This window comes from Halomonas rhizosphaerae (genome assembly GCF_030010555.1).
Classification (GTDB): Bacteria; Pseudomonadota; Gammaproteobacteria; order Pseudomonadales; family Halomonadaceae; genus Halomonas; species Halomonas rhizosphaerae.
In genome coordinates this window covers 1-54,773 of record NZ_JASCQP010000034.1, presented here as the reverse complement: position 1 = coordinate 54,773, position 54,773 = coordinate 1, and the positions used below count along the sequence as shown (strand labels likewise).

General features: G+C 68.4%; 51 protein-coding genes and 1 tRNA gene (1 of these 52 running past the window's edge). 25 read left to right on the top strand and 27 right to left on the bottom strand.

Annotation, left to right across the window (positions count from 1 at the left end; all coding sequences use genetic code 11):
• The 5 genes from QLQ83_RS15750 to QLQ83_RS15730 form a co-directional block, all read left to right on the top strand.
• Positions 1-71, top strand: partial view of a DUF3820 family protein gene (locus QLQ83_RS15750; protein WP_282736467.1) — the 3' portion only. Its footprint begins 157 nt before the window's first position; only the last 71 of its 228 coding nucleotides appear in the window; the start codon falls outside the window, past its left edge; the stop codon is at positions 69-71.
• On the top strand, positions 68-1,057 hold the full coding sequence (locus tag QLQ83_RS15745; RefSeq protein WP_282736466.1) for an ion transporter: 990 nt from the start codon (positions 68-70) through the stop codon (positions 1,055-1,057). Before QLQ83_RS15750 ends, QLQ83_RS15745 begins: the two co-directional genes overlap by 4 nt.
• Positions 1,050-1,238: a DUF1289 domain-containing protein gene (locus tag QLQ83_RS15740; protein WP_282736465.1), complete on the top strand. Its 189-nt coding sequence runs from the start codon at positions 1,050-1,052 to the stop codon at positions 1,236-1,238. Before QLQ83_RS15745 ends, QLQ83_RS15740 begins: the two co-directional genes overlap by 8 nt.
• A 176-nt stretch (positions 1,239-1,414) precedes the next feature.
• Positions 1,415-2,452: a GGDEF domain-containing protein gene (locus tag QLQ83_RS15735; protein ID WP_282736464.1), complete on the top strand. Its 1,038-nt coding sequence runs from the start codon at positions 1,415-1,417 to the stop codon at positions 2,450-2,452.
• A 185-nt stretch (positions 2,453-2,637) separates the two neighbouring features.
• A complete protein-coding gene (locus QLQ83_RS15730) occupies positions 2,638-3,798 on the top strand; it encodes an MFS transporter (RefSeq protein WP_282736463.1) in 1,161 nt (386 codons plus the stop codon).
• Between the two features lie 39 nt (positions 3,799-3,837).
• On the opposite strand, the gene QLQ83_RS15725 is transcribed toward QLQ83_RS15730, so the two are convergent.
• The 5 genes from QLQ83_RS15725 to QLQ83_RS15705 all read right to left on the bottom strand — a co-directional run bounded on the left by QLQ83_RS15725 (position 3,838) and on the right by QLQ83_RS15705 (position 8,416).
• Complete coding sequence (locus QLQ83_RS15725) at positions 3,838-4,422, bottom strand: GNAT family N-acetyltransferase (RefSeq protein WP_282736462.1); 585 nt, start codon at positions 4,420-4,422, stop codon at positions 3,838-3,840.
• Positions 4,423-4,540: 118 nt separating this feature from the next.
• Positions 4,541-4,993: a hypothetical protein gene (locus QLQ83_RS15720; RefSeq protein ID WP_282736461.1), complete on the bottom strand. Its 453-nt coding sequence runs from the start codon at positions 4,991-4,993 to the stop codon at positions 4,541-4,543.
• Between the two features lie 102 nt (positions 4,994-5,095).
• Positions 5,096-6,328 (bottom strand): DUF3422 domain-containing protein, encoded by a 1,233-nt coding sequence (locus QLQ83_RS15715; RefSeq protein ID WP_282736460.1) that lies wholly within the window; start codon positions 6,326-6,328, stop codon positions 5,096-5,098.
• 95 nt (positions 6,329-6,423) lie between these two features.
• The gene (locus tag QLQ83_RS15710) at positions 6,424-7,392 is read right to left on the bottom strand and encodes a magnesium transporter CorA family protein (RefSeq protein ID WP_282736459.1); all 969 of its coding nucleotides are present in this window, start codon (positions 7,390-7,392) and stop codon (positions 6,424-6,426) included.
• Between the two features lie 109 nt (positions 7,393-7,501).
• Entirely contained in the window at positions 7,502-8,416 is a 915-nt protein-coding gene (locus tag QLQ83_RS15705) for an alpha/beta hydrolase (protein ID WP_282736458.1), read from the bottom strand.
• A gap of 131 nt (positions 8,417-8,547) precedes the next feature.
• Here QLQ83_RS15705 and QLQ83_RS15700 point away from each other — a divergent pair, with 131 nt between their 5' ends.
• Together QLQ83_RS15700 and QLQ83_RS15695 are read left to right on the top strand one after the other, a co-directional pair.
• Positions 8,548-9,564: an acyltransferase family protein gene (locus tag QLQ83_RS15700; RefSeq protein WP_282736457.1), complete on the top strand. Its 1,017-nt coding sequence runs from the start codon at positions 8,548-8,550 to the stop codon at positions 9,562-9,564.
• Between the two features lie 111 nt (positions 9,565-9,675).
• Positions 9,676-10,572 (top strand): universal stress protein, encoded by an 897-nt coding sequence (locus QLQ83_RS15695; RefSeq protein WP_282736456.1) that lies wholly within the window; start codon positions 9,676-9,678, stop codon positions 10,570-10,572.
• Positions 10,573-10,603: 31 nt separating this feature from the next.
• Here QLQ83_RS15695 and QLQ83_RS15690 read toward each other — a convergent pair whose 3' ends face one another.
• Positions 10,604-11,317 carry a DUF3581 domain-containing protein gene (locus QLQ83_RS15690; protein ID WP_282736455.1) on the bottom strand — a complete coding sequence of 238 codons (714 nt, stop codon included), beginning with the start codon at positions 11,315-11,317 and terminating at the stop codon, positions 10,604-10,606.
• A 141-nt stretch (positions 11,318-11,458) separates the two neighbouring features.
• Between QLQ83_RS15690 and QLQ83_RS15685 the strand changes: the two genes are divergently transcribed.
• The 6 genes from QLQ83_RS15685 (at position 11,459) to QLQ83_RS15660 (ending at position 22,268) form a co-directional block, all read left to right on the top strand.
• Positions 11,459-14,923 carry a translocation/assembly module TamB domain-containing protein gene (locus QLQ83_RS15685; protein ID WP_282736454.1) on the top strand — a complete coding sequence of 1,155 codons (3,465 nt, stop codon included), beginning with the start codon at positions 11,459-11,461 and terminating at the stop codon, positions 14,921-14,923.
• Between the two features lie 124 nt (positions 14,924-15,047).
• A complete protein-coding gene (nhaD, locus tag QLQ83_RS15680; protein ID WP_282736453.1) occupies positions 15,048-16,532 on the top strand; it encodes a sodium:proton antiporter NhaD in 1,485 nt (494 codons plus the stop codon).
• 375 nt (positions 16,533-16,907) lie between these two features.
• Positions 16,908-17,351, top strand: a complete 444-nt coding sequence (locus QLQ83_RS15675) for a hypothetical protein (RefSeq protein WP_282736452.1) — start codon at positions 16,908-16,910, stop codon at positions 17,349-17,351.
• A complete protein-coding gene (locus QLQ83_RS15670) occupies positions 17,320-18,540 on the top strand; it encodes a hypothetical protein (RefSeq protein WP_282736451.1) in 1,221 nt (406 codons plus the stop codon). The genes QLQ83_RS15675 and QLQ83_RS15670 overlap by 32 nt, the downstream gene beginning before the upstream one ends.
• Positions 18,541-18,573: 33 nt before the next feature.
• Positions 18,574-21,459 (top strand): bifunctional diguanylate cyclase/phosphodiesterase, encoded by a 2,886-nt coding sequence (locus QLQ83_RS15665; RefSeq protein ID WP_282736450.1) that lies wholly within the window; start codon positions 18,574-18,576, stop codon positions 21,457-21,459.
• Positions 21,456-22,268: a PEP-CTERM/exosortase system-associated acyltransferase gene (locus QLQ83_RS15660; protein WP_282736449.1), complete on the top strand. Its 813-nt coding sequence runs from the start codon at positions 21,456-21,458 to the stop codon at positions 22,266-22,268. Before QLQ83_RS15665 ends, QLQ83_RS15660 begins: the two co-directional genes overlap by 4 nt.
• A gap of 112 nt (positions 22,269-22,380) precedes the next feature.
• On the opposite strand, the gene QLQ83_RS15655 is transcribed toward QLQ83_RS15660, so the two are convergent.
• Entirely contained in the window at positions 22,381-23,478 is a 1,098-nt protein-coding gene (locus QLQ83_RS15655; RefSeq protein WP_282736448.1) for a DUF3541 domain-containing protein, read from the bottom strand.
• Between the two features lie 2 nt (positions 23,479-23,480).
• Positions 23,481-24,227: a trimeric intracellular cation channel family protein gene (locus QLQ83_RS15650; protein ID WP_282736447.1), complete on the bottom strand. Its 747-nt coding sequence runs from the start codon at positions 24,225-24,227 to the stop codon at positions 23,481-23,483.
• A 164-nt stretch (positions 24,228-24,391) separates the two neighbouring features.
• On the opposite strand from QLQ83_RS15650, the gene QLQ83_RS15645 reads away from it, so the two are divergent.
• The gene (locus QLQ83_RS15645; protein WP_282736446.1) at positions 24,392-24,886 is read left to right on the top strand and encodes a nodulation efficiency, NfeD-like protein; all 495 of its coding nucleotides are present in this window, start codon (positions 24,392-24,394) and stop codon (positions 24,884-24,886) included.
• Positions 24,887-24,888: 2 nt separating this feature from the next.
• Positions 24,889-25,938 (top strand): SPFH domain-containing protein, encoded by a 1,050-nt coding sequence (locus tag QLQ83_RS15640; protein WP_282736445.1) that lies wholly within the window; start codon positions 24,889-24,891, stop codon positions 25,936-25,938.
• 53 nt (positions 25,939-25,991) lie between these two features.
• On the opposite strand, the gene zapE is transcribed toward QLQ83_RS15640, so the two are convergent.
• From zapE to QLQ83_RS15610, 6 genes are all read right to left on the bottom strand, one after another.
• On the bottom strand, positions 25,992-27,194 hold the full coding sequence (gene zapE, locus QLQ83_RS15635; RefSeq protein WP_282736444.1) for a cell division protein ZapE: 1,203 nt from the start codon (positions 27,192-27,194) through the stop codon (positions 25,992-25,994).
• Positions 27,195-27,196: 2 nt separating this feature from the next.
• Positions 27,197-28,561 carry an N-succinylarginine dihydrolase gene (astB, locus tag QLQ83_RS15630; protein ID WP_282736443.1) on the bottom strand — a complete coding sequence of 455 codons (1,365 nt, stop codon included), beginning with the start codon at positions 28,559-28,561 and terminating at the stop codon, positions 27,197-27,199.
• Between the two features lie 142 nt (positions 28,562-28,703).
• The gene (gene astD, locus QLQ83_RS15625) at positions 28,704-30,173 is read right to left on the bottom strand and encodes a succinylglutamate-semialdehyde dehydrogenase (RefSeq protein ID WP_282736442.1); all 1,470 of its coding nucleotides are present in this window, start codon (positions 30,171-30,173) and stop codon (positions 28,704-28,706) included.
• Positions 30,173-31,219: an arginine N-succinyltransferase gene (astA, locus tag QLQ83_RS15620; RefSeq protein WP_282736441.1), complete on the bottom strand. Its 1,047-nt coding sequence runs from the start codon at positions 31,217-31,219 to the stop codon at positions 30,173-30,175. The genes astD and astA overlap by 1 nt, the downstream gene beginning before the upstream one ends.
• Positions 31,219-32,307 carry an arginine N-succinyltransferase gene (locus tag QLQ83_RS15615; protein ID WP_282736440.1) on the bottom strand — a complete coding sequence of 363 codons (1,089 nt, stop codon included), beginning with the start codon at positions 32,305-32,307 and terminating at the stop codon, positions 31,219-31,221. The genes astA and QLQ83_RS15615 overlap by 1 nt, the downstream gene beginning before the upstream one ends.
• 50 nt (positions 32,308-32,357) lie before the next feature.
• Complete coding sequence (locus QLQ83_RS15610; protein WP_282736439.1) at positions 32,358-33,572, bottom strand: aspartate aminotransferase family protein; 1,215 nt, start codon at positions 33,570-33,572, stop codon at positions 32,358-32,360.
• 172 nt (positions 33,573-33,744) lie between these two features.
• On the opposite strand from QLQ83_RS15610, the gene QLQ83_RS15605 reads away from it, so the two are divergent.
• Entirely contained in the window at positions 33,745-34,362 is a 618-nt protein-coding gene (locus QLQ83_RS15605) for a class I SAM-dependent methyltransferase (protein WP_282736438.1), read from the top strand.
• Here QLQ83_RS15605 and QLQ83_RS15600 read toward each other — a convergent pair whose 3' ends face one another.
• From QLQ83_RS15600 to fabV, 4 genes are all read right to left on the bottom strand, one after another.
• On the bottom strand, positions 34,363-35,274 hold the full coding sequence (locus QLQ83_RS15600) for a DMT family transporter (RefSeq protein WP_282736437.1): 912 nt from the start codon (positions 35,272-35,274) through the stop codon (positions 34,363-34,365). It abuts the gene before it with no gap.
• 22 nt (positions 35,275-35,296) lie between these two features.
• Positions 35,297-36,274 (bottom strand): GlxA family transcriptional regulator, encoded by a 978-nt coding sequence (locus QLQ83_RS15595; protein ID WP_282736436.1) that lies wholly within the window; start codon positions 36,272-36,274, stop codon positions 35,297-35,299.
• A gap of 110 nt (positions 36,275-36,384) precedes the next feature.
• Complete coding sequence (locus QLQ83_RS15590; RefSeq protein WP_282736435.1) at positions 36,385-36,597, bottom strand: hypothetical protein; 213 nt, start codon at positions 36,595-36,597, stop codon at positions 36,385-36,387.
• A gap of 66 nt (positions 36,598-36,663) precedes the next feature.
• On the bottom strand, positions 36,664-37,875 hold the full coding sequence (gene fabV, locus QLQ83_RS15585) for an enoyl-ACP reductase FabV (RefSeq protein WP_282736434.1): 1,212 nt from the start codon (positions 37,873-37,875) through the stop codon (positions 36,664-36,666).
• Positions 37,876-38,072: 197 nt separating this feature from the next.
• Between fabV and QLQ83_RS15580 the strand changes: the two genes are divergently transcribed.
• A complete protein-coding gene (locus tag QLQ83_RS15580; protein WP_133637441.1) occupies positions 38,073-38,459 on the top strand; it encodes a DUF7079 family protein in 387 nt (128 codons plus the stop codon).
• 131 nt (positions 38,460-38,590) lie between these two features.
• Here the strand turns inward: QLQ83_RS15580 and QLQ83_RS15575 are convergent, their stop codons facing one another.
• From QLQ83_RS15575 to QLQ83_RS15555, 5 genes are read right to left on the bottom strand one after another with little or no spacing between them, the layout of a single operon-like run.
• The gene (locus QLQ83_RS15575) at positions 38,591-39,076 is read right to left on the bottom strand and encodes a glutathione peroxidase (protein ID WP_282736433.1); all 486 of its coding nucleotides are present in this window, start codon (positions 39,074-39,076) and stop codon (positions 38,591-38,593) included.
• A 45-nt stretch (positions 39,077-39,121) separates the two neighbouring features.
• Positions 39,122-41,254, bottom strand: coding sequence for a transglutaminase family protein (locus QLQ83_RS15570; RefSeq protein ID WP_282736432.1), 2,133 nt, complete (start codon positions 41,252-41,254; stop codon positions 39,122-39,124).
• Positions 41,251-42,207, bottom strand: a complete 957-nt coding sequence (locus tag QLQ83_RS15565) for a DUF58 domain-containing protein (protein ID WP_282736431.1) — start codon at positions 42,205-42,207, stop codon at positions 41,251-41,253. The genes QLQ83_RS15570 and QLQ83_RS15565 overlap by 4 nt, the downstream gene beginning before the upstream one ends.
• Complete coding sequence (locus QLQ83_RS15560; RefSeq protein ID WP_282736430.1) at positions 42,204-43,130, bottom strand: AAA family ATPase; 927 nt, start codon at positions 43,128-43,130, stop codon at positions 42,204-42,206. The genes QLQ83_RS15565 and QLQ83_RS15560 overlap by 4 nt, the downstream gene beginning before the upstream one ends.
• Entirely contained in the window at positions 43,127-43,663 is a 537-nt protein-coding gene (locus QLQ83_RS15555; RefSeq protein WP_282736429.1) for an NUDIX hydrolase, read from the bottom strand. The genes QLQ83_RS15560 and QLQ83_RS15555 overlap by 4 nt, the downstream gene beginning before the upstream one ends.
• Before the next feature lie 121 nt (positions 43,664-43,784).
• On the opposite strand from QLQ83_RS15555, the gene QLQ83_RS15550 reads away from it, so the two are divergent.
• Positions 43,785-45,437: an acyl-CoA dehydrogenase family protein gene (locus tag QLQ83_RS15550; RefSeq protein WP_282736428.1), complete on the top strand. Its 1,653-nt coding sequence runs from the start codon at positions 43,785-43,787 to the stop codon at positions 45,435-45,437.
• On the opposite strand, the gene QLQ83_RS15545 is transcribed toward QLQ83_RS15550, so the two are convergent.
• The 3 genes from QLQ83_RS15545 to rnk form a co-directional block, all read right to left on the bottom strand.
• Positions 45,377-46,609: an EAL domain-containing response regulator gene (locus QLQ83_RS15545; protein ID WP_282736427.1), complete on the bottom strand. Its 1,233-nt coding sequence runs from the start codon at positions 46,607-46,609 to the stop codon at positions 45,377-45,379. The genes QLQ83_RS15550 and QLQ83_RS15545 overlap by 61 nt on opposite strands.
• Positions 46,610-46,702: 93 nt before the next feature.
• On the bottom strand, positions 46,703-47,320 hold the full coding sequence (locus QLQ83_RS15540; protein WP_282736426.1) for a LysE family translocator: 618 nt from the start codon (positions 47,318-47,320) through the stop codon (positions 46,703-46,705).
• Between the two features lie 33 nt (positions 47,321-47,353).
• Entirely contained in the window at positions 47,354-47,767 is a 414-nt protein-coding gene (gene rnk / locus QLQ83_RS15535; RefSeq protein ID WP_282736425.1) for a nucleoside diphosphate kinase regulator, read from the bottom strand.
• A 199-nt stretch (positions 47,768-47,966) separates the two neighbouring features.
• Here rnk and QLQ83_RS15530 point away from each other — a divergent pair, with 199 nt between their 5' ends.
• The 4 genes from QLQ83_RS15530 to QLQ83_RS15515 all read left to right on the top strand — a co-directional run bounded on the left by QLQ83_RS15530 (position 47,967) and on the right by QLQ83_RS15515 (position 51,575).
• Positions 47,967-48,125 (top strand): hypothetical protein, encoded by a 159-nt coding sequence (locus tag QLQ83_RS15530; protein WP_166644645.1) that lies wholly within the window; start codon positions 47,967-47,969, stop codon positions 48,123-48,125.
• The gene (locus QLQ83_RS15525) at positions 48,115-48,729 is read left to right on the top strand and encodes an exopolysaccharide biosynthesis protein (RefSeq protein ID WP_282736424.1); all 615 of its coding nucleotides are present in this window, start codon (positions 48,115-48,117) and stop codon (positions 48,727-48,729) included. Before QLQ83_RS15530 ends, QLQ83_RS15525 begins: the two co-directional genes overlap by 11 nt.
• 33 nt (positions 48,730-48,762) lie before the next feature.
• Complete coding sequence (locus QLQ83_RS15520; protein WP_282736423.1) at positions 48,763-49,575, top strand: DUF1206 domain-containing protein; 813 nt, start codon at positions 48,763-48,765, stop codon at positions 49,573-49,575.
• A 1,295-nt stretch (positions 49,576-50,870) separates the two neighbouring features.
• Entirely contained in the window at positions 50,871-51,575 is a 705-nt protein-coding gene (locus tag QLQ83_RS15515) for a Crp/Fnr family transcriptional regulator (protein WP_282736422.1), read from the top strand.
• A 277-nt stretch (positions 51,576-51,852) separates the two neighbouring features.
• On the opposite strand, the gene QLQ83_RS15510 is transcribed toward QLQ83_RS15515, so the two are convergent.
• Positions 51,853-51,939 (bottom strand) — tRNA-Leu (locus tag QLQ83_RS15510).
• A gap of 140 nt (positions 51,940-52,079) precedes the next feature.
• Between QLQ83_RS15510 and queA the strand changes: the two genes are divergently transcribed.
• The 3 genes from queA (at position 52,080) to yajC (ending at position 54,700) form a co-directional block, all read left to right on the top strand.
• Positions 52,080-53,117, top strand: a complete 1,038-nt coding sequence (gene queA, locus QLQ83_RS15505; protein WP_282736421.1) for a tRNA preQ1(34) S-adenosylmethionine ribosyltransferase-isomerase QueA — start codon at positions 52,080-52,082, stop codon at positions 53,115-53,117.
• Positions 53,118-53,179: 62 nt separating this feature from the next.
• A complete protein-coding gene (gene tgt, locus QLQ83_RS15500) occupies positions 53,180-54,298 on the top strand; it encodes a tRNA guanosine(34) transglycosylase Tgt (RefSeq protein ID WP_282736485.1) in 1,119 nt (372 codons plus the stop codon).
• A gap of 66 nt (positions 54,299-54,364) precedes the next feature.
• Positions 54,365-54,700 carry a preprotein translocase subunit YajC gene (gene yajC / locus QLQ83_RS15495; RefSeq protein WP_282736420.1) on the top strand — a complete coding sequence of 112 codons (336 nt, stop codon included), beginning with the start codon at positions 54,365-54,367 and terminating at the stop codon, positions 54,698-54,700.
• The last annotated feature ends 73 nt before the right edge of the window (positions 54,701-54,773 follow it).

Sequence of the window (54,773 nt, the reverse complement as noted above, 5' to 3'; positions counted from 1 at the left end):
ACGAGATCGACCACAACGGCCTGAGCGAGCTGCTCGACCCGCTGCGCACGACCGCCGGGGGGAAACGGTGAAGCGGCCCGTCGGCCTGGCCCTGGAGCGCCTGCATATCGCCTGGGACCTGCTGATCCTGGTCCTGGTGATAGCCAACCTGGCGCTGCTGCTGTTCGATACCCTCTTCCTGCTGCCGCCGCTCAACGATGCCTTCGCGGCCGTGGCCCCGGGCTGGCATGCCGCCTACGACCAGCACATCCACGCCAACTTCATCGCCATCGACCTGGCCTTCGTCAGCATCTTCCTGCTCGATGTGCTGCTGGGCTGGACCGTGGCCATCGCCGAGCGGCGCTACCATCGCTGGTTCTTCTATCCCTTCGTGCACTGGTATGACGTGCTGGGCTGCATGCCCCTTGGCGGCTTTCGCCTGCTGCGGGTGCTGCGCGTCATCTCGCTGCTGCATCGCCTGCAGCGGGTGGGAATGATCGATATCCGTCGCTGGCGCCTGTATGGCGTCTATGCCAAGTACTACGACATCCTGCTGGAGGAGCTCTCCGATCGCATCGCCATCCGACTGCTCGACAATGTGCAGCAGCAGGTCCGCGCCAGCGACTCGCTCTCCCGCCGCGTCGTCGGCGATGTGATCCTGCCGCGCAAGCATCAGCTGATCGCCGAGGTCTCCCGCCGCCTGGAGGAGATGGCCGACAGTGCCTATGTCGCGAACCGCGATGAGCTGATGCGCTATGTCGCCGCCCTGGTGGGCCGCACCCTGGCCGAGAGCCCCGAGATACGGCGCCTGAAACGCCTACCCATGGGCAGCCAGGTGGCCAGGGGGCTGGACGAGACACTCCGCGACCTGGCCTGTCGGCTGCTGGACGAGGCCGTGAGGGGCATGCGCTCACCGGAGTTCGGGCACCTGGTGGAGCACATGACGGAGAGCGGCTTCGATACCTGGCTGCAGGTCGACAAGCACACCGACCGGGTGACCGAGCAGGTGATGATCGACACGCTCGAGATGCTCAAGGAACAGATCGCCGTCAGGCAGTGGCGTGAAAAGTATGAGTGATCCCCCCGAATACCGCCCTTCCCCCTGCGTGCAGGTCTGTCGCCTAACGCCGGAGGGCACGCACTGCGAGGGATGCGGGCGCACCCTGGACGAGATCGCCCGCTGGACCCGCATGGACGAGGCCGAGCGGGTGGCGGTCTGGCAGCGGCTGGCACGCGAGGGACGGACCGAACCGGTCTAGCCGGGCGAGGATAGCCTGCGCAGAGGGGCCCGCAGCCATCCAGGCCTGTCTCGGGGGCGGGAGCCGCAACCGGCCGGCCCGGTGCGTGGAAAGTCCGATGACGCGTTCGGCGTGAAGTGCCGCGTCACATGGGATAGCGTGACGCAACGGATGCCCCGGTCCAACGAGAGAGCGCCATGTCCGAACAAGACCCCCTGCCACCTCTGGAGTGGGATCCTGAGGGCGTCCAGATCCAGGGCTTCTCGGCCGGCCTGTATCAGATCGAATGGCTGCTGGTCACGATCGTCATCCTCTATCTGGTGATCATGGGCCTGCCCGCCGAGGGGGGCCTGGGGGTGCTGGTGGCTACCATCAGCTATTTCGGCTTCAGCCTGCTGGCCAGCCGGCTGCGTTTCTTCGGGGAAAGGCAGCGCTGGCTGCTGGCCCTGCACACCTGGGCCATGATCGGCTTCATCACCTGGTTTCTCTACGGCACCGAGGGCGTCACCGGTCCGCTGGCGAGTCTCTACCTGCTGGCGATCGTCACCAGCGCGCTGACCCTTGGCGTCATGGTCACGATGCTCGAGGTGGCGGCCATAGCGGCCTGCCAGCTCCTGCTGCTCCATCTGCAGGGCACCGACATCCTGGCCACCGACAGCCTGGCACCGGTCGGCACCAGCATCATCGCCCTGTTGATCGTCGGCTACCTCACCGCAGCACTGGTCCATACCATCCACCTCTCCAACCGCACCCTGCTCAAGATGGCCAGCCGGGACGCATTGACCGGCCTGTTCAACCGCCGTGCCTTCGACGACCTGTCCAGCCCGATCCACGAGATGGCCAGACGGGCGCAGCGTCCCTATTGCGTGGTCGTCATCGACATGGATGGCCTCAAGGTCATCAACGATACCCAGGGACACGCCGCCGGTGACCGCGCCATCCTGGACCTGGCGAAACGGCTTCAGGCGTGCAAGCGCAGCAGCGACCTCCTGGCTCGCTATGGCGGTGACGAGTTCGTGATGCTGCTTCCCGATACCGATGCGGTCGGGGGCAAGAAAATGATGGAGCGCGTCATCAATGCCAGATGGCACAACCCGCAATCCATCAGCATCGGCGTTGCCTCCTACCCCGAACAGGGCGAATCGTTCGAGGAGCTGGTCGGCCACGCCGACAGCGCCATGTACCTCAGCAAGAGCTCGGGCGGTAATCGTGTGTCGGCCCGGGCGGCGGCCTGAAGCAGGACTCCGGAGCCGAACTGGCAGCTGCAAGAAGACAAGAACGGCCCCGCCACGGCAGCGTCAGCAGCCACCACAGGTGGTCGGTCTCCCCCACCCGTCCCCGGCGAAGCGCGGCGGGGAGGAGTCGCCGGGCCGGCAAAGATGGCACAATCGCGCCCTTTGCCGCCTGCCAAGGAGGGGACATGCCGGCCACGACGCCCCACGCCCGCCGGGTCACCCACCGCTACTTCCTGGTCATGCTGGCCGTCGGCATGAGCGGCGGCCTGCTCGGGCCGGCGCTACCGCACCTGGCGGCGATGACCGGCTCGACCATGGGCCAGATCTCGGTGCTGTTCACCGCCCGGGCGCTGGGCAACATGCTCGGCTCGCTGCTCTCGGGGCGGCTGGTGGACCGTTTCCCGGGCCACCGCGTAGTCGCCGCCATGCTGCTGCTGATGGCGGCAGGGCTCGTGGCGGTGCCGTTCGGGCAGGAACTGGCGGTGCTGACCGGGGTCGTCTTCGTGCTGGGCCTGGCCGAGGTCTCGGCCAATGCCGGCGCCAACACCCTGCTGCTGTGGGCCCACGGCAAGGACTCGCCGCCCTGGATCAGCGCCCTGCACTTCTGCTTCGGGCTGGGCAATACGCTGGTGCCCCTGGTGCTGGTGGCGATGCTGGCGCTGACCGGCCACTTCGCCTGGGCCTTCTGGGCGGTGGCACTCTATACGCTGCTGCTGCTCTGGCCACTGGCCCGCCCGGAGAGCCCCCGGGCGCCGGCCGCCCGCGCGGACGATGCCCTCGTGCCACCCGCCGATGCCTGGCGGCTGGCCCTGTTCCTGTTCATGTTCGGCCTCTACGTGGGCATGGAGATCACCTTCGCCGGCTGGGTCACCGCCTATGCCACCCTGCGCGGCATGCCCGGCGAGGCGGCCGCCATGCTGGCTACCCTGTTCTGGCTGGCGCTCTCGGTGGGGCGCCTGCTGGCGATCCCGCTGCTGCGCCGCTTCTCGCCCTGGTGGGTGCTGCGCGGCTGCCTGGCCCTGGGGCTGGCCAGCGCCCTGGCGCTGCAGCTGGACTGGCTGCCGCTGGGGGCGGTCTCGCTGCTCTTCGGGCTCGCCGCCTCGGCAATCTTTCCCACCCTGTTCGGGCTGAGCAACCAGCTGATGGCGATGAGCGGTCGCACCACCGGGATGATCTTCCTGGCCGCCGGCAGCGGCGCCATGGCGGTGCCCTCGCTGGCCGGCCCGCTGCTGGAAGGGCTCGGGACACGCAGCTTCCCGCTGCTGCTGATGGCACTGGTGGGCCTGCTGGCCATGGCGCTGTCTGCCCTGCAGGCCAGGGTGGCGCGCACCTCCCCCCGTCCATGAGGCCGAGGGGCGTTGGCCCGGCGCCCGGCACGAGGTCGCCTAGCCACTTTCCAGGCGACGGGTCATCAGTACCCAGTCACCACCCTGCGCGCAGCCGGGCCAGGGAACCAGCGGCAGGGACGCGGCATCGAGGAAGCCCAGCCGCTGGTAGAACGACCGGGCAACGGCATTCTCCGCAGCCAAGATCAGGCTCATCTGGTCGCAGCCGGCGGCGATCGCCGAGGCCTCGGCCTGGGCCATCAACAGGCGGCCGATGCCCTTGCGGCGTGCCGCCGGCAGGGTGGCGATGGCGTTGATGTACCAGCTGCCCGGGACCCTGGCCTCGAGGCGCAGGAGCGGCTCGACCACGGCGGGACACTCCTCCAGGTCCTCGGGGTCGATGGCCTCCGGCAGCCGATAGGCGAGGATCATCCCGACCAGCCGCCCCCGGTCGATGCACACCCTGGCGTGGCGGTAGCTGAAACCGCCCTCCTGCCTGGCGGCACGTTGCATGCCGACCTCCAGGGGGGATTCACCCCCCTCGGCCATCAGCCCCCAGAGGTACTCGGGCAGCCCTTCCCCCGCCAGGTTGATCAGGTAGGCCAGGTCTCGGGCATCGGCCCGGACCGCATCGCGTAATCGCATGATCACCTCCCGGCACCCTCACGCCACGGCCCTGGCAGCTCGGTGGGCCGCGTCGCGGCCAGGGCAACAGGGCCCGCACGGCCGACCAGCGGCCCCGCGGGCCTGGACGTTGCGGGCGTTACTCGAAGGTGGCGCAGACCTCCGACTGTGCGCCGGGGTCGTGGCTTTCCACGTGGGTGACCGCGTCACTGGCGGGCTCCAGCGATACGCTCCACTGGTGGTCATTCTCCATGGGGTCGCAGCTGCCCTCGCTGCCACCGCCGAAGTTGGAGTCGATCCAGTAGTGGACCTCGTGACCCTTGCCGTCCTGCAGGGCGCCGGGGAAGTCGAAGGAAAATGCCGGGTCGCCGTCAGCGGAGACGGTGCCGGATTCCTCGGCCAGCACCTCGCCGGACTCGGCGTCGACCACGGCCACCTGGATCGCCTGGCCGCCGTGGGGGCCGCCGAAGCTGGCGTCGCCCTGGAAGGTCAGGTCATGGCCCTCGCTGGCCAGGGCCAGGGGGGCGGCGAACAGCAGGGAAAGCAGCATCCAGCGAGACAGGGGGCTGGAGGGGATGGTTGGCGTTGTCATGATGCACCTCCCGAAGGGGTAAAGGTGAGCCTCAGGCCCTGAGGGGCCTGTTCCCAGCATAGTGCCAACCCTTGTCCCCTGCCGGGGTGAGGGGCCCTGCCGTCAGTGATTCTTGACGCGCTGGATCCGCCAGGCCAGCAGGCCGATGATCCCCAGCCCCAGCGGCCCCAGCACGGCGGCGGCGACACTCGGCTCGATTGCCACGCCCAGGGCGTCGAGGCTCTGCAGCCCCAGCTTGAACAGGCTGAAGAGGTAGTAGCTGATCACGATGATCGACAGCCCCTCGACGGCCTTCTGGATCTTCAGCTGGCTGCTGGTGCGCTCGTTGAGGCTCTGCAGGATCTCGGAGTTCTGCGCCTCGATCTCCACCTGGGCGCGGGTCCGCAGCAGGTCGTTGAGCCGCGCCACGCTCTCCGCCAGGCTCTCCTGGCGCTGGTTGATCGCGGCGCAGTAGTGCACCGTCGGCCGGAAGCGGCGCAGGATGAAGGTCCCCAGCCGGGGGCGGTCGCCGAGGCGCTCCTCGCGCAGTTCCTCGATGCGGTTGAAGACGATCCGCGCATAGGCCTCGGTGGCGCTGAAGCGCTGGCGAGAGCGGGCCCCGGAGCGTTCGAGCCGCGCCGAGAGCGCGGAGATGGCCGCCAGCAGCGGCCGGGAGCTCTCCTCCTCGTCCTCGGTATTGCGCTCCGAGAGCTCGCCGAGCTCGAGCTCGTGGTCGCGCAGCTCGAGGCTCATCTCCTTGGCCACCGGCAGGGCCAGCGAGGCCATCATGCGATAGGTCTCGATCTCCAGCAGCCGCCGGGTCATGCGTCCCAGGCGAAAGGCATTGAGGCCGCGGTTGACCAGCAACAGGCGGTTGACGCCGGCCGCCGTGAGCCGGAAGTCGCTCCATACGGTGGCGTCGCCATCGCCCACGCTGGAACCGGCGGGGTCGCGAAAGCCGTAGGCCTCGGCGTCGCCGCCCCAGGCGGCCTCGGCCTCCACCAGGATCAGGCTGGCGTTGATCAGCGCCCGGCTGTGTTCGGCGGCGATCTCCGCCAGCAGCGGCGGGGGTGAGGGCCAGGGCTCGCCCCGGGCTGGCTTGGGCACCAGCAGCGTGAGGGTGAAGAACTCGGTGTGGCGCTCCCACTTCAGGGTCTGGTCGCCGAGATCGAGGATCTCCTGGGCCGCCTCGATGTCGGGGGTCCTGCCGACCACCTCGGCGACCCGGCCGAGGATGTCCGCGGCGATGTCGTCATCATCGAGGAAGGCATAGTGGTGGAGGTGCGCCGGCTCCTCGAAGTAGATCGAGGGCCGGGCGTGGAGTTCGTTATGCAGTCGGGCGCGCTGTGGGTGCATGTCGGGGCCAGGATAGGGGAAAGTCCCCCGAGACTAGAGGCTGGCCTCGCCCGGGCCAAGTGTGCCGCGTCAACGTGCCGCGACGGCGGCCAGGCTCACAGCCACTTCCTGCGCCGGAACAGCCACAGCAGGCCGAGGCCGATGGCGAGCATCACTCCCAGCACCACGAAATAGCCAAAGCGATAGGCGAGCTCCGGCATGTGCGCGAAGTTCATGCCGTAGATGCCGGCGATGAAGGTGAGCGGCACGAAGATGGCGGTGATCACCGTGAGCACCCGCATGGTGATGTTGAGCTGGTGCGAGGAGAGCGAGATGTAGCCATCGATCAGGTCGCCGCAGATGTCGTAGTACATCTGGGTCAGGCTGTACAGGCGCTCGAAGCGCTCGTGCACGTCGTTGATCGCGTGCAGGGTGTCCTCGTTGTCGCGGGGCAGGTGCTCGTAGTCGTAGGCGGTGAGCTCCTGGGTGATGCCGACATGGTAGCGGAACACCCGACGCATCTTCACCAGCCGGGAGCGGTAGGCGATGACCCGGCGCATCAGGGCGTCGCTGCCGTCTTCCATCAGCTCGTCCTCCAGGTCGCTCAGGGCATTCTCGAACTCGAGCAGGCTGTCCAGGTAGTAGCCGGCGGAGACGTACATGACCCGCAGCGCCACATGCTCGGGGGAGCGGCGCAGCAGCGTCTCGCCCTCGTGGGCCAGCAGACGGTCGATGCTCAGCGCCAGGCCGGGATGCAGGCTGATCAGGGAGCGCTCGCCGAGGAAGAAGGCGATCTGCTGGGGCGCGAAGTTGAGCTCGGCATCGAAGGAGGAGATGCCGCGATAGAGGACCAGGGTATGGGTCTCGAACTCCTCGATCTTGGGCGGGTGGCGCTCGCGGTGGGCGTCGTCGATGGCCAGGGGATGGCAGTCGAAGGCCTCGAGCAGTTCCCGCTCGCGCCCCTGACTCTCGCCCTGCAGGTCGATCCAGATACGACTCCTGGCCTCGTCGCGCCAGCGTGCGATCAGCTCCTCCCCGCCCCTCGTCACACGGCCATCGGCCTCCAGCAGCAGCGTACGCATCATCGGGTCGTCATCCTCCGGCGAGACAATCCCTGAACCTTACGGCACGGCTGGCGCCCTTGCCCAGCACCGGCCGAGAAGATGCTGTTCTCCCTTGCCGGCCTGGCGGGTGTCAGCCCGGCGTGGCAGGCTCGGGGTCCTCGACCCGGGCATCCTCGCTCTCGATCGGCACCGGCCCCTGGAGATGGCGGAACATGAAGTCGAGCCCTCGCGGCAGGCTGGCGCGCCATACCCGCCAGGTGTGGCCACCGGGCAGCACATCCAGGTGCACCTGGCCGAGCTGGTGCGGCTCCAGCGCGCTCTTGAGCAGCCGGGCATGGTGCACGGCATTCAGCCGGTCGCGATCCCCGGCGGTCAGGTAGAGGGGCACGACGAGCTCCTGGGAGAGGTAGCCGTCGAGGTGGGCCGTGTAGTTGGTGCGCTCCCAGAGGGCGGTGTCGAACTCGCCGTCCCTGACGAAGGCGGGATGGCGCCAGGCGGAGGAGTTGTCCGGAGGCAGCGGATGGTAGCTGGCGGGACTGAAGGCGGCGGCGGCACCGAAGAGACCGGGGTAGGACAGGGCAAAGTTCACCGCGCCGAAGCCTCCCGCCGAGAGGCCGGCCACCCCTCGCCACTCGCGGTCGGGCACCACGTGCCAGTTCTCCTCGATATGGGGCACCAGCTCCTGCAGGAAGGCCGAGCGCGCCGGCTCGTTGTGGCCGTCGATCCACCAGCTCTGGCTGCCGGGCATGACGATGATGGCCGGCGGGATGACGCCCAGCCGGATCAGCCGGTCGGCCGTGCGGCGCAGTCGACCCTTCAGGGCCCAGTCGCTCTCGCTGCCGAAGGAGCCGTGCAGCAGATAGACCACCGGATAGGCCTGGTTGCTGACCGCATAGCCCTCGGGCAGATAGAGGGTATAGGGATAGTCGCGCCCGAGATGCTCGGAGTGGAAACGCTGCTCGCTGACCTGGCCGCTGGCCGAGGCCGTGGCACCCGACAGCAGGCCCAGCAGCAACAGGGTGGTCACTCCGATCTTGCGGATCATGCGCGATTCTCCAGGTGCGAGAGAATGAGAGGGAATTCCTTCATGCAGGGAATTCGGGGCGTTACCCGCGGTCGGACACCAGATCGGCGCGACGCGTTCCACCAATATCCATCGGCGGCCACGGAGAGCCCATGAAACGCATCGAGGAAATCTACTGGCTTCGATTCTATGGCTGCCTGGCGGTCTTCATCTTCCATCTGGTAGGGCGCGTCGAGGATAACTACCTGGAACACCTCAGTCTCGACCTGGCGCGGATCCCCACCGTGCTGGGCACGCCGATCTTCATCTTCATCTCGATCTTCCTGTTCTCGGCCCGCTACGGCAACGAGACGCCGCACAACTTCCTCGCCAATCGCTTCAAGTACGTGATGGTGCCCTACGTCGTCTACGGGATGATCTACTCCCTGGCAGAATACCTGCGCATGCTGGCCAGCGAAGAGCGTGTCAGCTTCGGCTACCACATGACCGAATACCTGGTCTTTGCCGGCTGGCATGGCTACTTCCTGATCATCGCCATGCAGTTCTACGTGCTGTTCTGGCTCTACAACCGGTTCGACCTGCAGCGTTGGCTGCCCTCCGGCCCCTGGCTGGTGGTCGGATCCGTGATCAGCATCGGCTGGTGGGGCTTCTTTCGCTGGCAGGCGATCGAGCCACCGGGCTACCTGCACTGGATCGCGCCGCTGGGCTGGATCTACCTGTTCTTCCTGGCCCTGCTGATCGTCAAGCACTACCCGGACCTCCAGGAACAGGCCTGGTTCCGCCGTCTGTCGCACCCCGGCTGGCTGGTCGTGCTGGTGGGCGGCATCGTCGCCTTCACCCTGCGCGGTGAGCTGGAGTACTCCTCCAAGGAGACCTGGGTGGTGCCGCTGTTCATCTTCTCGCTGCTGTGGGCCATGCGCTGGCTGGTGGGCTTGAGGGCGACGCCCCTGGTCAAGAAGGTCAACGAGTACTCCTTCGGCATCTACCTGGCCCACCCGCTGTTCTTCTCGGTCGTGGACTTCATCGGCTGGCAGGTCCCCATCCCGCTGTGGCTGTACGTGATCGCCCTGGCGCTGGTGGGCATGGGCGGGTCGATACTGCTCAATCGGCTGGCCAACCAGGCCGACTGGAGCAGCATCCTGCTGGGCAAGCGCTTGCGGGTGGCCTGAGGCGACAGGCAGCGGAACACCAGGGGATGGCGCCCCGGGCCTACCCCTCGACACCGGCTGTCGATTACAGTGCCTGCAGGTCCGCGGTTCTGGAACGGGGAGGAAATATCGATGAGTGAGCCGATCTCGCTGGTGATCGTGCCCGTGGATGGATCACCCTCGGCGCAGGCAGCCGCCCGCCACGCCAGCCTGCTGGCCAGGCTGCTGGAGACGCCGCTGCAGCTGCTCCACGTGATGCCGCTCAACCCCGCCGAGCTCAGCGATATACCCGCCAACCGCCAGGCGGAAGCCGACCACGACAGGGCGCGACGCCAGGACATCGCCGCCGAGGCGTTTGCCCGGGCGCGGCAGGCGCTCGACCCGGACCTGACGCAGCCGCCCGCCGAGGTGATCCTCGAGGATGCCACCTTCATCCGCCACCCCGACCGCGTCATCCTCGAGCATGCTGCCCGGCAGCCCGGATGCCTGCTGGTGCTGGGGGCACGCCAGCTGAGTGAGGTCGGCAAGTTCATGCAGGGCAGCATCAGCAACGAGGTGGTGCATCGGGCCCGCTGCCCGGTGACCATCGTGCACGCCCAGGCTGGCCCGTCCGATGCGTCACGCCTGGGGCAGGTGCTGGTGCCGGTGGATGGCTCCCCTCACTGCCTGAAGGCGACCGCCCTGGCAGGCGAGCTGGCCCGCCGTGCCGACGTGCCGGTGGAACTGGTCTTCTGTCGGCCGGACGGCCTCTCGGCGTCTGCCGAGCACGCGGACGACAGCCCGTCCGACGAGGCCTTCCAGCGGGCCAGGGAAGCGCTGGGCGAGGTGCCGCGCGGCATCGAGGAGGTGGTGAGCGAGGGGAAACGCGTTCCCGAGGCCATCGTCGCCCGGGCCCGGCATCACGCCGAGGCGGCGCCGATGGTCGTCATGGGCCGCCGTGGCCTGGGCAAGTGGCAGTCATCCCTGCTGGGTAGCGTCAGTCATCGGGTCATCGACCTGGCGCCCTGCCCGGTCACCGTGGTGGCCTGAGCACCGAGTGACAAGTCTCCGGGGTGTCGCCTCAGGCCTCGGCCTCGTGGTAGGCCTTGAGACGGTAGAACTCCGCGACCACCTCGTCCATGGCCTCGGCGTCGTAGTCGCAGAGCCCGCTGACCACCAGCTTCTTGGAGCCGGTGCCGATCGCCTCGTTGCCCGCCATGATGCGGAACTCGAGCAGCGCATCGCCGCGCTTGCCGCTCACCTCCAGCGAGGAATCCACGAACTCCAGGCCCGGCGCGGGCGCATCCAGGCGGTCCAGGCAGAAGCCCATGCTGTCGTAGATCACCAACGGGCGACGCGGGTTGAACATCACCCCCTTCTCTTCCATCAGCGGCTTGAGGTAGTGGGGGAAGTTCTTGCCCGAGAAGGCGACATAGCTGCGGGTGAAGGCCTCCACCACCGACTCGTCACGGGTCGCCTCGCCGCTGCGCTCGACTTCCAGATAGCACTTGCCGCTCTCGTCGCAGACGCGGATCCGGCCATCGTCCTGTTCGCTGAAGCACAGCGGCGTGCCGTCCCCGACCATGCTCAGGAAGCGGAAGGTCATGCGCTGGGAGAGGCCGAAGCGTGCCAGCACCAGGGCGAACAGCAGGTCACCGGGCACACAGAAGCGACGTGCATCCGGGTTGTGGATGGGGTTGTAGTCGCCGGCAATGCGCTTGGCGAACTGGCTGGCCTGCCGTGCGGAAATGCGGATACGCCCATCCGTAAGCGTATGGAAATCATCGAGAAACATGCACTGTATGCCTGAGTCGTTGGCGGTCTGTACCCTGCCGGCGATTGCCGGGAGGGCAGATGATGCCACAAAACCCCGCGACAACGCAGGCCGACGAGGCCGTGTACCATGATCCGGGACACCGCGGGTCGAGGAAGTCACATGCAGCGCCTGGATGCCGATAGCTCAAGACGCCGACGCCTGACCTGGCTGCTGGCCCTGCCCCTGCTGGCCCTGGCCCTCTACCTGGTCGTGGCCAACGGGCTGATCAACGCCCGATACACCCAGGTGTGGCTGGCCGAGAAGTCCGGCATGTCGATCCGCTGGGCGTCGGGATGGAGCGCCTTCCCCGGCCACCTCGCCCTCGAGGCACTGTACGTCGAGAGCGAGGACCCGGCCCTCGAGCTGGCGGTGGACCGGGCACGTCTACGGTTCTCGCTGGCGGCGCTGCTCGAGCGCCGGCTGGAGGTCTCCACCTTCACGGCACAGGGGCTTCGCCGCTTTCGCCTGGGCCACCACCGCCTGGAGGGCGATGGTGGTATCGCGCTCTCCGGCCTGCGCCTTGACGAAGGCCGGGTATCGATCCAGGGCCTCGAGCTCTCCCTGGCAGAGGCCCGGGTCAGGCGCGGCAGCACCGTGCTGGCCAACGACATTCGCCTGGCAACCGACCTGCAGGTGGCGCCCTTTCGCCTGCGTGAACACCCCGACCTGGCGGCGGCCCGTTTCGTGTCAGGCACGCTGTCCCTGGATGCCACGGCCGACGCCTGGGACGTCTTCAATCCCTACCTGCGCCAGCTGGGCTGGCTCGACCTGGCCGGCCACGGCAGGCTGAGCGGCGAGCTGTCGCTCGAGCGTGGCGAGCTCGCCCCGGGTAGCGACCTCACGCTGGATTCCCCATCGCTGTTGGTGGAACTGGACGAACGGGTGCTGCTGTCGCCGCCCCCGGAGCCCGAGGAGGGAAAGCGGCCAGGCCGGGAGCGGGCCGAGGGCACGTCCGACCGCCATCGGCTGAGCGGCGGGGGCCGCGTCGCCGGCCGGGTCGTGGAAGGCGAGGAGGGGCCGGTCATGGAACTCGGCGTGACCCTCGACGAGATGCGGATGCTGCGGGCGGGGCTGGACGATCCCTTCATGACCAGCCGGCGCTTCCGGCTCTCCGCGCGGCTGCCCGGTGCCGACCTCGCCGACGCCCCGCGACGACTGGCCTCCGCCCGGCTCGAGTGGGAGGATGCCCGGCTGCCCAACGTGGGCGCCCTGGCGGTCTACCTCCCCGAGGGCGGCCCACTGACGCTGCAGAGCGGCAGTGCGCGACTGGAGGGGTACCTGGCGTACCGGGATGGCCTGCTCGAGGGCGACTTCCACCTGGCCGGCGACCAGGTGGCCCTGACCCTGGCCGGACGTCCGCTGGAAGGCAGCATGACCCTGGACCTGGCCCTTCCCGAGGTCGACCCGCGCCAGCGGCGTCTCGACCTGTCGGGCACCCACCTCGAGGTCTCGGCGCGCGGTGAGGAGGACGAGCTGCCGTTGACCACCGAGGTCACCCTGGAGGAGGCCAACCTGACCTCGATGGTGCCCCTGGCCAGGCTCATCGGGGGACAGGGCCCACCGCCGCTGGATGGCCGGGTGGTGATCAGGGGACGCGTGGCCCGGCTCGATGTCCTCGATGACTTCCTGATCCACGCCGTCGACGGCGGCCTGACCCTGGAGGGCGGCGGTGACCTGGCGGCCAGCCTGCAACTGGAGCGGGGCCGGGTGGCCTCGGGCAGCCGCCTGGCCGTGACCACCCAGTCGTTGCGGGCCCGCCTGTTCGACCTGGAGGCCTGGGGGCGGGGCAGCGTTACCGCCAGCTGGCAGGAAGCCCTGGGTCGACCCAGGGCCCGGCTGGACGCCAGCCTGGAAGAGACCCGTGTGGCGAGATCCTCCGACCGTCGCCTGCTGATGCGCGATGGGCGCCTGGTCCTGACGGCCGAGAGCGACGCCCCGGGGCTCGGTGCCGCGCTGGCGGGACCACGCCTGTCGCTCGCCTGGGAAGACGCCACGATGCCCGATGTCACGGTGCTGCAGGCCTACCTGCCTGCGGCCGCACCGGTGACGCTGCAGTCCGGACGGGGCACCACCCGGGGTCGGGTCACGGTCGAGGGGGGCCAGGCCCGTGGCCAGGCCGACCTGGCCGGCCAGCGCATCACCGGCCGCCTGCTCGGCCGGGAGGTGGAAGGCGAACTGGCACTGGACCTCCAGATTCAGGAGGCCGACCTGGACAACGGTCGCCTGGACCTCTCCGGATCACGGCTGTCGATGCAGGCGGCAGCGACGGCATCGGGTCCGCGCCTGCGTACCCGGATCGTGGCACGCGAGGCCCGCATCGGGCCGCTGCCGATGCCGGGACGGGAAGGAGCCGCGCCGGGAATGGACGGGCAACTGGTGCTCGATGGCCTGGTCGCCAACCTTGGCTTCCTCGACGACTTCCTCCCGTCTGCCCACGGCCTGACCCTGGAGGGCAGCGGCCGCTTCCGGGCCGAGCTGCGCCTCGCGGATGACCACCTTCGCCCGGGCAGCCAGCTCCGGGTCGAGGCGGACGACCTGGCGGTCGGCTTCCTTGACTTCGTCGCCAGTGGCCAGGGCCGCCTCGAGGCCGAGATCGACGGCGAACGCGAGGCTCCGGGAGCCCGACTGGCCCTGACGCTGCCCCGTTTCAGCCTGCACCGCATCGGCGAGGCAAACGCCCACGTCGAAGGTCGTCATTTCAGCCTCGAGACCGAGACGCCGCGCTTCGGCCTCGACCCCGACGAACGTTCGCTGCAGAACTTCAGCACCCGCATCCGCCTGCCCATCGCCGAGGTGGATGACCTCTCTCGCTACAACGCCTACCTCCCCGAGGAGTCGGGCCTGGCACTGCTGGGCGGCCGTGCCGGGCTGGAAGTGGACCTCCACCTGGAGGGGCTCCAGGCTCGCGGGGATCTCGGCCTTCAGGCCTTCGACACGGCCATCCTGCTCGGCGATCAGCGCCTGGAGGGCGACCTGCGGCTCGAGGCCCGCCTGCGTGATGGCAACCTGGTCACTCGCCACTTCGATGCCTCCGGCTCCCGTCTGCGGCTGGACAACATCCAGCGTCGTGATGAGCAGACGCGCGGCGAGGCCGGCTGGTGGGCGCAGCTCGACATCACCGAGGGCCGTCTCGACTGGACCCGCCCCCTGCAACTGGATGCGCGGCTCGACATGGCGATGCGTGACAGCGGCCTGCTGGCCCGCCTGTTCCTGTCCCGTGCCCGGGAATGGGAGTGGCTGGGCCGGCGCCTGACGGTCAACGACATCCGTGGCACCGCCCTGCTCCACCTCGACGACGATACCCTGCAGCTGCGCGAGGCGCGCCTGGCTGGCGACTCCCTGGAGATGCTCGCCGACCTGGTCTTTCGTGACGAGGCACCGGACGGCTCGCTCTATGCGCGCCTGGGCATCCTCGCCGCCGGTGTCTCCCTCGACAAGGGGCATCCCGAGGTTCGCCTGCTGCGTCCGCGACGCTGGTATGAACGCCACCGTCCCTCGCCCGAAGAGGACCTGGAAGAGGTCACCGTGAGCCAGTGGCAGCAGGCCCTGGAGACCCAGGCTCGGACCGACGGGAACAGCGACTGACCTCTCCCCCTACCAAAGAATCGGGGGTAATAAATAAGTGGCATACTGCATCGCAACACGCTGTGATAAGATTCTGCCGCTTTCTAACCCTTCCCCCACCTCCTGCCTCAGGATGATCGCAGCCATGCTGACAACCTGTCGTATACCCCCCCGGCCACGGCAAATCGCCCGTTGGCCGGGCATGCTCGTGCTCACCATGCTCTCGCTGCTGGCCAGCGGGCCCGCGCTCGCCGCCACCGGCGAGCTCGACCTGACCGGCTCCTTCGTGGGCATGCTCGCCGTCGCCGTCTTCGTGCTGGCCTACGCCCTGGTCATGGCCGAAGAAAAGATCCACATGCGCAAGTCGAAGCCGGTCCTGGTCGCGGCCGGCATCATCTGGGCGCTGATCGGCTGGGTCTATGTCAAGGCGGGCATGCCCACCGAATCGGAGCACGCCTTCCGCGTGACCCTGCTCGAGTTCACCGAACTGATGCTGTTCCTGCTGGTGGCGATGACCTACATCAACGCCATGGACGAGCGCCGGGTGTTCGATGCGCTGCGTTCCTGGATGGTCCGCAAGGGCTTCAGCTATCGCTCGCTGTTCTGGATCACCGGTGTGCTGGCCTTCGTGATCTCGCCGATCGCCGACAACCTGACCACCGCGCTGCTGATGTGTGCGGTGGTGACCAAGGTCGCCGAGGGCGACAAGCGCTTCATCAACCTCTGCTGCGTCAACATCGTGGTGGCGGCCAATGCCGGCGGCGCCTTCAGCCCCTTTGGTGACATTACCACCCTGATGGTCTGGCAGGCGGGTATCGTGCAGTTCTACGAGTTCTTCGACCTGCTGATCCCGTCGCTGATCAACTTCGTGATCCCGGCCGTGGTGATGAGCTTCTTCATCAAGAACCGCAAGCCGGCCAGCATGGAAGAGGACGTCTGGCTCAAGCGCGGCGCCCGCCGCATCATCGCCCTCTTCCTGCTCACCGTGGCCACCGCCGTGGCCTGCCACACCCTGCTGCACCTGCCGCCGGTGCTGGGCATGATGACGGGGCTTGGCTACCTGCAGTTCTTCGGTTACTACCTGCGCCGCACCCTGCCGCGCTCCCTGGAGCGCAAGCGTACCCGTTACAGCCAGCGCGGTGACTGGAAGAAGCTCGAGAGCCTGGGCAGCGTGGTGCCTTTCGATGTCTTCAACCGTGTGGCGCGGGCCGAGTGGGACACCCTGCTGTTCTTCTACGGCGTGGTGATGTGCGTGGGTGGCCTCGGCTTCATGGGCTATCTTGCCATGCTTTCCGAGGCCCTCTACACCGGCTGGAACGCCACCGGCGCCAACATCACCCTGGGGGTGATCTCGGCGGTGATCGACAACATCCCGGTGATGTTCGCGGTGCTGACCATGGAGCCGGAGATGTCCCATGGCCACTGGCTGCTGATCACCCTCACCGCCGGGGTGGGCGGCAGCCTGCTGTCGATCGGCTCGGCGGCCGGCGTCGCCCTGATGGGCCAGGCCCGCGGCAACTACACCTTCATGGGTCACCTGCGCTGGACCCCGGTGATCGCCCTGGGCTACATCGCCAGCGTGATGGCCCACCTGTGGATCAATGCCGAGAGCTTCCACGTCTTCGGCTGACCCCTTCCCCCCGGCGGCCCTCCGTCGCCGGGTTTCTCGCTCCGCGTTGATACGCCGGCCTGTAAATTTCCTTAAAGTGATGTAGCGTATAAGAATGACCCGTGTCAGAAAGGCACGATGGTCTTCCTGATGCCTATCGTGGGAAACAACTGATACGCATCGGGCATAAAAAAAGATAATGCCCCAAGGGGCTGCAGGGAGAAGGCGTCATGGACTCATACACACGTAACGGGCAAGCCGCGCCTGCATGGTGCATGAACCTGGCGCTCATCAGACAACGGGAACGCGACCCCCGATGCCATCATTCGTCCTGATCCGCTCCCTGGCGGCGGCAGGCGCCGTTGCCGATGCCTGCCAGCCGGGGAGGCGCACTTCATGCGGCGCCTGAGCCTCCTGGCCCTGGCCACCGTGATGCTGGCCGGCCTGTTGCCGGCCGGCTCACCGGCCATTGCCCAAGAGGCACAGATCCTGCTGGTGGCACACCCCGATGTGAATACCCGCCAGCTGAAGCGCGATACCACCCGCGCCATCTTCGCCATGAGACAGCGCACCTGGCCCAACGGCCAGGCCGTGCGGGTCTTCGTGCTCGACAACAACCACCCCGTGCATGCGCGCTTTGCCAAGGAGCAGCTGGCCGTCTATCCGCACCAGCTGCAGCTCGCCTGGGATCGCATGGTGTTCTCGGGCACCGGCCAGGCGCCCGACCGTGTTCGCGACCAGGCGGAGATGCGCGAGCAGGTCGCCACCACCCCCGGCGCCCTGGGATATCTTGAAAGGGAGTACCTGGATGATCGCGTCCAAGTCATTTCGATGGAGTGATCTCCGCTCCATAACCGCCATGGCCGCCGCCCTGGCCCTGGGTCTGTCTGCCCAGGCCCGCAGCGACGAAGGCGTACTGGATACCCTCCAGGTACATGGCTTCCTGAGCCAGGCGCTGATCATCACCGACGACAATAACTTCTTCGGCCCCAGCAGCGAGGACGAAGGCAGTTTCAAGTTCACCGAGATTGGCGCCAATGCCTCGCTGCGGCCCCACGAGGACGTGCTGCTGGCCGTCCAGGTACTGAGCCGGCGCGCCGGCGGGGATGGCAGCGATGCCACCCCGAAGCTGGACTATGGGCTGATCGATTACCAGATGCTCTCGAACCAGCAGCGCACCTTCGGCATCCAGCTAGGTCGTTTCAAGAACCCGTTCGGCTTCTACAACCAGACCCGCGATGTGGCCTTCACCCGCCCCAGCATCCTGTTGCCACAATCCATCTATTTCGACAGAACCCGTTCGTTGGCCCTTTCAGGCGATGGCGTTTCCCTATACCACGAGGAACGCCTCAGCCAAGGTTCATTGAGAACGCAAATTGGGGTCGGCCAGGTGCAGGCAGGAGACGACCTGCGCCGAACCCTGAGGCTCGATTCGGTTCCAGGCAGCCTTGACCCAAAACGCTCCGCCATAGGCCAGATCCGCTATGAACATGATGGAGGACGGATCGTTGCCGCTATCAGCGCGGCCAGCGCCAATGCACGCTTCGACTCCTCGGTGCCTGGGCTTAGTGACGGTGACTTCTACTTCAACCCATGGATTCTGTCGCTGCAGTATAACGAGGAAAACTGGAGCCTGACGGGTGAATACGCCCGGCGAAATTCCGGGCTCGAGAACTTCAACAACCCTGCCTTCAACTTCGATGTCACAGGCGAGAGCTGGTACGTCCAGTATACCCGTCGGTTTTTTGATGACTGGCAGTGGCTGGTTCGCTACGACCACCTGGTCAGCAATCGTGACGACCGCTCGGGGAGGTCATTCGAGGCCAGCGGGGCGGGGCCTGCCCACAGCCAGTATGCGAAGGATATGACTCTGGGGCTTCAGTGGACCCCACACCCCAGACTGCTGCTGGCAGGCGAGTATCACCATGTCGATGGTACCGGCTGGCTGCCTGTCCAGGATAACCCGGACCCTTCCGAGACCAGCCGTCGCTGGAACATGCTGCTGTTCCAGCTCTCACTTCGCTTCTGACGTCCCAATGCTCCTGGCCAGGAACCCGCAGAGATGACCCTCCCCGCATCCCTCCGGTCTCGTCATCGACTCAGCCTGACTTGGCGTGTCATCGCCCTGAGCAGCCTGCTGCTGGTCGGGCTCGTGGCGCTGTTCACCTGGCTGGGCCATGACAACCTGACCCGCCAGTTCCAGGAGAGCCGCAACCAGCACCATGAGCGCCAGCAGCGCGAGATCCGCCTGGCTCTCCAGCGTTCGGCGGAGAACCTTCGCCAGCTGGCGGGCCTGGCCGCGGCCTCGCCACGCCTCGGACCACCTCTGGAGGCGGGCAACGCGGAGGAAGTGGAGGAGGCACTGGCGTCCCAGTGGCCGACCCTGCAGCTCGAGGCCGGCATCGACGAGATCCTGGTGGTGGACACCCGGGGACGGACCATGGGTCGCTGGGGCTCCAGCCAGCCGGAGGGCAGTTTGCCTATCCAGGCCTGGGCAAAGCGAATCATGGACACCGAAATGCCTATCACGGCATTGCGCTGCACGACGGACTGCCAGCAGTATGCCGCCGTTCCGGTGCTGGTGAATGGCGATAGCGTCGGCCTGGTCGTGCTATCCCGGTCGCTGGCCGATGTGACCCGACAGGCCCGAGAGGTCTCCAACGCCGAGGTGGCCCTGCTGGTGACCGGCCAAATGGAGAGCCGCGACCTCCCCGAGGGACGCCATCTCGCCCCCTGGAATGGCTATCTCCTGGCCTTGACGCGCCAGGAAGAGAGCCTGCCCGTCCTGCAACGGGCAGCCCAATTCGGACCGATCAGCGCCCTGCTGCAAGCCCCTCTGCAGCTGCAGCACCGGGGCCAGTACCTGGAGCTCAGCGCGGTCCGCATGGACGAGGACGCAGACCGGCGCAGCACCGGGTACTTCCTGCTGGTCTCGGATATCTCGGCCCAGATCAGGGCCATCAACGAGGACACTCGCATCCTGCTGGGGGTAGGCCTCGCGGGCTGGATCGCCGCGGAGCTGGTGCTGCTGCTGATCCTGCTGCGGCCCATGGCCCGCCTGCGCCGGATCGCCGGCTTGCTGCCGACACTGGCCAGCGGGGGATTCGACGATGTCCGGGCCGCGATTCCGACTGTCCGTCACCGCCTGCCGGACGAGATCGACGTGCTGGAAGGCACCACGCTGGAGCTCTCGGGACAGCTCGAGATGCTGGAGCAGGAGGTTCAGGAACGCGGCGACCAGCTGGCGGAGCGCGTCGAGGAACTGGCCCAGGAAAGGGACTTCGTGAACAGCCTGCTGGATACCGCCCGGGTCTTCATCATCGCCCAGGACAGCAGGGGGCGGATCAGCCTCGTCAACGACTACACCCGCTCGATGCTGGACCTGGACGAGCCCTCCCTGCTGGGCCGCCACTTCGTGGACGTGTTCGAGGCGGGCAGCCCTTCTCCGGTCGGCGCCTTCGGCACGCCGCAGCAGGAGGAACGCACCCTGCAGACCCCGGACCACCGCATTCATACCATCGCCTGGTACCATGCCCCGCTGCCGTCCGGCACTGACGGGAGCATGTCGCGGATCTCGGTGGGGCTCGACATCACCGAGCGCAAGGCCGCGGAGGCCCGCCTGACCTGGCTGGCCGAACGCGACCCCCTGACCGAGCTCTACAACCGGCGCTACTTCCAGGACGCCCTGCAGAAGGCACTGTGGCGAGAGTCGCATGGTGCCGTGCTGCTGCTGGACCTGGATCAGTTCAAGGAGGTCAACGAGCTCAGCGGCCACCATGTCGGAGACCGTCTGCTGCGAGAGGTGGCCGAGACCCTCCTGCTCAACCTGGGCCATCGCGGCGTCATCGCCCGCCTGGGAGGCGACGAGTTCTCGCTGTTGCTGGAGCATGCCGACGAGGACCAGGCGGTCCAGGTTGCCCAGCATATCGACCGGTTACTCGACAGCCTGGGGTTCACGGCCGCAGGGCGACGTCACCGGGTCACCGCGAGCATCGGCATTGCCCTGTTCCCGACCCACGGTGCGACGCCGGCCGACCTGATGGCCAGTGCCGACGTGGCCATGTACAAGGCCAAGGAGAGTGGCATCCAGCACTGGCACCTGCTCTCCAGGACAGAGAATGCCAAGGACGAACTGCAGGAGCGTGTCTACTGGGTCGAACGCGTGCGCAGCGCCCTGGAAGAGGAGAGCTTCGAGCTGATGGTGCAGCCGATCATGCGGCTGGAGGATCGCGACGTGAAGCACTACGAGGTGCTGCTGCGCATGCGCGATGCCGATGGCAGCCTGGTGTCTCCCGCCTATTTCATCCCGGTAGCGGAGCGCAGCGGCCAGATCGTGCAGGTCGACCGCTGGGTGCTGCGCCACAGCCTGCGGATACTCAGCCAACTCCAGGAGAGAGGCATCAGCCTGGCGGTCAACCTGTCCGGCCAGTCCCTGCATGATGAAGGCCTGAAGCAGTACCTGGCCGACGAACTGGCCGCCAGCGGTGCCGACCCCCACCACCTCATCCTCGAGGTCACCGAAACCGCCGCCGTTACCGATTTTTCCACTGCACGCGGCGTGTTGCAGGCGGTCCGAGACCTTGGCTGCCGGACCGCCCTGGACGACTTCGGCGTGGGCTTCAGCAGCTTCCATTACCTGGGGCAGCTGCCGGTGGATTACATCAAGATCGATGGCTCCTTCATCCGCAGCCTCACGATCAGCCCCGAGAGCCGCGTCATCGTCCAGGCCATCGCCGATATTGCCGCAGGCTTCGGCAAGCAGGCCATCGCCGAGTTCGTCGATCAGGAGGCCCTGCTGCCTTTACTGAAATCCTACGGCATTGCATTCGGGCAGGGCTTCCATTTAGGAAAACCCGTCCCCTTACATCAAGCGTTCGGCTTCCCTCTTCATGGCACTCTTGCTGGTCAAGAGCCCCCTAATCCTTCCAGTTCAAGGAAAAGAGAATGAGATCTTGCTCATCTGATAGCAACGCAGAGTCATCTACTCAGTTGCTTGAACGCTTCAGGAGCGGATTCCGTTTCAGGCTTGCTACAAGCGACGAGGAAAAGCGCAAGGTATATCGCTTGAGGTATGAGGTCTATTGCGATGAGCTTGGCTATGAAGAGCCCTCTGATGCCTGCGAAGGGCTGGAATATGATGAGTATGACGAGCGCTCGCTTCACTTCCTGATCGAACATCGCCGAAGTGGGAGAACGGCCGGGTGCCTGCGTCTTGTGCTGCCGTCTTCGGAGGATGACTGTCATGACACAAGGCTGCCTCTGCAAAGCTATGCGGACCAGAGTCTTACCCATGCCGTTCTCCACCCGGCACTACTCGACAAAGACGAGATTTGTGAGGTGTCAAGACTCGCGATAGCTCTTCCCTTCCGAAGAAGGTCTGTCAAGGCTGAACTCGAAGCCAGCGTGAAATCCACTTTCCTGGAGTTCACGCAGGATGAAAAGAAGACATTCCCCGTGATTGTCGTCGGTCTTTTCCTGGCTACCTATGCACTTGTCGGCATGACTAACCGCCGACATGTGTTTGCCATGATGGAACCGAAACTTCCAAGGCTTCTTGCCATGTCGGGTTTCTACTTCACTCAGGTTGGCGACACCATAGATTTTCATGGAAAAAGAAGCGCATTCTATATCGATCAGCACCAAGCCGAGAGGGAAATCCACGCCAAGCTACTGCCACTCTACCGACATATACAGGATGAGCTGGAATCACAGGCAAACCTTTCCTACAGGCAGAAGACACTGGCCATGATGCCATGATCTAATAACCGTGATCGAAATGGCATAGCATAGTGGCGACTGAGCGTACCTGTCCCATTTTCGACATATCCAGGAGAAATTAGGCCCGCAATCGCCTGCCGCATTCCGGACCTCATAGTCCGCCAATAGAGATGGCCGGCCCCGTATACAGGGTCTCCGGCCAGTCCAGCAGCATGATGGCCAGCACGTTGCGGTGTTCGCCGCTGGCCAGGTCGGTGCCTCCCTGCTCTGACGGCACCATCCTCGCTCCGGGGTCATAGGCCTCGACCAACGCATCCTGCAGTCGCGTCACGGCCGGATGATCCTCCTCCCCGGCCAGCAGGAAACTGATGCCCACCTCCGTGTAGATATCCTCCTTGGTATCCGCGAGGATGCGATCCAGGCTCGCGGCGAACTCGTCCAGCACCCAGCGGAACTCCTCGGCTGACACCGGCTGCTGGTAGTAGTCGCTGGCGGCGATCACGAAGTGGGTCATGCCGTAGATCTTGTTGCGGTACTCGGCCGTCGAGAGCCCCGAGTCGCGCCGCGGTGGGTACTGGTGGCGGAAGGCGGTGATGACCTCCTCGCGCAGGTCGGTCACGCCCAGGTCCTCGAGGTAATACACCAGGTTGGCCACCTGGGCGGCATAGACCGCCATCACGTCGGAATCGAGCAGGAAGGTACGAAAGTCGACGCTCGCCAGGTAGTCCAGCGCCCCTTGATGGCCGGGAAGGTCGGCCTCGTTCAACAGGCCATGGTATTTCGCCTGGGTCAGGTCAAAGGCCAGGCTCTTCGCGTAGGCGATCTCTCCCCACTCGGCGAGCATCCGCTTGCGACGACGCTGCTTCTCGCTGCCTGTCGGATAGGCAGCCACCTTCTCCCGGGCCCGTCGTTCGGCGTGGCCCGGCGTGTCCAGCGCCTTGATCTCCTCACGAATCCGGCCCACGAGGCGGTGACCATAGACCCGATTGAGGGGCAGGTAACGGGCGTCCCCGGTGATCCGGTAGAGTCGCTGGGCATAGTGGCGCTGCTTGCTCCGGGGAAGGTCGGGCAGCGCTGCCTCGTAGTTCTCGCGGATCGCCCCGGCCACGGCTGCATGATCCAGCCCCTGTTCACTTTGCTGGAAGTCCCGTTGCTGGAGGGAACAGCCGGCCAGCGACAGGAGCGCCACCATCAGCCAGGTCACGAGCACGGCAGGCGTGCGGGGCCTTCCTCGAATCGTCAGGTTCATGCTCATTTCGCCTTCCCCCTTCGTCTGCTGCGCCCGGGCGGGATCAGCTTGACCCTGGCCTTGGGACGCCCGTGGGGAATCGCCTGCTCCTGCCCGTCACCCTCAGGGTCCTGGGAAGTCGGTGACGGCTGTACCACCACCCAGGCGAACACCGGCAGGGACAGGTGCCAGTGGATCGCCGAGAGCCGCAACCCCAGGGTAACCACCAGCCCCGTGGCGATGGAGACGGCCAGCGGCGCGGCGAGAGCCTCCAGGCCCACGAAGACCACGCCACCGGCAATCGAGGCGGTGGCATAGACCTCTTGCCGGAGCACCATGGGTACCCGACGCGCCAGCACATCGCGAACCATGCCACCGGCCACACCGGTCAGCAGCCCCATCAGCACCGCCACCACGCCGGGCGACTCCAGCATCAGGGCCTTGTGGGCCCCGATCACCGTGAAGAGCGCCAGGCCGAAGGCGTCTGCCACCGGCAGGAAGCCCCGCGAGAGGCGATGGATGTAATGGAAGCCGAGGATCGACAGACCCACCGTGGCGAGTATCACCCAGAGGTAGGTCGGATCCGTCACCCAGAACACTGGACGCACGCCCAGCACCAGGTCTCGCAGGGTGCCACCACCAATGCCGGTCACCGCCGCCAGCACCAGCATGCCGAAGGGGTCCATCCGCGAGCGGCAGGCGAGTATCACGCCCGAGAGGGCGAAGACGATCACCCCCGCCATGTCCAGCCAGTAGACCACGCCCGTCACAGTGTCTCTCCCTTGTCAGTTGGGCGGCAGCATAGCGCATCTGTCCGATCCCACGCTGCTCCAGCGCTCTTCTGCTGGCCACAAAAAAGTTCGCGACCATGCCTCGATATGGCGAGGGCCTCGGGTTATGTTGCCTGGGTCACACGACTCGACAAGGAGCCGACATGGGCTGGAATCCCGCCATCATCTGGCTGGCCATCGCCTTGCTGCTGGGCCTGGCGGAACTGATGTCCGGCGGCCTGGTGCTGCTGGCGCTGGGCGGGGCCGCCGCCCTGACCGCTGGCCTGGCCGCCCTGGGGCTGTCACTGCCCTGGCAGCTGCTGGGCCTGGGCGTGTTCTCGGGGCTGCTGGTGCCGCTGGCGGTGATGGTGATCCGGCCTCGCTTTTCGCCCCGTGGCGTGGCCTACGGCACCACCGGGACCGGGGTGGAGAAGCATCGTACCTACACCACCCTCAAGCGCGACTTCGACGGGGCCACCGGTATCAAGGTCAACGGCGACTTCTACCGCCTGCGGGTGGTGGAAACCGGCGCCACCGAGCTGCCAGCGGGTACCCGGGTGACCTTCAGGCGGTTCGACGGCACCACCGCCCTCGTCTCGCCCATCTCCTCCGATTCCTCCACGACAAGCGTCTCATCCGCACCACACAGGGAGCAGTGAACATGGATTTACCACTCGGCCCGGGCCTGATTCTCAGCCTGATCGTCGTCGTCATCGGCATCCTGATCATCGTCAAGGGGCTGGTGATCGTGCGCCAGTCCGAGGTCTTGGTCATCGAGCGACTGGGGTCGTTCCACCGGCTGCTCGAGAGCGGGATCAACATCATCATTCCCTTCATCGAGCAGCCTCGCGCCATCACCATGATCCGCTACCGCAAGATGGGCGATGACTATCACGCCATCACCAGCGACGAGATCCGCATCGACCGCCGCGAGACGGTGATGGACTTCCCCGGCCAGCCGGTGGTCACCACCGACAACGTCACGGTGACCATCAACGGCGCGCTCTACTACCAGATCATCGACCCCAAGCGCGCCGTCTACGAAGTCGAGAACATGAGCCAGGCGGTGGAGGTGCTGGCCAAGACCACCCTGCGCTCGGTGGTCGGCAAGATGGAGCTCGACAAGCTGTTCGAGTCCCGGGCCGAGGTCAACAACGAGATCCAGGCCGCCATGGAGGAACCCGCCTCCAAGTGGGGGGTGAAGATCTCGCGGGTCGAGGTGCAGGACATCGCCATGCCCGAGGAGGTGGAGACCGCCATGCGCCTGCAGATGGCCGCCGAGCGCAAGCGTCGCGCCACGGTGACCGAGGCCGAGGGCGAGAAGGCCGCGGCCATCGCCAAGGCCCAGGGGCAGCGCGAGTCGGCGATCCTCAACGCCCAGGGCGACAAGGAGTCCGCCATCCTGCGCGCCCAGGGCGAGCAGGAGTCGATCAAGCTGGTGCTCAATGCCATCGGCGACAGCGAGGAGAACAAGCGCACCGTGGTCGGCTACCTGCTGGGCCAGAGTTACATCAAGGTCCTGCCGACCATGGCCAAGGAGGGCGAGCGCGTGTTTGTGCCCTACGAGTCCAGCGCCCTGCTCGGCGCCATGGGCATGTTCCGCGAGATGGCCGGTTCCCCGGAAGACGCCGTGGCCAGCCACCTGAGGGCCAGCGGCAACCAGAGTGGGCTGCGCGGCGGCGTGGTCGGGGGGGCCGCCACGGGCGGCTGAGCATCCCCCGGCCCCCGCAGCATCGCGTCGGGCGTCCTGCCCGGCCCGTCGGTTCAGCCGGCCTCTGCCCCGAAGCGCGCCAGTTGCATCTCCTGCAGGCGACTCAGGGTACGCCGGAACGGGAAGGCCAGGTGGCCGAGGGGGTAGAGGTCGGGCAGTGCCACCTCGGCCTCCAGGTAGAGCGGCGTGCGTCGGTCATAGCACTCATCGACCAGGGCGATGAAGCGCCGCACGCCGTCGTCCTTGCGGGACAGCGGCGGCAGTTCCCGTTCCCCGGCCGCCACGCGTTCGGTGCCATCCTCGGTACCACGTGCGATGCCACCGATGCGATGCGTGTCGCTCAGCCGCGGCACCTCGCCGATCAGGACATGGTCGAAGCGGTCGACCAGGGCGATGAAGTCCAGCGCCGATAGCGGTTGCTCGCACAGATCCGCATAGCGACACCAGACCACCGTCTCGCTGCGGCACCGCACGGCGATGCGCCGATGTCCCAGCTCGATGGGATCGTCGTCGCGTGCCTCGCCTGCGCTCAACCGCTCGAACACCGCGTCCAGGGCACTCGACCGATCGGGCTGCTTCACCCAGAAGCGCGGGTGCGCCTTGCCGGGGTGTCGCCGGTGATCGCGGCCGCCATCCAGCTCGACCACCTGCATATGGCGCTCGATGGCGGCGATGGCCGGCAGGAACCGCTCACGGTTGAAGCCATCGGCATAGAGCTGGTCGGGGGCCTGGTTCGAGGTGCAGACCAGCGTCACCCCGTGATCGAACATCGCGCTCAGCAGCCGGCCGAGCAGCATCGCATCGGCGATATCGCCGACGAACAGCTCGTCGAGGCACAACACCCGAATCTCGTCGCCCATCTCCCGGGCCAGCGCCATCAAGGGGTCGGCGGTGCCGCGCAACTGAAACTGGCGCCGGTGCACCCAGCGCATGAAGTGGTGGAAGTGCTGGCGACGCGAGGGCACCCGGAGATGCCGATGGAAGTCATCCATCAGCCAGGTCTTGCCCCGCCCGACCGGGCCCCAGAGGTAGACCCCCGGGATGGCCGCGCCGCGCCGTGCCTCCTGCACGGCATGGAAGCACGCCTCGAGATGGCCGACCGCCTGCCACTGGGCCTCGTCCGAGGCGAAGCCGCCCTGCTCGACCGCCCGGCGATAGGCGTCCCCCGGCGACGCTGACGCCCTCATGCCCTCCGCCTCCCCGTCCATGTCGACCGCCTCCCGGCCGCCGCCACCGGGCACTCGCCGCGTCGCCATACTCACCCCCGCTGGAAGGGATAGACCGGGCCCAGTTTCAGGATCCCCGTCAGCTCGTCCAGCGCCGCCAGCGTCTCCTCGGCCAGCTGCGGATCGGCCAGGTCCTTGGGCGCCAGGCGGTCGCGGTAGTGACGCTCGACCCAGGCGGTAAGCTCGCCGTGCAGGGCGTCGTCCAGCAGCACCCGCCCGGAGAGGGCCGCGCGCTCGGCCGCCGAGAGCACCACCCTCAGGCGCAGGCAGGCAGGCCCGCCGCCGTTGCGCATGCTCTGCTTGACGTCCTTGACCACGACCTCGCTGATGGGAGTGTGGCCGGCCAGCAGGAGATCCTGGATGGTGCGCCAGACGCTCTCGCGTTCCTGGCACTCCCCGGGCACCACCAGCGTCATGGTGCCATCCGGGTTGGAGAGCAGCTGGGAGTTGAACAGGTAGGAGGCCACGGCGTCCTCGAGGCTGACCGCCTCCTCGGGAATCCGTATCGGGACCAGCGGCGAGGCCATCTTGGTCCTCAGCTCGTCCAGGGTGGCCTGCTCGTCGAGGAAGGCCCGCTCGTGGTAGAGCAGCACCGGACCGTTGCCCACGCTGATGACGTCGTTGTGGAAGACGCCGGCGTCGATGGCCTCGGGGTGCTGCTGGGCGAACACCACCCGGGACTCCGTGAGACCATGCTGGCGGGCAATGGCCTGGCTCGCCTCCAGGGTCTGCCGCGCCGGGTAGCGCCGGGGGGCCACGCCCTCCTCGGCTCCCCAGCCGAAGGCCGCGCGGCCATAGACAAAGAGGTGCACCCCGGGCTCGCCGTGGTCGGCGGCGAGGCGGGTATGGTTGGCCGCGCCCTCGTCGGAGAAGGCGGGGGTCGCCGGCAGCACCGGATGGTGGGCGAAGCGCGCCTCGTCGCGGAAGATCGCCGCCAGCACCCGGGCGGTGGTGGCTGGCTCCAGGAAGCGGTGGAAGCTCGACTGCAGGTTGGCCGGGGTGAAGTGCACCCGGCCGTCGGGGGCATCCGCAGAGGGCGTCACGGTGGCGGCATTGGCGGTCCACATGCTCGAGGCCGAGCAGACCGCGCGCAGGATCTGCGGTGCCTCGCCCGCCGCCCGGGCCAGTACCCGTTCATCGCTGCCGGAGAAGCCGAGCTGGCGAAGCGCCCCCAGGTCGGGGCGCTGCTGGGGCGGCAGCACGCCCTGGGCGTAGCCGGCCTCCATCAGCGCCTTCATCTTGCCCAGGCCCTGCAGCGCAGCCTCCCGGGGATTGGCCTCCAGGCCCCCGTGGGTCATGGAGGCGACGTTGCCCAGGGCCAGGCCGGCATAGTTGTGGGTCGGGCCGACCAGGCCATCGAAGTTGACCTCGCGCACATCCGGGATCGGCTGGCTCATAGCGTCACCCCCGGTGGCAGCGTCTCGGGCAGGACCAGCGCCTCACTCTCCATGGAAGCGACCGGGTAGGCGCAGTAGTCGGCGGCGCCAGTGAAAGAGCGCACTGGCAGTGCCGCAGACAGCGATGGGATGACTTGCAGAATCATAGGATTACCCCCGGCGGCAGCTGGTCCGGCAGGTGGAGGTCATCGCTCTCCATGGAGGCAACCGGGTAGGCGCAGTAGTCGGCGGCGTAGTAGGCACTTGGGCGATGGTTACCGCTCTCGCCCACGCCACCGAAGGGCGCGTCGCCGGAGGCGCCGGTGGTCTGACGATTCCAGTTGACGATGCCGGCGCGGATGCGCAGCAGGAAGTCGTCCCAGTCGCCCCGCTCGCCGCCGATCAACCCGGCGGAGAGGCCGTAGCGGGTGTCGTTGGCCAGGCGCAGCGCCTCGTCCCAGTCACGATAGCGATGCACCTTGAGCAGCGGGCCGAAGTGCTCCTCGTCGGGCACCGGCAGGCCGGAGACGTCGATCAGCGCCGGGCTGAGCAGGCTGGTACCGGGCTCGACGCGCACCATGCGCGCCAGCACCGTGCCCCCCAGCGCCTCCAGGTCGTCCTGGGCCTTGAGCAGGCCATCGGCGGCCGCCACGCTGACCAGGCCGGCGTAGAAGGGCGCGGGGTCGCTGAACTGGCCGGCCACCCGCAGCCGTGAGATGGCGTCACTGAGGGCATCCAGCAGGTGGTCCCCCACCTGGCCCTCGGGCACGATCAGCCGCCGGGCGCAGGTGCAGCGCTGGCCGCCGGAGAGGAAGGCCGACTGCAGGATGGTCAGCACGGCCGCCTCCTGGTCGGGAACGTCCTTCACCACCAGCGGGTTGTTGCCGCCGAGCTCCAGGGCCAGGATCTTGTCCAGCTGGTCGGCGAACTGGCGATGCAGGAGGCCCCCCACACGGGCGCTACCGGTGAAGAGCAGGCCATCGATGCCGGGGTTTGCCGAGAGCGCCTGGCCGGTCCCGGCCGCGCCCTGCACCAGGTTGATCACCCCCTCCGGCAGCCCCGCCTCCTGCCAGCACTGCAGGGTGAGGTCGGCGGTCAGCGGGGTCTGCTCACTGGGCTTGAAGACCACGGTGTTGCCGGCCAGCAGGGCGGGCACCATGTGGCCGTTGGGCAGGTGGCCGGGGAAGTTGTAGGGGCCGTAGACCGCCATCACCCCGTGCGGGCGATGGCGCAGCACGGCGGTGGCGTCCCCCAGGTCGCGGCTGCGCTCGCCGGTGCGCTCCTGGTAGGCACGGATCGAGATCGCCACCTTGCCGATCATCGCGCCGACCTCGGTGCGGGCCTCCCAGAGCGGCTTGCCGGTCTCCTGGGCGATGGCCGTGGCCAGGTCCTCGCGGTGACGCTCCAGCACTCCGCGGAAACGCTCCACCAGCGCCTGTCGCTCGTCGAAGGCAGTGCGCGCCCAGGCCGGGAAGGCGTCCCGGGCGGCCGCCACCGCGGCGTCCACCTGGGCCTCGGTGGCGGCGGCGCCCTCCCAGAGGCGCTCGTCGGACACCGGGTCGTGCTTGGTGAAGGCCTCCCCTTCACCCGCCTGCCAGGTGCTGCCGATCAACAGCTGTCGTGTTGCCTTCATCACGCCTCCTCCTCGGTATCCAGTATGCGCAGGGTGTCGCCGGAGGCGACCTCCAGCCCACGCGCCTCGGCCTCGTCGAGCGTCACCACGCCCTCGGCGTCGGGCCCTCGTCCCAGCCAGGCGGCACGGAAGCCGGCCATCCCGGTGGTGGCCGCCAGCCAGCGCGGCCGTGGCGACCGCTCGAGCGTTCCGGCCTTGACCTCCACCCGGCAGCGCCGAGACAGCCGCACGCCGCGCACGTCGTCGATGTAGGCCTCCACGGTGGGGCCGCCGTCGAAGATGTCGATGTAGCCCTCCCAGCGCAGCCCCTCCTTCTTGAGCATGGCCAGCGCCGGCCGGGTATGGACATGGACCTGGCCGATGCAGGCCCGCGCCGCCTCGCTGAGGAAGGGGGTGTAGATCGGGAACTTGGGCATCAGCTCGCCGATGAAGCTCTTCTGGCCGAGCCCCGTGAGCTTGTCCGCCTCGTCGAAGTCGAGCGGGAAGAAGTGGCTGCCCAGGCACTCCCAGAAGGGGCTGCGCCCCTGGTCGTCGAAGACGCCGCGCATCTCGGCGAGCACCTTGTCGGGGAAGCGGTCGCGGAACTCGGCCATGAACAGCCAGCGCATCATCGACAGCAGCGCGCCGTTACGCTCGTGGCGCCGGTCGGGGCCGCGGTACTCGGGGCGCAGGAACAGCGAGGCCACCTCGGCGTCGCCGGTATGGTCGGAGCTCAGGAAGAGGGTGTCGATGGTGCGATGCAGGTCGAGCTGCACCGAGGAGTGGGCCAGGGTCCCCAGCCGGTAGTGGTAGAAGGGGATCTCGCGCCCCACCTGGCCCTCGATGGCACAGCAGCCGGCCAGCCGACCGCTCGCCTCGTCCTCCAGCACGAAGAAGTAGAGCCGCTGGTCCTGCGGCGTGCGCTCCTCGAAGGCGGCCACCGTCGAGGCGATCTTGGCTGCCAGGAAGTCGCGGTTGTCGGGCAGCGAGGTGAAGCCCACCCCGGTTTCCCGGGCCAGGGCCTGCAGCTCGTCCAGGTCGCCCTCGGCGATCGGTCGAATACGCATCACAGCTCTCCCTCGTCATAACCCGGATCGTGCGCGTCGAGACTCCCGTCGCCCGCCCCGGGCAGCGCCAGGGGGGCAGCCAGCACGGCACGCCCCTCCTCCACGCCCAGTCGCTCGGCATGCTCCGGGGAGAGCATGAGCTGGCCCGTGGGCGACAAGGCATAGCGCGCCACCACGCAGCGGAAGTCGCCGAGGCGCTGGTTGGCGACCATGGCCGGCTCGGCATCGGGCAGCGCGTGGGCGGGACGGATGCGCACCGGGTGCCAGGCGGCCCGGCGGAAACTGGCCAGGCGCTCCCGCTCGCCCTTGATCACCGGGCCGGCATCGAAGATGTCCACGTGGCGGGAGCGCAGGAAGCCCTCGGCCAGCATCTCGGTCAGGGCCGGCTCGTGGTCGGGGTGCTCGCGGCCGATGGCGGCCCGGGCCTGGGGCGTGAGCAATGCCAGGTAGAGCGGGAACTGCGGCATGACCTCGGCGATGAAGCTCTTAGAGCGCACGCCGGCCAGGTAGTTGATCTCCTGGTAGTCGCGCACGAAGAAGTGACGCCCCACGCTGTTCCAGAACGGCGACTCGCCCTGTTCATCCAGGTAGCCGGGAAAGGCCATCGCCAGGATCCCGGCGAAGCGCTCCGGGTACTGGGCGATGAACATCAGCCGCGCCCGGCGCAGCAGGCTCTCGGCGCTGGTGCCCTTGTAGCGGGCATCCAGCGACAGGGCGCAGAGCAGGGTCGCCTCGGAGACCTCGTGGGAGAGCGCCAGGGTCGGCACCTCGCGACGCACGTCGAGCTGCTGGGAGGCGTGGATCAGCGTCTCCTGGCGATAGGTGTAGTAGGCCTCGCGGGCGCCGGCCTGGGCCCGGATGGTGGCGGTCCCCGCCACCTCGCCGCGCTCCAGGTCCTCGAGCACGAAGGTGTAGTGCTCGTCGCCGGGGGCCTCGACCTCGGCGGCGAAGGCCCGCTGGGAGCGGGCGATGCGCTCCTCCAGGCGGTCGCGGTGGGCCGGCAGGTTGGTCAGCCTCGGCGTCGCGCTGCCGGCCAGCCGCTCCAGGGCCGGCAGGTCCGCCGGGCGGACGGGGCGTATGACCAGCATGGCAGGGTCTCCGGAAGGGGATGAGTCGTCACGCATCGCGGACCCGGGGCTCACTGCCCCGCCACCAGCCGCGCCACCGCCCGCTCCAGCCACGCCATGCCTTCGGCGATATCGGCCTCGGGGATCACCAGCGAGGGCGCCATGCGCAGCACGTTGGGACCGGCGATCAGCGCCATCAGCCCCTCCTCGAGGGCCAGCGGCAGGATGTCCTTGGCCCGTCCCTCGTATTCCGGCGCCATCTCGGCCCCGATCAGCAGGCCCATGCCGCGGATCTCCCGGAACACGCCATGCTGGCGGTTGATCGCCTCGAGGTGCTCGCGAAAGAGGTCATGGCGCCGCTTGACGCCCTCGAGCACCTCCGGGGTATCGATGAACTCCACGGCGGCCAGGGCCACGGCCGAGGCCAGCGGGTTGCCGCCGTAGGTGGAACCGTGAGTGCCGATGGCCATGGCCGGGGCCACCCGGTCGGTGGTCAGCATGGCGCCCACCGGGAAGCCACCGCCCAGCGACTTGGCGCTGGTCAGGATGTCCGGGGTCACGCCGTACTGCTGGTAGGCATAGAGCGAGCCGGTACGCCCCGCCCCGGTCTGCACCTCGTCGAAGATCAGCAGCGCATCGAAGGCGTCGCACAGGTCGCGCAGCCCCTGCAGGAACTCCGGCGCGGCGGGGATGATGCCGCCCTCCCCCTGCATCGGCTCGACCATCACCGCGCAGGTGTCGTCGTCGATCAGGTTGCGCACGCTGTCGAGGTCGTTGTAGTGGCCATGGACGATGCCCCCCGGGACCGGACCGAAGCCCTGGGAGTACTTGGGCTGCCCGCCGACGCTGACGGTGAAGAAGGTCCGGCCATGGAAGGACTGCGAGAAGGAGACGATGCGATGCTTGTGCTCGCCATGGTGGTCATGGGCCCAACGCCGCGCCAGCTTGAGGGCCGCCTCGTTGGCCTCGCCCCCGGAGGAGCAGAGATAGACCTTGTCGGCGAAGGTGCGCTCGACCAGGCTGCGCGCCAGGGCCAGGGCCGGCTCGTTGGTGTAGACATTGGAGAGGTGCCAGAGCCTGTTCGCCTGGGCCGTGAGCGCCTCGACCAGCACCGGATGGCAGTGCCCCAGGCCGTTGACGGCGATGCCGCCGGCGAAGTCGATGTACTCGCGCCCCTCCTGGTCCCACAGGCGACTCCCCTCGCCGCGCACCGGGACCGCCTTCTGGGGGGCGTAGTTGGGCACCATGTAGTGGTCGAAGTCGGCGCGGGTCGGGGTCTGGCTCATGTCGCTCTCCATTCCTGGCATGACGGATCAACTATCATTCGGGTCAACTAACACTCGAGTATAGGGAGCGCCGCCACGGGAAGCTTTCAGCAATGGGACGGCGAGTTGTGTAAAAGGCAGCCGTCGTGCCGCCCCATGCGCGCCGCGCCCCCCCGCCGACGAGGAGTCCGACATGTTCAACACCACGGCCTGGAACCGGATCCGCTACGGGCTCTACGCCCCGGTCTACGACCTGGTGGCCGAGCGCGCCTTCCGCGGGGCCCGCCGCATGGCACTGGGCCAGGTCACCTGGCAGCCCGGCATGCGGGTGCTGCTGGTCGGCGCCGGCACCGGGCTCGACCTGCCCTGGCTGCCGCGGGACGTCGAGTTGCACGCCACCGACCTCTCCCCGGCCATGGTCAGGCGCCTCGGGCAGCGCGCCGAGGCGCTGGGCCGGGACGTACAGGCCGAGATCATGGACGCCGAACGCCTCGACTACCCCGACGACCACTTCGACGTGGTGGTGATGCACCTGATCCTCGCGGTGATGCCCGACCCCGCGCGGGGGCTCGCCGAGGCCCGCCGGGTGCTGAAGCCGGACGGCCAGCTCTGCGTGATGGACAAGTTCCAGGCCGACGACCGTCCGGCCGGCCTGGCCAGACGCGGGCTGAACGCCCTCACCTCGGCCATCGCCACCGACATCACCCGCCAGGCCCGGCCGCTGCTGGAGGCGGCCGACTTCGTCATCGAGCAGGACACACCGGTGATGATGGGCTCGCTGTTCCGTGCCCTCCTGGCGCGCCCCGCCTGATCAGTCGGGGCGGCCGGGACGGGGCACCCGCTGACGGGGTGGCGAGATGGTGCACCAGACGCCGGCGATCACCACCAGGCTGCCGACCACCTGCACCGGCAGGATGTGGTCTCCCAGCCACCACCAGGCACCCAGCATGGTGAAGACCGGCAGCAGGTTGAGATAGACCGCGGCCCGCGTCGGGCCGATGTCGGCCAGGGCACTGTTGTAGAGCAGCAGCGCCACCACCGAGGGGAAGATGCCGAGATAGCCAAGCCCGGCCAGCTCGGCGGTGGAGAGCCGCGGCACCACCTGCCAGGCCCCCTCCAGCAGGGCGATGGGCGCCAGCGCCAGGTTGGCGATGACCAGCATGACCAGCAGCCCGCCATAGCGCGGAAAGCGGGCCATGTGCTCCTTGACCAGCAGCGAGTAGCCCACCCAGACCAGCACCGCCAGCAGCATGATCAGGTCGCCCGGGTTGACCCCGCCGGGCACGAGCTCGGCGCCCTCGCCGGCGGTGATGACCACCACCGCCCCGCCCAGCGAGACCACCACGCCGACCCACTGCAGGGGCCGGAAGCGCTCGCCGAGCAGCAGCACGCTGAGCAGCAGGGTCGCGACCGGGATCAGGCTCTCGAGGATGGCGACGTTGGTCGCCGAGGTGAACTTCAGCGCCGCATAGATCAGCGCATTGAAGAAGGCCACCCCGGAGAGCGCCAACCCCAGCAGCGGTCGCCAGTGGCGCCGGAAGACCGGCCAGCCGTGCCGGGCCTGGTGCCAGCCGAGCGGCAGCATGACCACCAGGGCGATGGCCACCCGGCCCAGCGAGATAGTGAAGGGCGGGAGGTCCGCCAGGGCCTTGCCGACCAGGATGTTGCCGGAAAAGATCGTCACCACCAGCAGCAGGAAGAGGTGGGGCCTCAGCGCGCTCATCGAGCCTCCAGGGCGTGAGAGGTCAGGCCAGCCGCTCCTCGCGGGGCGTGATGCCGAAGTGGTTGCGGTAGGCGGTGGAGAAGTGTGCCGCCGAGGAGAAGCCGGTCTGCAGGGCGATCTCGCCGGCGGGGCGGTCGCTCTCGCGCAGCAGGCGACGCGCCTGCTGAAGGCGCAGGTCCAGGTAGTAGCGGCTGGGCACCGCCTGCAGGTACTTCTTGAACAGTCGCTCGAGCTGGCGACGGGAGATGCCCAGGTGCTCGGCCAGCTCGTGGGTGGTCAGGGGCTCCTCGATGTTGGCCTCCATCAGCGCCACCGCCTCGGCCAGGCTATCCGGGGCATGGCCGAGCCGTGAGCGCAGCGGGACCTGCTGGGGCTCGTCGCCCATGCGGATGCGTTCCAGCACGAAGTGCTCGGAGATGCGCTCGGCCAGCCGGGGGCCATGCTGGCTGCCCACCAGGGTCATCATCATGTCCATGGCGGCGGTGCCGCCGCCGCAGGTCAGGCGGTCGCGGTCGATCTCGAAGAGCTGGCGGGAGAGGCGCACGCGCGGGAAGGCCTCGGAGAAGGCATCGAAGCGCTGCCAGGGCAGCGTCGCCCGGTAGCCGTCCAGCACTCCGGCGCGGGCCAGCACCTCGGTGCCACCGCCGATACCGCCCAGCAGCACGCCCGCCCCGGCCAGCCGTCGCAGCCACTCGATCAGGGCCCCCGGAACGCTCCCGGAGAGCGGGCCCGGCGCGCACACCAGCAGCAGGTCCAGAGGATCGTCCACCTCGCCAAGGCCGGCCTGGGGCATCAGCGACTGCTGGGAGGCGCTGGCCACCGGGCCGGCGACGCAGGCGAAGGTGGTGAGCCGATAGAGGGTACGCCCCTCGAGGCGGTTGGCCACCGCCAGGGGCTCGGTGGCACAGGCCTGGGCCAGCAGGGAGAAACCGGGCAGCACCACGACACCGACATGCCGCGTCAGCGACGCCGGACGAAGGGACAGGAGGGGCTCGGGCATGCGGATCGGGCCTTGGGTGGGTGCCGGGCGCTGGGCAAAGCCCCTATCTTACCCAAGGCCGGGACGATCCACAGCCCCGCCACGTGGACAGGGCAGTAGCGACGCGCGGCCTATTGGGCATTGCCGCTCAGCAGCAGCATGGCCGCCGCCAGGATCCCGAGCACGACGATGACGATGGGCAGCACCCGATGCAGCCCGTGGGAAGATTGCTTCGCCTCGGGTTGCTCTTCATCCGGCTCGGGATGCTCGAAGTCCTCGGGCTGGCTGACTTCCTTGAGATGCTGCAGCTCTTCTTCCGGTGTCTTGCTCTCTCGGGTATCCATGGCACACCTCCACTGGCTGGGATCTGCATCCTGCACCCCCTGGGTCGTTGCCGGAAACGCGGGGGCCTACAAGTTCACGACATCGAAGTCCGCCACCGGGTTCACATCGGCGTCGTAGTCCACGTCGTCGCGCTCGAAGCCGAACAGCTTCAGGAACTCGTGCTTGTACCCAGCGTAGTCGGTGATCTCGAAGAGGTTCTCGGTGGTCACCTTTGGCCACAGCGCCTTGCAGGCCTGCTGGACGTCATCGCGCAGTTCCCAGTCGTCCAGGCGCAGACGACCGGCCTCGTCGGTCTCGGCGCTGCCACCGTAGAGGCGCTCGCCGAACAGGCGGTTGAGCTGGTCGATGGTGCCTTCGTGCAGGCCCTTCTCCTTCATCACCTGGTAGACCATGGCGATATAGAGCGGCATCACGGGGATGGCCGCGCTGGCCTGGGTCACCACCGACTTGAGCACCGCCACGTTGGCGCCGCCGCCGGTGGCCGAGAGGCGCTTGTCGATCTCGCCGGCGGCGCGGTCCAGATCCTCCTTGGCCTTGCCCAGGGCGCCGTGCCAGTAGATCGGCCAGGTGATCTCGGTGCCGATGTAACTGAACGCCACGCTGCGCGCCCCCGGGGCCAGCACGCCGGCACGATCGAGGGCATCGATCCACAGCTCCCAGTCCTCGCCGCCCATCACCGCCCTGGTGTCCTCGATCTCCTGCTCGGTGGCGGGCTCCACCTCGGCCTCGATGATGGCATCCTTGTTGGTGTCGATGGCGGTGGCGCGGTAGGTCTCGCCGATCGGCTTGAGGCTGGAGCGCTTGAGCTCGCCGGAGTCCGGCAGCTTGCGCACCGGCGAGGCCAGCGAGTAGACCACCAGGTCGACCTGGCCCAGGTCCTGCTGGATCAGCTCGATGGCCTTCTCGCGAGCCTCGTGGGAGAAGGCATCGCCGTTGATCGACTTGCTGTAGAGCCCCTCGGCCTTGGCGAAGCGATCGAAGGCGGCGCTGTTGTACCAGCCGGCGGTACCGGGCTTCTTCTCGGTGCCGGGCTTCTCGAAGAACACGCCCAGGGTGTCGGCGCCATAGCCGAAGGCGGCGGTGATGCGCGCCGCCAGGCCATAGCCGCTGGAGGCACCGATCACCAGCACCTTCTTCGGCCGCTGCCCCTCGTCACCCAGGGCCTTGTCGAGGCCGCGGGCACGGGTCGCCTCGATCTGCTCGAGCACGTTCTTCTCGCAGCCGACGGGGTGGGTGGTGGTGCAGATGAAACCGCGTACCTTGGGCTTGATGATCACGTCAGACCTCGTTGTTGTCCGGCGGACGGGTCAACCGCTCCCGTCCGCATGGGGGAATGAATGTGCCGGATGGCTGGATCGAAGGGGCAATGGGCGACATTCTAGCGGCCCCGACGGCGGCTGTCCGCCCTTGAGGCCATCGCATGGCTGGTGCAGGATGCTCGTCCCGGGGCAACGCGTGTGACAGGAGGGTAGCGATGGATGCACAGACGCTGGTCGACGAGCGCGGCGAGCTGTGGCTGGCACTGGCGCCGCTCTGGCTGGAGCGCGAACCCCGCGAGACCGACTACGCGCGCATGGTCGCGGTCATCCAGCGCCACGACCTGACCGTGCGCGAGCTGGAGTGGGTCTTCCGCCTGGAGCTTGCCCCGGTGCTCGCGCGCCACCAGATGTCGGTGGCCGGCGAGTGGCGCTCGTTCGACGACTACAAGCTGATGAAGCAGCTGGTGGCCCACAACCTGAGGCTCAACGGCTGGCGGCGCAAGAGCTGGGCGCTGTTCTCGGGGCTGACCACCATGATGACCCGGCATCGCTGGAACGAGCTGATGGGGCGGGTGCTGGTCGAGCGCGGCGAGATGCCCTGACCAAGACCCGGGATGACCCGACTCGACCATAGGGCTGGAACGAGCTGATGGGACGGGTGCTGGTCGAACGCGGCGAGATGCCCTGACCACGCCCCATAAGGATCCGGCTCGGCCACAGGCCTGGAGGTCCCTCAGGGCTCGTCCAGGGCCTTCTCCAGCGCCTCGCGCAGCTCCACCTCGCCATCGCGGGGAGAGAACCGACGAATGACCCGACCATCCCGGCCGACCAGGAACTTGGTGAAGTTCCACTTGATCATGCCGGTCCCCAGCACCCCCGGCGCCTGGCGCTTGAGCTCGACGAACAGCGGGTGGGCGCCGCTGCCGTTGACCCTGACCTTCTCCAGCAGCGGGAAGGAGACCCCGTACTCGTGCTCGGCGAAACGACAGAAGTCCAGCGCCGATTCCGGCGACTGACGGGCGAACTGGTTGCAGGGAAAGCCCAGTACGGTGAAGCCCCGGTCGCGATAGCGGCAGTAGAGGTGCTCGAGGTCACGCAGCTGGGAGGTGAAGCCGCACTGGCTGGCGACATTGACGATCAGCAGCACCTGGCCACGCAGGGCGCGGAGGTTGAAGGGCTCGCCGCTCTGGGTGCGGCATTCGTGGTCATGGATGGACATGGATCGGGCTCGCTCTCTGACCCTCTACGATGACATGCCGGCCCCTCACGCGCCAGCCCCGCTCGGGCCACGCCGCTGCCTCGGCAGGCGGCGGCGCACCTCGGCTACCCGGTGCGACAGCCGCCGCCGACGCTGGCGACGCTCGGCCTCCTCGAGGGGCGCATAGGCCAGCCGCTCGAGGTCCCGGGCACACTCCTCGAGCGCCCGCCCCGCCGGCCCGGCCTGGGGCGCGATGCGCCGCAGGTGGGCGGCGGGAGATTCACCGGCGTGGGCCGCCAGGCCGTGCCGGGCCAGCCAGGCCTGCAGGCTGCCCACCAGCCATCGCTCGTCACGCTGGCGCCGGTGATGCTGCCAGCCCCGACGCGCCAGCAGGACAAGGCCCGCCGCAACGACCAGCATTGCCATCAGGCCCAGCGCGGTGGTCATGGCTCCCCGGCCGGGCAGCAATGCATCGAGCCGGGCCCAGACCTCGCGCCACCAGCCGACCAGCTGCGCCATCAGGGAGCGGCGCGACTCGCGCTGATAGCCGATCACGCCGCGCTGCCAGCGGTACTCGAGACGTTCCCACTCCAGGCGCAGGTGATTCACCCAGCCCACCTCGCGCATGCGCAGGGGGGAGAAGCGGGCATCCGCCAGGAAGGTCTCGGCGCCGCCATCGACCGCCTGGGGGCCCTGCTCGATGCGCTCCGGGGCGATGACCGCGGTGGGATCCAGGCGCCGCCAGGCACCCTCGCGCCACACCTCCACCCAGGCGTGGGCATCGTAGTCACGGATCGTGAAGTGGCCATCCGGATGCCGCTCGCCGCCCAGGAACCCCGCCACCACCCGCGCCGGGATGCCGGCCATGCGCGCCATCACGGCGGCCGCCGAGGCGTAGTAGGTACAGTAGCCGGCCTGGCTGTCGAACAGGAAGTCATCGACGCGGTGCTCACCGACCAGCCGGGGCGGCGAGAGCGTATAGCGATAGGGGGCCTCGCCGAAGCGCGCCATCATCGCCTCGAGATAGGCGTCCGGGTCGCCGCCGCTCTCCCGCCACAAGCGCTCCGCCAGGGTACGGGTACGGGGGTTGGTGTCGTCGGGCAGCAGGCGGTGCCACCGCTCCCCGGCGGGGTCCGGATTGACGGGCGGCGCCCCGCTGCTGGACAGCCTCAGCAGGCTGCGCGAGCTCAGCGGTGTCAGTCCCTCCAGGGTACCGTCGGCCAGGTAGCGCTGGCGGCTGTCGCTTTCCAGCGGCGTGCCCAGCGAGGGCCGCCAGGGTCGGCTGTCGGGCTCCAGCAGCAGCTCGGCACTGAAGCGCGCGCCATCCTGGGCCTGCCAGGGGGAGCGGGAGCCCTCACGAACGAAGGCATCGCCCGGGCGCTCCAGGGCGACGGCCAGCTGGTCGGGCGTGGCCCGCGACCAGCGGATGCCATCGAAGTGCGACAGGGTGTAGACCCGCCAGTAGCGCTCGTCGGGGGCCGGTTCGCGCCCTTCGAAGCGGGCCCGGAAGGCCCGCGCATCGCTGCGCGACAGCTCGGCGATGTCGCCCGGGGAGATCTCGTCGGTCAGGCCGGTGGAGGCCCGATCCATCTGGGGCATGCTCCACAGCGGCCCCAGGCGCGGGAAGGCGACGAACAGCACCGCCATCAGCGGCGCCGAGAGCGCCAGCAGCCAGGCCGTCTCCCGCCAGGCCTGGCGAAGGCCGGTGGCACCGGAGAGCCAGACCAGCGACTGCAGCAGCCAGGCCACTGCCAGCAGGGCCCCCGCGGCCATGGGAATCCCCTGGTCATGCAGGAAGGCCACGGCCGTGGTCACCAGGCCGATCACCACCACCACCCGGGCATCGCGCCGGTCATGGGTCTCGAGCAGCTTGAGCAGGTAGACGCCGAGCAGCAGGCCGACCAGCCCGTCCATGGTGCCCAGGGTGCCGAACTGCAGCCACAGCGCCAGTACCAGCCCGCCCACGGCGGCCAGCCGCAGCAGGATGCCGGCACGAGGCAGGCGGCGGCGCAGCTGCACGAGCCGATAGCCGGCCACCGCCAGGGCCAGTGCCACCAGCCAGGCCGGCATCCAGGCCAGGTGCAGGGCCAGCACCATGCACTGGCCGATGAACAGCTGGCGCAGCATGCCCCCGCTCAGCCCCCGGCCATCCGCCAGCACGGCCGGCGCCGCCAGCCTGGCGGGGCGCGGGGCGCTCACGCCATCCCTCCGGAGCGGGGGGCCGGGAAGCGCGCCAGGGCATCCAGCGCCCGACGCCGCTGGGCCTCCCCCTCGCCCTGGGCCAGGGTGAGGCCCAGCAGCCTGAGGCCATAGCGGTCGCCGGCACGGTGGTGGGCCAGCACCCTGGCGCAGAGCACCGAGAGCCGCCGCTCCGGGTCGCCGCGACAGGTGGCGTAGTCCAGCCACAGCTGCTGGCGCGGTGGCACACTGAACGCCTTGGTGGCGAGCACGCCGGTGCGGCTCCACTGCTTCCAGGCCACCCGCCCGGGGCTGTCGCCGGGCTGGAAGCGGCGCAGCCCCGCGAAGTCGCTGGCCTCCAGGCCCGCCCCGCCATGGCGCACGACCGGCTCGTCCTCTTCCACCGGTCGCGGCCAGACCAGCAGCTCGGCATCGTGGCGGACCCAGGCCACCACCCGGACCAGCCCCAGCGGCCAGCGGGTCTCGATCCGCAGCCAGGGCAGCGCCTGGGCACCCCGCCGGAGCGTCGGCAGGGCCAGCTCGGCCTCGCCGAGGCCATCGACGATGTCCACCCGCCCCCGGGCACCATCGCAGTAAAGCTCGAGGGCCGTGCGGTCGCGGCGCGCCCTCAGCACCACCCCCAGGCGCGCCTCGCCGCCGGCGAAGGCCTCACGGGGCAGGCGCAGCCCCGGGATGACGCCGAGCAGGTTGAGCCAGCCACGCAGCAGCACCACCACGCCGACGCTGAACAGCCAGAAGGCCAGCCCGTAGGCCAGGCTGTTCTGGTAGTTGATGCCAAAAAGCAGCAGCACCACCACCAGCACCGCCCAGCCCAGGCCGAAGCGGGTGGGAATCAGGAACAGCCGGCGTTGGGGCAGAGGGTGTTCCAGCGACGCGGCCAGGCGACGCAGCCACCAGTGGCGCAACCGCCCGGGAAGGCGGGGGCGAGTCGCCGCCGCGGTGGCCACGCTCACCCCATCACCGCCACGCGAGTCAGCAGGTGGCGGGCCAGCGCCTCGCCCTCCTCCCGGGACCCGCTGCTCAGCCGATGGCCCGTCACCGGGACCCAGACCGCCTGGACGTCCTCCGGCAGCACATGGTCACGGCCCTCGAGCAGTGCCCAGCCCCGGGCCGCCTGCAGCAGGGCCAGCACGCCCCGGGTGGAGAGCCCCCAGGCCAGCTCCGGATGCTCGCGACTGGCCGCGGCCAGGGCCTGGACGTAGTCGAGGAGAGCGTCGGCCACATGGACCTCGTCCAGCCGCGCCTGCCAGCCGCGCAGGCGCTCGGCGTCGAGCAGCGGCATCAGCGCCTCTAGCTTCACTCGCCCGGCCCGGCCACGCAGGATCTCGCGCTCGGCCCGGGGGTCCGGGTAGCCCAGCGAGAGGCGCATCAGGAAGCGGTCGAGCTGCGACTCCGGCAAGGGGAAGGTCCCCGCCTGCTCCTGGGGGTTCTGGGTGGCAATCACGAAGAAGGGCTCGGGCAGCGCCCGGGTCTCGCCCTCCACGGTGACCCGCCCTTCCTCCATCGCCTCGAGCAGCGCGCTCTGGGTCTTGGGGGTGGCCCGGTTGATCTCGTCGGCCAGCACCAGGCCATGGAAGACCGGCCCGGGATGGAAGCGGAAGCGCGCCTCCCGCGGGTCGAAAACCGAGACCCCCAGCACGTCGGCGGGCAGCAGGTCGCTGGTGAACTGCAGGCGCTGCATGTCCAGGCCGGCGACCCGCGCCAGCGCCTGGGCCAGGGTGGTCTTGCCGAGTCCCGGCAGGTCCTCGATCAGCAGGTGGCCGCGGGCCAGCAGGCAGCAGAGCGCCAGGCGCACCTCCCGCGACTTGCCGAGCACCACCCCCTCCAGGGCGGCAAGCACCGCCTCCAGGTCGAAGAGTCGCTCCGGTCGGTTCATCGCCCCCCCTCCAGCTCGCCGCAGGCCAGCAGGGCCTCCACCGCCTGGCGGGTATCCGGGGTGACCTCCTCCAGGGCCAGGGCCTCGCCAGGCGGCAGCCAGAAGGCCTCGGCCACTTCCTCGGCCTGCAGCGTCAGCGGGCCGTCGTGGTCGACCAGGAAGAGGCTGCCGAAGATGTGATTGCCGCCCGCATCATGGACGAACTCGCCCAGGTGGCGCAGCGGCGAGCGCTGGATGCCGAGCTCCTCGGCGAGCTCGCGACGGGCTGCCACGTGGACCGCCTCGCCTGCCCCCACCACGCCCCCGGCGGCGAGGTCCAGACCGCCCGGGAAGACCTCCTTGGTCAGGGTACGACGCTGCACGCAGAGCTCGCCGCGGCGGTTGCGCACCACCACATAGGTGGCCCGGTGCCAGAACCGAAAGCGGCGCATGGCGGCCCGGGGGGCGCTGCCGCAGGGGCGATTGCGCGCATCCACCAGCTGGATCTGCTCGTCGGCGATATGCGGTTCGGGCAGGGAAGCATCGACGGTCATGGGGGACTCCCGGGGAAATGCCTTCAGCCTACCCAGTCACGGCAGCAGCGTCACGCCGCGCGTTGACCGCTTCCGAGGCGACGGCCATGCTCATGACAGGCCTCTACCGCGGAGCCCGACCATGCCCGACCCCGCTCCCCGCACCCGGCTGGCCACCCACGAGGTGACCAACCAGCCCTCGCCACCCACCGACCGCGACCTGCTCGCCGGGGATGTCCCGCTGCAGGAGGCCCTGGCCCGGGAGGCACCGGAGTGGGTCACCAGGCGCCTCGCCCCCCTGGGGCGCGAGGCCGGCAGCGCCCGGGTCCAGGCCCTCGGGGAGGCGGCCAACCGCCACCCGCCCGAACTGCGCCTCTTCGACCGCCACGGCCGGCGCCTGGACGAGGTGGCCTACCACCCCGCCTACCACGAGCTGATGCAGCTGGCCATCGACCATGGCTGGCACGCGGTGGCCTGGCAGGAGGAGGGAGGCGGGGGCCACCAGGCCCATGTCGCCGCCCTCTACCTGCTGACCCAGGCGGAGCCCGGCTTCTGCTGCCCCGTCACCATGACCCATGCCGCGCTGCCAGTGCTGCGCCACACACCCGCCGTCGAGGCGCACTGGGCCCCGGGGCTGCTGGCCTGGGACTACGATCCGCGCGTGCTGCCCGCGGTCGAGAAGACCGGGTTGACCTTCGGCATGGCGATGACCGAGAAACAGGGCGGCAGCGACGTGCGCGCCAATACCACCCGTGCCGAATGCTCGGCGGATGGCTGGCGGCTGACCGGCCACAAGTGGTTCTGCAGCGCCCCCATGTCCGATGCCTTCCTGACCCTGGCCCGCAGCGACGAGGGCCTCTCCTGCTTCCTGGTGCCGCGCGTCACCGCGGAGGGCGAGCGCAATGCCATCGAATTGCAGCGACTCAAGGAGAAGTGCGGCAACCGCGCCAATGCCTCGGCGGAGATCGAGTATCGCGGCGCCCGGGCCGAGCCGGTGGGCGAGCCCGGCCGCGGTATCGCCACCATCCTCGAGATGGTCCAGCAGACCCGGCTCGATGCCGCCACCGCCCCGGTGGGCATGATGCGCCAGGCCCTGGTGGAGGCCTGGCAGCATGTCCGTGAGCGCCACGCCTTCGGCCGGGCACTGGCCGAGCAGCCGCTGATGCGGGTGCTGCTGGCCGACATGGCCCTGGAGGTGGAAGCCGGCCTGGCGCTGGTGATGCGGACCGCCCGGGCCTTCGATGGTGCCGCCCGTGGGGACGCCCGGGAGCAGGCCCTGTCACGGCTGCTGCCGACCCTGGCCAAGTACTGGCACAACAAGCGCACGCCGGCCTTCATGGCCGAGGCCATGGAGTGCCTGGGCGGGATCGGCTATGTGGAGGAGGCGCCGCTGGCCAGGCTATATCGCGAGGCGCCGGTCAACTCGATCTGGGAGGGGTCGGGCAACGTGATCTGCCTCGACCTGCTGCGCGTGCTGGGTCGCCACCCGGAGTCGCTGGCGGCGCTGCAGGCCGAATTCGCCGCGGTCCGCGGCCAGCAGGCCGAACTCGACCATGCCCTTGCCCGGCTGGATGCCGAGCTGGCCGCCCCGCCCGCCTCGCTGGAACCGCGTGCCCGCTGGCTCGCCCAGCGGCTTGCCCAGTGCCTGCAGGCCGCCCTGCTGCTGCGCCATGCCCCCTCGGAGGTGGCAGAGACCTTCTGCCGCTCGCGGCTGGGTGACGAGGCCGGACCGGCCTATGGGGTGCTGCCCGGCGATGCGCCGCTGGCCGCCCTGCTGGCGCGCATCGGCGACTGAGTGCCGGCCAGCGCCATGATGTCCGCGGCGGGCATGGGCCGGGCCAGGCCGAACCCCTGCACATGGGTACAGCCGTAGCGCTCCAGGCTGGCCAGGCAGGCGAGGTCCTCGACGCCCTCGGCCACCACCCGGATGCCCAGACGGCGCCCCAGCAGGGCCACCGCCTCGACGATGGCGGCATCCTGGGCATCCTCGAGCAGGCGGCTGACGAAGCTGCGATCGACCTTGAGCTCGCTGATCGGCAGCAGCTGCAGACGGGCCAGCGACGAGAAGCCCACCCCGAAGTCATCCACCGAGACCTCCAGGCCCCCCAGGTGCAGCCGTGCCGCCACCTCGCTGCCGAGCAGCTCGTCCTCCATGGCGGCGGTCTCGGTGATCTCCAGTACCACGGGGGCATCGCCCGCCGAACACCGCGCCTCGCTGACCAGGGAGAGCAGCTCCGGGCACATCAGGTCATCGGCGGTGACGTTGACCGACAGCGACAGGGAGAGGCCGGCCCGGCGCCAGCCGGCGGCATCCTCCAGCGCCAGCTGCAGCACGCGGCGGGTCAGGTGACGGTTCTGGTCGGGCGTCAGCAGCGGCAGGAAGCGACCGGGCACCAGCAGGCCCGCCTCGGGGTGGGCCCAGCGCACCAGCGCCTCGACGCCGCTGAGGCGACCGCTGGCGAGCTCGAACTGAGGCTGGTAGTGGAGAGTGATCTCCTGGCGAGCGAAGGCCCGGTCCAGCTCCTCGATACGACACGGGGGCATGGGGGCGGGAACGTCTCCCGGCGGAAGGACCGGCGCCAGGGCCTCGAGGCACTCGCGCAGCTCGATGAGCCGCATCGGCTTGTCGAGCGAGGCCAGCATCTGCAGTCCAAGGGCCTGACCGAGCCGCTCGGCGATGCGCACGATCTTGCGCTCGACCCCGCTGAGCAGCAGCACCCGGCCACGGTAGCCGCACTCGGCCAGCCGGCGCAGCATGGAGATGCCATCCTGCTGGCCGAATTCCAGGGCCATGATGACGAGCTGCGGGCGCCGCGCCATGACCTCGCCGATCAGGTGCTGCCCGTGCCGGCAGTAGCGGGACTCCATGCCCAGGGTGCGCAGCTGCAGCGACAGGGTGGCGGCGGCATCGGGATCCTCCTCGAGCACCACCGCCAGCCGCTGGGCCTGCATCGTCAGATCATTCATCCGGGGGATTCCCACCAGGGCACTAAGCTTCAGCGTATCAGCAAAACGCGTGGGTCACCGGGACAGGAGCATGACGCACATCAACGCAATGGCTCAGGCGATGGGCCCGACCACCACCCGCAGCGCCAGGGCCAGCAGCAGCACGCCGGTGATGCGGTTGAGCCAGTGGCCCCGGGCCTGCAGCCAGGGCAACACCCGCGAATGGGAGAGGCCCACCGCCACCAGCACGTACCAGCCACCATCGATGACCATCGCCGTGAGCACCACGATCGCCTTGGCCGCGAGGCTCATCTCGGGCGTCACGAACTGGCTGAGCAAGGCGATGAAGAAGAGGATCAGCTTGGGGTTGCCCAGCGCCACCAGCACGCCCTCACGCGCGGCCTGGCGACCGCTGGTAGCCATGGCTGCGGCATCCAGGGCGCCGGCCCGGCCGGCTCGCAGGGCCTTGATCCCCAGCCACGCCAGGTAGGCCGCCCCGCCCCAGGTGATCGCCTGGAACAGCAGCGGGAAGCGCACGATCAGCGCCCCCAGGCCCCACACCGTGAGCAGTGCATAGAAGCCCACGCCCAGGGCATGGGCGAGGGCCGCCGCGACCCCCGGCAGGCGCCCCCCACCGAGGGTATGGCGCAGCACCAGGGCCAGGCTGGGCCCGGGCGACATGGCGCCCATGGCGCAGACCGCGGCCAGCGAGAGCCAGAGCGAGAGGGGCATGCAGGGACCTCCAGTGTCGGGGGGGATCGGGGCTCAGCGGTGGAACTGGCCTTCCCGCTCGGGCTGCCAGAGGATGGCATCGATGCGCAGCCGTGCCTCGCGACCGCCCGGCAGGGGCCAGTCGATGGTATCGCCGATGCGCAGGCCGAGCAGGGCCGCGCCCACGGGCGCCATCACCGAGATGCCGTCCTCGGTGGTGGCCAGCGCATGGGGGTAGACCAGGGTGCGGATGATCTGCCGCTCGCGGGCCAGGTCGGTGAACTGCACCTGGCTGCACATGCTGACCACATCCTCGGGAATCTCCTCGGGGTCGACCACCTCGCCGCGCGCCAGCTCCTCTTCCAGGGAGCGGGCCACCGCCAGGTCCTTGTCGTCGGCCTCGTCGATGAGCCGCTGCAGCCGCTCGGCATCGAGCCGGTTGATGATGATGGGGGGACGCGTCGCCATGAGACCTCCTGGGCACCGTCAACGCTGATTGCACGTTTTCCGGGGTAACCAACGAAAACAGCCCTCCGCCCGAGGAGGGGCGAAGGACTGTGTTGCCACTACCTTACGCCATCCCGGGGCAAGGCGACAGTCCCGCGGGGCTGCAGAGCCTTCGCTCGCGACGCTACACTGTCGACACACCTCGACAGAGACGCTGCCCATGACGGTCCGGACCCTCGCCATCGCCCTGCTGATCCTCGGCGCCATCCTGCCCATCGTCGGCTGGTGGGCCTCCAGCCCCGTCGCCTTCGTGGGGCCGGCGCTGCTGCTGCTCGGCGTCCTGCTGCTCTGGACCGGGAGGCGGCATCATGGCCGGTGACGCCAGCGACGCTCCCGAGCAGGTGCCCCCGGCCGACCTGGCCGGCGTGCTGGAGAGGGTCCAGCAGGCCGGCCGGCGCCAGGAGAGCGTCAGCCTCGGCGCCATCCTCGACAGCGTGGGCCGGCGCTCCTTCGCCCCCTTCCTGCTGGTCGCCGGACTGGTCACCCTGGCGCCGCTGGTCGGCGACATTCCCGGAGTGCCGACCCTGATGGCCATCCTGGTGGTGATCTCCTCCGTCCAGCTGCTGGTCGGCCGGGACTACATCTGGCTGCCGGCCTGGCTGCTGGAACGCCGGGTCTCGCGGGCGCGCTTCGCGAAGGCCACCCGCTGGATGGAGCGCCCGGCCCGCTGGGTTGACCGATTGCTCAAGCAGCGGCTCGTGCGGCTCACGCGACCCCCGGCCCACCTCGCCGTGGCGCTGACCTGCCTGCTGATCGCCCTGGCCATGCCCCCCATGGAGGTGGTGCCCTTCACCGCCAACGGCGCCGGCCTGGCGCTGACGCTCTTCGCCCTGGCACTGCTGGCCAACGACGGCCTGATGGCTCTGCTGGGCTACGCCCTGACCGGCGGCACCCTGACGCTGGTGATCCTCAACCTGGCCTGAACGGCGACAGGTCCACCTACCCCAGGAGCCGCCATGACAAGCCCCGAGACACGCCTCAAGCACGGCCTCGCCCTGGCGGCACGCGCCGGCTATGTCGCCAAGGGCATCGTCTACCTGCTGATCGGCGGCCTCGCCTCCCTGGCGGCGACCGGGCTGGGCGGGGAGAATGTCGGCTCCAAGGAGGCGATCAACCAACTGGTCGCCCGCCCCTTCGGCGACGTCATGCTGGGCCTGCTCGGGGCCGGGCTGTTCGCCTACGCCCTGTGGCGCCTGCTGCAGGCCCTGCTGGATACCGAGGAGGTGGGGCTTGGCCTCAAGGGGATCGGGACCCGGCTGGGCTTTCTCGTCAGCAGCCTCACCCACGGCAGCCTGGGGGTCTACTGCTTCGACGTGCTGCGCAACGTGGCGATGTCGTCGGGGGAGGCCGCCGCCCAGGATCGTACTGCCCTGCTGATGAGCCACCGGGGCGGCGTGATCCTGGTCTTCGCGGTCGGCCTGGTGTTCCTGGGCGTCGGCCTGCGCCAGCTGTGGCGGGCCATCACCCGCTCCTACCTCAAGAACTGGCATCGCCAGGAGATGACCACGGCCCAGCGTCGCTTCTTCGAGGGCATCACCCGCTGGGGCCTCTCGGCCCGCGGGTTGGTCTTCGTGATCATCGGGCTGTTCCTGTGCCTGGCGGCGTGGCGGACCGACCCCAGCCAGGCCCAGGGACTCGGCGGCGCACTGAACGTGCTGGCCGGACAGCCCTTCGGCCCCTGGCTGCTGGGCGTAGTGGCCCTCGGCCTGTTCGGCTACGGCCTCTACTGCTTGATCAATGCCGGCTTCCGCGACACCAGCGTCGACTGAGCAGGCGAGATCTCGTGGCCATCGCGAAAAGGATGGCCAGGGGGACGAGACGACCGGTGCGGCATGATGGAAGGGGCCGGAACGCGAACAGCCCGGCCCCGAGCAGCCCCCGGGCTCAGCGCCACCGCGAATAACGCCAGGCCCACGGAAGCAAGGAGGATTTGCGCGCTAGGCGAATCCTGAGCGGTAACAGCCAAGAGCCAGGCTATCGTTCCAAGCGCTAGGGAAAAGATGGATTTCATGACACTTCCTGATTACGTATATGGGCTGGCTATCACGTCGGCCCGGGGGACATACTGGCATCACAAGAGCGGTCACGGGTTTAGTCCATGGTTCGCAATCCCATCCCGTTACAGCCCGGGCTTTCGTTGCCGGCGTTTCTCGAGCGGTATGGCACGGATGCGCAGTGCCGGCGGCCCTCCTAGGCTTTGTCTGAAAAGTCGGCGAGCGAAGGTCAGACAGGGAAAAAATCGGCGAAAAGACGGAGTTTACGGGGTGTAAATGAGTACTTTGAGTCGATTTTTAACGCCGTATGGCCGAGCGCAGCCAGTTTTCAGACAGAGCCTAAAGCAGCGCTGGCAGAGGGGATCGTGTGCCTCGACGGCGACAACCCTTTGCCAGAGACTATCTTTCCCGGCGCATCAGAAGTGGCGTGCATCAATAGATTAATGACTCTGTCATGCAGCCGAGAGACTCAGTCAAGATAGGCAGCAATTTCGTTCATGCAAGACAGTTGAATCCGCGCCCTATCGCCCCAGAATTCCAGGACCTTGCCATCAAATGAAGTTGAATTAAATTTGTCGAATGATATGGATTTATGCTTCGTAGTTTTCATGAGCATCACTCTTTATGGGGTTGCATTATAACGCCTGTAGCGTAGAGCAAGGCATCCTGTTCAGGCATTTCCTTTGCATCGCTCGCCCTGAGGATGAACCTTACGGCACGCACTCACTGTGCGCTGGCGAACGCAGCGTCACTAAACCGGCAGAAGGTCAGGCTGCGGCCGGGATCTCTCAGCCTGGGGCCGGGCAAAGCGTCGTGGATTCTTGCTCATGCCTTGGGCTCCTCTGCGGTGTCGTGGGGCAAGTCCACCGCCAGCGGCTTCCGGTCAAGGGGCGGGGATTGATGCAGCGTTTTCCAAACGCGTATAGACATTGCGTGTTCCCACGCTAGAGTGAATAACGTGCTTCGTTTCTTGCGGGGGGTTGGACGCTGATGCCCCGCCCGAGGAGCTTGCACGCTACAGAGGAGTATTGTCAGTCATGGTCCCACAACCAGATCCTCATCAGAATCACATGCTGGCGGCCCTGCCATTGGATGAATACCAGCGCCTGGAGCCTCTCCTCCAACCGGTCGAGTTGAAGCTAGGGGAGTCGCTGGCCGAGTCGGGAGAGAAGATGCGCCATGTCTATTTCCCGACGGATGCCATCGTATCGCTACTCTGCGTCATGGATGATGGAGACTCGACAGAAATCGCCGTCGTCGGTGCCGAAGGTGTCGTCGGCATCTCGCTGTTCATGGGCGGCGAAACCACACCGAGCCGAGCCATCGTGCAGAGTGCCGGCCACGCCTATCGCCTCAAGGGGCCGGAGCTGAAGACCGAGTTCTATCGTGCAGGCCCCCTGCAGGACCTGCTGCTGCGTTACACCCAGGCACTGATCACCCAGATGGCACAGACCGCGGTATGCAACCGGCATCACAGCCTGGATCAGCAGCTCTGTCGCTGGCTGTTGCTGAGCCTGGATCGCTTGCCGACCAACGTGCTGCTCATGACCCAGGAGCTGATCGCCAACATGCTTGGCGTCCGGCGAGAGGGGGTCACCGAGTCGGCCGGCAAGCTGCAGAAGGCCGGCCTGATCTCCTACCATCGCGGACGCATCACTATTCTTGACAGGCCCGGTCTGGAAGAGCGCGTCTGTGAGTGTTACGAGGTCGTCAAGAGGGAATACGACCGTCTGCTGAGCTACCGTCGCCCCCCACGGGATAGGGGGATCGGATAGCCCTGCCCTCAGGCCATCATCGAAGTGGACGCACGCGAGCGGCGGTGGTGTAACGACCGGGCGACGCTCGTATCGTCGCGCAGCAGGAAGCCGGCAACGTCGCCAACGGCATGCAGGCCGGGGTGTACTGAGGCGCTTCACCTCAAGGGCAGATAGGGGACGGGCTTACTTGGGCATGGCCGCTTACCAGCATCCTCACCAGCATTGGACATGTTATTGGGTGCTGGTTCATGCCATGCAAAGCGACGAGGAAGGGAAGGTAACTGACTGTCCTGATTGGTACCGGCGGTCGGACTCGAACCGACAAGGGCTTGCACCCGGCGGATTTTGAATCCGCTGCGTCTACCAATTCCGCCACGCCGGCAACGCCGCAGGCATTATACGTGGGCACCGGGGCAGGTCAATCGGCCGGCTGACTTCCCTGCCGCGAGGCGGTATCCTGTCGGGCTTTGCGCGGCTCGTGAAGCCGCCCGACACGCCCCCTGAGCCGGATCAGAACGCCCCATGCAGCGCGCCGACTTTCACTACGAGCTCCCCGAGGAGCTGATTGCCCGCTACCCCTCCGAGCAGCGCAGCGACTGCCGCCTGCTGTGCGTCGATGGCACCACCGGCGCGCTCGCCCACCGCCGCTTCCCCGACCTGGTCGAACTGCTCGCCCCCGGCGACCTGCTGGTGTTCAACGACACCCGGGTAATTCCCGCCCGCTTGCACGGCCACAAGGCCAGCGGCGGCAAGGTCGAGATGCTGCTCGAGCGCCCCCTGGACGCCCATCGCGGCCTCGCCCACCTGCGCTCGAGCAAGTCGCCGAAGCCCGGCACCGAGCTGGTCTTCGAGGGGGGCATCCGCGCCCTGGTGGAGGGGCGCCGCGAGGCGCTGTTCGAGCTGCGCTTCCTGGGCGAGACGCCCCTGATCACGCTGCTGGAGCAACACGGGCACATGCCGCTGCCCCCCTACATCACCCGCGAGGACGAGCTGGCCGACCGCGAGCGCTACCAGACCATCTACGCGCGCCGCGACGGGGCGGTGGCCGCCCCCACCGCCGGGCTGCACTTCGACGAGCCGCTGCTCGAGGCGCTGGCCGCCAGGGGCGTCGAGAGCGCCTACGTCACCCTGCATGTGGGCGCCGGCACCTTCCAGCCGGTGCGCGCCGACGACATTCGCGAGCACCAGATGCACAGCGAATGGATCGAGGTCACCACGGCCGCCTGCGAGCAGGTGCGCGCCGCCCGCGCCCGGGGCAACCGGGTGGTGGCGGTGGGCACCACCAGCGTGCGCTGCCTGGAGTCGGCCTGCCTGAAGAGTGCGGATGGCGAGATCGCCCCCTTCAGCGGCGAGACGGACATCTTCATCTACCCGGGCTACGCGTGGCGCTGCGTCGATGCGCTGGTGACCAACTTCCACCTGCCGGAGTCGACCCTGCTGATGCTGGTGTCCTCCTTTGCCGGGTTCGACACGACCCTGGCGGCCTACCGGGCGGCGGTGGCCGAGCGCTACGCCTTCTTCAGCTATGGCGATGCCATGTTCCTGACGCGCAAGCCCTGACACGCCGACGCCCGGCCCAGCCCCGATGCGCCACGAGAGTCCCCATGCATAAAGACAGCTTCATGACATTCGAGCGCCTGGCCAGCGATGGCCGGGCGCGCCGCGGCCGCCTCACCTTCCCCCGGGGAACGGTGGAGACCCCCGCCTTCATGCCGGTGGGCACCTACGGCACCGTCAAGGGCATGACCCCGGTGTCCGTGGAGGAGATCGGCGCCGAGATCATCCTCGGCAACACCTTCCACCTCTGGCTGCGCCCCGGCACCGAGGTGATCGAGACCCACGGCGACCTGCACGACTTCGCCCAGTGGGAGAGGCCGATCCTCACCGACTCCGGCGGCTTCCAGGTCTTCTCGTTGGGCGCCATGCGCAAGATCACCGAGCAGGGCGTGCACTTCCGCTCGCCGGTGGATGGCGCCAAGGTGTTCATGGGTCCCGAGGAGTCCATGGCGGTGCAACGCTCGCTGGGCTCCGACGTGGTGATGATCTTCGACGAGTGCACCCCCTACCCCGCCACCGAGGCGGAGGCCGCCTTCTCCATGGAGCGCTCGCTGCGCTGGGCGCAGCGCTCCCGGGACGCCCACGGCGACTCCCCCTCGGCGCTGTTCGGCATCATCCAGGGCGGCATGTACCCCGGGCTGCGCGAGCGCTCGCTCGAGGGCCTGCTCGAGATCGGTTTCGACGGCCTGGCCATCGGCGGCCTCTCGGTGGGCGAGCCCAAGGAGGAGATGATCCGCGTGCTCGACTACCTGCCGACCTGGATGCCCGACGACACCCCGCGCTACCTGATGGGCGTGGGCAAGCCCGAGGATCTGGTGGAGGGCGTGCGCCGCGGGGTCGACATGTTCGACTGCGTGATGCCCACCCGCAACGGGCGCAACGGCCACCTCTTCACCGCCGAGGGAACGGTCAAGATCCGCAACGCCAAGCACCGCTTCGACACCCGACCGCTCGAGGAGAGCTGCGACTGCTATACCTGCCGGCACTTCTCCCGCGCCTACCTGCACCACCTCGATCGCTGCGGAGAGATGCTCGGCTCGATGCTCAATACCATCCACAACCTGCGCCACTATCAGCGCCTGATGGCCGGTTTGCGCGGTGCCATCGAAGCGGGTACATTGGCGAACTTCGTGGAAGGCTTCTATGCGCAGCGCGGCCTGCCGGTTCCTCCCGCACCGAATTGACCCACGGCCGGCCCCCAGGGCCGGCCGTAGAATATCCCGCTTTCATCACCCAGGAGATCGTCATACATGCTGGACTTCTTCATTTCCCCGGCCATGGCTCAGGACGCCGGCGCCGCCGGTGGCGGCATCGCCCAGATCGTCATGCTGGTCGGCTTCGTGGCCATCTTCTACTTCCTGCTGTGGCGCCCCCAGGCCAAGCGTGCCAAGCAGCACAAGCAGCTGATCGGCAATCTCGCCAAGGGTGACGAGATCGTCATCGGCGGCGGCATGCTGGGGCGTATCACCAAGGTGAGCGACGACAGCGAGTTCCTGAGCATGGAGATCGCCGAAGGCACCGAGGTCAGCGTGCAGAAGAACGCCGTGGCCGCCGTCCTGCCGAAGGGCACGCTCAAGTCCATCTGACCCGGGCGCCGTCCCGCCCCCGTCGCCTCCCTCCCGGGAGCGCCGCGGGGGCCGCCCTGCGGCCGGTGGGGCA

What these genes read in the sequence shown, in the direction of transcription:
- QLQ83_RS15740 (WP_282736465.1), top strand. Translation starts at nt 1,050, where the DNA reads ATGAGTGATCCCCCCGAATACCGCCCTTCCCCCTGCGTGCAGGTCTGT.
- QLQ83_RS15735 (WP_282736464.1), top strand. Translation starts at nt 1,415, where the DNA reads ATGTCCGAACAAGACCCCCTGCCACCTCTGGAGTGGGATCCTGAGGGC.
- QLQ83_RS15730 (WP_282736463.1), top strand. Translation starts at nt 2,638, where the DNA reads ATGCCGGCCACGACGCCCCACGCCCGCCGGGTCACCCACCGCTACTTC.
- QLQ83_RS15725 (WP_282736462.1), bottom strand. Translation starts at nt 4,422, where the DNA reads ATGCGATTACGCGATGCGGTCCGGGCCGATGCCCGAGACCTGGCCTAC.
- QLQ83_RS15720 (WP_282736461.1), bottom strand. Translation starts at nt 4,993, where the DNA reads ATGACAACGCCAACCATCCCCTCCAGCCCCCTGTCTCGCTGGATGCTG.
- QLQ83_RS15715 (WP_282736460.1), bottom strand. Translation starts at nt 6,328, where the DNA reads ATGCACCCACAGCGCGCCCGACTGCATAACGAACTCCACGCCCGGCCC.
- QLQ83_RS15710 (WP_282736459.1), bottom strand. Translation starts at nt 7,392, where the DNA reads ATGATGCGTACGCTGCTGCTGGAGGCCGATGGCCGTGTGACGAGGGGC.
- QLQ83_RS15705 (WP_282736458.1), bottom strand. Translation starts at nt 8,416, where the DNA reads ATGATCCGCAAGATCGGAGTGACCACCCTGTTGCTGCTGGGCCTGCTG.
- QLQ83_RS15700 (WP_282736457.1), top strand. Translation starts at nt 8,548, where the DNA reads ATGAAACGCATCGAGGAAATCTACTGGCTTCGATTCTATGGCTGCCTG.
- QLQ83_RS15695 (WP_282736456.1), top strand. Translation starts at nt 9,676, where the DNA reads ATGAGTGAGCCGATCTCGCTGGTGATCGTGCCCGTGGATGGATCACCC.
- QLQ83_RS15690 (WP_282736455.1), bottom strand. Translation starts at nt 11,317, where the DNA reads ATGTTTCTCGATGATTTCCATACGCTTACGGATGGGCGTATCCGCATT.
- QLQ83_RS15685 (WP_282736454.1), top strand. Translation starts at nt 11,459, where the DNA reads ATGCAGCGCCTGGATGCCGATAGCTCAAGACGCCGACGCCTGACCTGG.
- nhaD (WP_282736453.1), top strand. Translation starts at nt 15,048, where the DNA reads ATGCTGACAACCTGTCGTATACCCCCCCGGCCACGGCAAATCGCCCGT.
- QLQ83_RS15675 (WP_282736452.1), top strand. Translation starts at nt 16,908, where the DNA reads ATGCGGCGCCTGAGCCTCCTGGCCCTGGCCACCGTGATGCTGGCCGGC.
- QLQ83_RS15670 (WP_282736451.1), top strand. Translation starts at nt 17,320, where the DNA reads ATGATCGCGTCCAAGTCATTTCGATGGAGTGATCTCCGCTCCATAACC.
- QLQ83_RS15665 (WP_282736450.1), top strand. Translation starts at nt 18,574, where the DNA reads ATGACCCTCCCCGCATCCCTCCGGTCTCGTCATCGACTCAGCCTGACT.
- QLQ83_RS15660 (WP_282736449.1), top strand. Translation starts at nt 21,456, where the DNA reads ATGAGATCTTGCTCATCTGATAGCAACGCAGAGTCATCTACTCAGTTG.
- QLQ83_RS15655 (WP_282736448.1), bottom strand. Translation starts at nt 23,478, where the DNA reads ATGAACCTGACGATTCGAGGAAGGCCCCGCACGCCTGCCGTGCTCGTG.
- QLQ83_RS15645 (WP_282736446.1), top strand. Translation starts at nt 24,392, where the DNA reads ATGGGCTGGAATCCCGCCATCATCTGGCTGGCCATCGCCTTGCTGCTG.
- QLQ83_RS15640 (WP_282736445.1), top strand. Translation starts at nt 24,889, where the DNA reads ATGGATTTACCACTCGGCCCGGGCCTGATTCTCAGCCTGATCGTCGTC.
- zapE (WP_282736444.1), bottom strand. Translation starts at nt 27,194, where the DNA reads ATGGCGACGCGGCGAGTGCCCGGTGGCGGCGGCCGGGAGGCGGTCGAC.
- astB (WP_282736443.1), bottom strand. Translation starts at nt 28,561, where the DNA reads ATGAGCCAGCCGATCCCGGATGTGCGCGAGGTCAACTTCGATGGCCTG.
- astD (WP_282736442.1), bottom strand. Translation starts at nt 30,173, where the DNA reads ATGAAGGCAACACGACAGCTGTTGATCGGCAGCACCTGGCAGGCGGGT.
- astA (WP_282736441.1), bottom strand. Translation starts at nt 31,219, where the DNA reads ATGCGTATTCGACCGATCGCCGAGGGCGACCTGGACGAGCTGCAGGCC.
- QLQ83_RS15615 (WP_282736440.1), bottom strand. Translation starts at nt 32,307, where the DNA reads ATGCTGGTCATACGCCCCGTCCGCCCGGCGGACCTGCCGGCCCTGGAG.
- QLQ83_RS15610 (WP_282736439.1), bottom strand. Translation starts at nt 33,572, where the DNA reads ATGAGCCAGACCCCGACCCGCGCCGACTTCGACCACTACATGGTGCCC.
- QLQ83_RS15605 (WP_282736438.1), top strand. Translation starts at nt 33,745, where the DNA reads ATGTTCAACACCACGGCCTGGAACCGGATCCGCTACGGGCTCTACGCC.
- QLQ83_RS15600 (WP_282736437.1), bottom strand. Translation starts at nt 35,274, where the DNA reads ATGAGCGCGCTGAGGCCCCACCTCTTCCTGCTGCTGGTGGTGACGATC.
- QLQ83_RS15595 (WP_282736436.1), bottom strand. Translation starts at nt 36,274, where the DNA reads ATGCCCGAGCCCCTCCTGTCCCTTCGTCCGGCGTCGCTGACGCGGCAT.
- QLQ83_RS15590 (WP_282736435.1), bottom strand. Translation starts at nt 36,597, where the DNA reads ATGGATACCCGAGAGAGCAAGACACCGGAAGAAGAGCTGCAGCATCTC.
- QLQ83_RS15580 (WP_133637441.1), top strand. Translation starts at nt 38,073, where the DNA reads ATGGATGCACAGACGCTGGTCGACGAGCGCGGCGAGCTGTGGCTGGCA.
- QLQ83_RS15575 (WP_282736433.1), bottom strand. Translation starts at nt 39,076, where the DNA reads ATGTCCATCCATGACCACGAATGCCGCACCCAGAGCGGCGAGCCCTTC.
- QLQ83_RS15560 (WP_282736430.1), bottom strand. Translation starts at nt 43,130, where the DNA reads ATGAACCGACCGGAGCGACTCTTCGACCTGGAGGCGGTGCTTGCCGCC.
- QLQ83_RS15555 (WP_282736429.1), bottom strand. Translation starts at nt 43,663, where the DNA reads ATGACCGTCGATGCTTCCCTGCCCGAACCGCATATCGCCGACGAGCAG.
- QLQ83_RS15550 (WP_282736428.1), top strand. Translation starts at nt 43,785, where the DNA reads ATGCCCGACCCCGCTCCCCGCACCCGGCTGGCCACCCACGAGGTGACC.
- QLQ83_RS15545 (WP_282736427.1), bottom strand. Translation starts at nt 46,609, where the DNA reads ATGAATGATCTGACGATGCAGGCCCAGCGGCTGGCGGTGGTGCTCGAG.
- QLQ83_RS15540 (WP_282736426.1), bottom strand. Translation starts at nt 47,320, where the DNA reads ATGCCCCTCTCGCTCTGGCTCTCGCTGGCCGCGGTCTGCGCCATGGGC.
- rnk (WP_282736425.1), bottom strand. Translation starts at nt 47,767, where the DNA reads ATGGCGACGCGTCCCCCCATCATCATCAACCGGCTCGATGCCGAGCGG.
- QLQ83_RS15530 (WP_166644645.1), top strand. Translation starts at nt 47,967, where the DNA reads ATGACGGTCCGGACCCTCGCCATCGCCCTGCTGATCCTCGGCGCCATC.
- QLQ83_RS15525 (WP_282736424.1), top strand. Translation starts at nt 48,115, where the DNA reads ATGGCCGGTGACGCCAGCGACGCTCCCGAGCAGGTGCCCCCGGCCGAC.
- QLQ83_RS15520 (WP_282736423.1), top strand. Translation starts at nt 48,763, where the DNA reads ATGACAAGCCCCGAGACACGCCTCAAGCACGGCCTCGCCCTGGCGGCA.
- QLQ83_RS15515 (WP_282736422.1), top strand. Translation starts at nt 50,871, where the DNA reads ATGCTGGCGGCCCTGCCATTGGATGAATACCAGCGCCTGGAGCCTCTC.
- queA (WP_282736421.1), top strand. Translation starts at nt 52,080, where the DNA reads ATGCAGCGCGCCGACTTTCACTACGAGCTCCCCGAGGAGCTGATTGCC.
- tgt (WP_282736485.1), top strand. Translation starts at nt 53,180, where the DNA reads ATGACATTCGAGCGCCTGGCCAGCGATGGCCGGGCGCGCCGCGGCCGC.
- yajC (WP_282736420.1), top strand. Translation starts at nt 54,365, where the DNA reads ATGCTGGACTTCTTCATTTCCCCGGCCATGGCTCAGGACGCCGGCGCC.